This window comes from Roseibium sp. RP-7, assembly GCF_053005225.1.
The window spans coordinates 3091675-3147564 of sequence record NZ_JBRKQA010000001.1; the positions used below are offsets into that span (position 1 = coordinate 3091675).

The 55890-nt window shown below is 57.9% G+C and carries 59 protein-coding genes, 1 tRNA gene, 1 pseudogene and 1 riboswitch (2 of these 62 cut by a window edge); of the genes and pseudogenes, 17 read left to right on the forward strand and 44 right to left on the reverse strand.

The window, feature by feature from the left end:
• The 7 genes from ACVDG9_RS13880 to ACVDG9_RS13910 form a co-directional block, all read right to left on the reverse strand.
• A protein-coding gene (locus ACVDG9_RS13880) for a GNAT family N-acetyltransferase (protein ID WP_075282972.1) crosses the window boundary here: on the reverse strand, positions 1-344 show its 5' portion. The gene continues 103 nt to the left of window position 1, outside the view; only the first 344 of its 447 coding nucleotides appear in the window; the start codon lies at positions 342-344; its stop codon lies off the left edge, out of view.
• A 3-nt stretch (positions 345-347) separates the two neighbouring features.
• On the reverse strand, positions 348-791 hold the full coding sequence (locus ACVDG9_RS13885) for a PaaI family thioesterase (protein ID WP_447238226.1): 444 nt from the start codon (positions 789-791) through the stop codon (positions 348-350).
• Positions 791-1216, reverse strand: coding sequence for a MerR family transcriptional regulator (locus ACVDG9_RS13890; protein WP_370198941.1), 426 nt, complete (start codon positions 1214-1216; stop codon positions 791-793). The genes ACVDG9_RS13885 and ACVDG9_RS13890 overlap by 1 nt, the downstream gene beginning before the upstream one ends.
• Before the next feature lie 90 nt (positions 1217-1306).
• Positions 1307-2017 carry a glycoside hydrolase family 25 protein gene (locus ACVDG9_RS13895; protein WP_447238227.1) on the reverse strand — a complete coding sequence of 237 codons (711 nt, stop codon included), beginning with the start codon at positions 2015-2017 and terminating at the stop codon, positions 1307-1309.
• A 56-nt stretch (positions 2018-2073) separates the two neighbouring features.
• Positions 2074-2496: a VOC family protein gene (locus ACVDG9_RS13900; RefSeq protein WP_447238228.1), complete on the reverse strand. Its 423-nt coding sequence runs from the start codon at positions 2494-2496 to the stop codon at positions 2074-2076.
• A 158-nt stretch (positions 2497-2654) separates the two neighbouring features.
• Entirely contained in the window at positions 2655-2939 is a 285-nt protein-coding gene (locus tag ACVDG9_RS13905) for a YciI family protein (RefSeq protein WP_447238229.1), read from the reverse strand.
• Between the two features lie 77 nt (positions 2940-3016).
• On the reverse strand, positions 3017-3442 hold the full coding sequence (locus ACVDG9_RS13910) for an organic hydroperoxide resistance protein (RefSeq protein ID WP_055654655.1): 426 nt from the start codon (positions 3440-3442) through the stop codon (positions 3017-3019).
• 149 nt (positions 3443-3591) lie between these two features.
• Between ACVDG9_RS13910 and ACVDG9_RS13915 the strand changes: the two genes are divergently transcribed.
• Complete coding sequence (locus ACVDG9_RS13915) at positions 3592-4401, forward strand: MarR family winged helix-turn-helix transcriptional regulator (RefSeq protein ID WP_447238230.1); 810 nt, start codon at positions 3592-3594, stop codon at positions 4399-4401.
• A gap of 314 nt (positions 4402-4715) precedes the next feature.
• On the opposite strand, the gene ACVDG9_RS13920 is transcribed toward ACVDG9_RS13915, so the two are convergent.
• A complete protein-coding gene (locus ACVDG9_RS13920) occupies positions 4716-5309 on the reverse strand; it encodes a TetR/AcrR family transcriptional regulator (protein WP_447238231.1) in 594 nt (197 codons plus the stop codon).
• 49 nt (positions 5310-5358) lie between these two features.
• Between ACVDG9_RS13920 and ACVDG9_RS13925 the strand changes: the two genes are divergently transcribed.
• Positions 5359-5799 carry a DUF1330 domain-containing protein gene (locus ACVDG9_RS13925; protein WP_447238232.1) on the forward strand — a complete coding sequence of 147 codons (441 nt, stop codon included), beginning with the start codon at positions 5359-5361 and terminating at the stop codon, positions 5797-5799.
• Positions 5800-5827: 28 nt separating this feature from the next.
• Here ACVDG9_RS13925 and mgtE (ACVDG9_RS13930) read toward each other — a convergent pair whose 3' ends face one another.
• The 6 genes from mgtE (ACVDG9_RS13930) to ACVDG9_RS13955 all read right to left on the reverse strand — a co-directional run bounded on the left by mgtE (ACVDG9_RS13930) (position 5828) and on the right by ACVDG9_RS13955 (position 9683).
• Positions 5828-7243 (reverse strand): magnesium transporter, encoded by a 1416-nt coding sequence (gene mgtE / locus ACVDG9_RS13930; protein ID WP_055654668.1) that lies wholly within the window; start codon positions 7241-7243, stop codon positions 5828-5830.
• Positions 7244-7417: 174 nt separating this feature from the next.
• The gene (locus tag ACVDG9_RS13935) at positions 7418-7786 is read right to left on the reverse strand and encodes a hypothetical protein (protein WP_447238233.1); all 369 of its coding nucleotides are present in this window, start codon (positions 7784-7786) and stop codon (positions 7418-7420) included.
• Positions 7779-8267, reverse strand: a complete 489-nt coding sequence (locus tag ACVDG9_RS13940; protein ID WP_447238234.1) for a hypothetical protein — start codon at positions 8265-8267, stop codon at positions 7779-7781. Before ACVDG9_RS13940 ends, ACVDG9_RS13935 begins: the two co-directional genes overlap by 8 nt.
• A gap of 111 nt (positions 8268-8378) precedes the next feature.
• Complete coding sequence (locus ACVDG9_RS13945) at positions 8379-8978, reverse strand: hypothetical protein (RefSeq protein WP_447238235.1); 600 nt, start codon at positions 8976-8978, stop codon at positions 8379-8381.
• A 219-nt stretch (positions 8979-9197) separates the two neighbouring features.
• Positions 9198-9284 (reverse strand) — tRNA-Leu (locus tag ACVDG9_RS13950).
• A 132-nt stretch (positions 9285-9416) separates the two neighbouring features.
• A complete protein-coding gene (locus tag ACVDG9_RS13955) occupies positions 9417-9683 on the reverse strand; it encodes a FliM/FliN family flagellar motor switch protein (RefSeq protein WP_022998287.1) in 267 nt (88 codons plus the stop codon).
• A gap of 98 nt (positions 9684-9781) precedes the next feature.
• Here ACVDG9_RS13955 and lipB point away from each other — a divergent pair, with 98 nt between their 5' ends.
• Positions 9782-10489, forward strand: a complete 708-nt coding sequence (gene lipB / locus ACVDG9_RS13960) for a lipoyl(octanoyl) transferase LipB (RefSeq protein ID WP_447238236.1) — start codon at positions 9782-9784, stop codon at positions 10487-10489.
• 291 nt (positions 10490-10780) lie between these two features.
• The gene (locus ACVDG9_RS13965) at positions 10781-12703 is read left to right on the forward strand and encodes a methyl-accepting chemotaxis protein (RefSeq protein WP_189640169.1); all 1923 of its coding nucleotides are present in this window, start codon (positions 10781-10783) and stop codon (positions 12701-12703) included.
• Between the two features lie 91 nt (positions 12704-12794).
• On the opposite strand, the gene ACVDG9_RS13970 is transcribed toward ACVDG9_RS13965, so the two are convergent.
• The 8 genes from ACVDG9_RS13970 to ACVDG9_RS14005 form a co-directional block, all read right to left on the reverse strand.
• The gene (locus ACVDG9_RS13970; RefSeq protein WP_447238237.1) at positions 12795-13703 is read right to left on the reverse strand and encodes an NAD-dependent epimerase/dehydratase family protein; all 909 of its coding nucleotides are present in this window, start codon (positions 13701-13703) and stop codon (positions 12795-12797) included.
• Positions 13679-14545 carry a glycosyltransferase gene (locus ACVDG9_RS13975; RefSeq protein WP_447238238.1) on the reverse strand — a complete coding sequence of 289 codons (867 nt, stop codon included), beginning with the start codon at positions 14543-14545 and terminating at the stop codon, positions 13679-13681. The genes ACVDG9_RS13970 and ACVDG9_RS13975 overlap by 25 nt, the downstream gene beginning before the upstream one ends.
• 8 nt (positions 14546-14553) lie before the next feature.
• A complete protein-coding gene (locus ACVDG9_RS13980; RefSeq protein WP_447238239.1) occupies positions 14554-15774 on the reverse strand; it encodes an NAD-dependent epimerase/dehydratase family protein in 1221 nt (406 codons plus the stop codon).
• A gap of 144 nt (positions 15775-15918) precedes the next feature.
• The gene (locus ACVDG9_RS13985; protein ID WP_022998281.1) at positions 15919-16206 is read right to left on the reverse strand and encodes an acylphosphatase; all 288 of its coding nucleotides are present in this window, start codon (positions 16204-16206) and stop codon (positions 15919-15921) included.
• Between the two features lie 73 nt (positions 16207-16279).
• Entirely contained in the window at positions 16280-17170 is an 891-nt protein-coding gene (locus tag ACVDG9_RS13990; protein ID WP_228930207.1) for a DMT family transporter, read from the reverse strand.
• Positions 17171-17256: 86 nt separating this feature from the next.
• Positions 17257-17431: riboswitch (FMN riboswitch) on the reverse strand.
• A 77-nt stretch (positions 17432-17508) separates the two neighbouring features.
• Positions 17509-18801, reverse strand: a complete 1293-nt coding sequence (locus ACVDG9_RS13995; protein ID WP_447238240.1) for a GGDEF domain-containing protein — start codon at positions 18799-18801, stop codon at positions 17509-17511.
• A 110-nt stretch (positions 18802-18911) separates the two neighbouring features.
• The gene (locus ACVDG9_RS14000; RefSeq protein ID WP_031268327.1) at positions 18912-19565 is read right to left on the reverse strand and encodes an HAD family hydrolase; all 654 of its coding nucleotides are present in this window, start codon (positions 19563-19565) and stop codon (positions 18912-18914) included.
• A gap of 116 nt (positions 19566-19681) precedes the next feature.
• The gene (locus tag ACVDG9_RS14005) at positions 19682-21694 is read right to left on the reverse strand and encodes an acetyl-CoA carboxylase biotin carboxylase subunit (protein WP_206907788.1); all 2013 of its coding nucleotides are present in this window, start codon (positions 21692-21694) and stop codon (positions 19682-19684) included.
• A gap of 224 nt (positions 21695-21918) precedes the next feature.
• On the opposite strand from ACVDG9_RS14005, the gene ACVDG9_RS14010 reads away from it, so the two are divergent.
• From ACVDG9_RS14010 to ACVDG9_RS14020, 3 genes are all read left to right on the forward strand, one after another.
• A complete protein-coding gene (locus ACVDG9_RS14010; RefSeq protein ID WP_075282985.1) occupies positions 21919-22395 on the forward strand; it encodes a YfjT/YkfB family phage-associated protein in 477 nt (158 codons plus the stop codon).
• Between the two features lie 119 nt (positions 22396-22514).
• Complete coding sequence (locus ACVDG9_RS14015) at positions 22515-22985, forward strand: YfjT/YkfB family phage-associated protein (RefSeq protein ID WP_447238241.1); 471 nt, start codon at positions 22515-22517, stop codon at positions 22983-22985.
• Between the two features lie 163 nt (positions 22986-23148).
• Entirely contained in the window at positions 23149-23460 is a 312-nt protein-coding gene (locus ACVDG9_RS14020) for a hypothetical protein (RefSeq protein WP_022998274.1), read from the forward strand.
• Between the two features lie 117 nt (positions 23461-23577).
• Here the strand turns inward: ACVDG9_RS14020 and ACVDG9_RS14025 are convergent, their stop codons facing one another.
• Entirely contained in the window at positions 23578-25110 is a 1533-nt protein-coding gene (locus ACVDG9_RS14025; RefSeq protein WP_055654686.1) for an acyl-CoA carboxylase subunit beta, read from the reverse strand.
• Between the two features lie 308 nt (positions 25111-25418).
• On the opposite strand from ACVDG9_RS14025, the gene ACVDG9_RS14030 reads away from it, so the two are divergent.
• The 6 genes from ACVDG9_RS14030 to mgtE (ACVDG9_RS14055) all read left to right on the forward strand — a co-directional run bounded on the left by ACVDG9_RS14030 (position 25419) and on the right by mgtE (ACVDG9_RS14055) (position 32435).
• Complete coding sequence (locus tag ACVDG9_RS14030) at positions 25419-26369, forward strand: OmpA family protein (RefSeq protein ID WP_022998272.1); 951 nt, start codon at positions 25419-25421, stop codon at positions 26367-26369.
• 468 nt (positions 26370-26837) lie between these two features.
• Entirely contained in the window at positions 26838-28262 is a 1425-nt protein-coding gene (locus ACVDG9_RS14035) for a circularly permuted type 2 ATP-grasp protein (protein WP_031268326.1), read from the forward strand.
• Positions 28263-28271: 9 nt separating this feature from the next.
• Positions 28272-29222, forward strand: a complete 951-nt coding sequence (locus ACVDG9_RS14040) for an alpha-E domain-containing protein (RefSeq protein ID WP_022998270.1) — start codon at positions 28272-28274, stop codon at positions 29220-29222.
• A 28-nt stretch (positions 29223-29250) separates the two neighbouring features.
• The gene (locus ACVDG9_RS14045; protein WP_022998269.1) at positions 29251-30069 is read left to right on the forward strand and encodes a transglutaminase family protein; all 819 of its coding nucleotides are present in this window, start codon (positions 29251-29253) and stop codon (positions 30067-30069) included.
• Positions 30070-30201: 132 nt separating this feature from the next.
• On the forward strand, positions 30202-30933 hold the full coding sequence (locus ACVDG9_RS14050; RefSeq protein ID WP_022998268.1) for a proteasome-type protease: 732 nt from the start codon (positions 30202-30204) through the stop codon (positions 30931-30933).
• A gap of 77 nt (positions 30934-31010) precedes the next feature.
• A complete protein-coding gene (gene mgtE, locus ACVDG9_RS14055) occupies positions 31011-32435 on the forward strand; it encodes a magnesium transporter (protein ID WP_022998267.1) in 1425 nt (474 codons plus the stop codon).
• A gap of 36 nt (positions 32436-32471) precedes the next feature.
• Here the strand turns inward: mgtE (ACVDG9_RS14055) and ACVDG9_RS14060 are convergent, their stop codons facing one another.
• Together ACVDG9_RS14060 and ACVDG9_RS14065 are read right to left on the reverse strand one after the other, a co-directional pair.
• On the reverse strand, positions 32472-33245 hold the full coding sequence (locus ACVDG9_RS14060) for an ATP12 family chaperone protein (RefSeq protein ID WP_447238242.1): 774 nt from the start codon (positions 33243-33245) through the stop codon (positions 32472-32474).
• Positions 33245-33925: an HAD-IA family hydrolase gene (locus tag ACVDG9_RS14065; RefSeq protein WP_168688038.1), complete on the reverse strand. Its 681-nt coding sequence runs from the start codon at positions 33923-33925 to the stop codon at positions 33245-33247. The genes ACVDG9_RS14060 and ACVDG9_RS14065 overlap by 1 nt, the downstream gene beginning before the upstream one ends.
• A gap of 497 nt (positions 33926-34422) precedes the next feature.
• Between ACVDG9_RS14065 and ACVDG9_RS14070 the strand changes: the two genes are divergently transcribed.
• The 3 genes from ACVDG9_RS14070 (at position 34423) to ACVDG9_RS14080 (ending at position 36503) form a co-directional block, all read left to right on the forward strand.
• The gene (locus tag ACVDG9_RS14070; protein ID WP_447238243.1) at positions 34423-35616 is read left to right on the forward strand and encodes a DUF2778 domain-containing protein; all 1194 of its coding nucleotides are present in this window, start codon (positions 34423-34425) and stop codon (positions 35614-35616) included.
• Positions 35617-35778: 162 nt separating this feature from the next.
• Positions 35779-35949: a hypothetical protein gene (locus ACVDG9_RS14075; protein ID WP_022998263.1), complete on the forward strand. Its 171-nt coding sequence runs from the start codon at positions 35779-35781 to the stop codon at positions 35947-35949.
• A 47-nt stretch (positions 35950-35996) separates the two neighbouring features.
• On the forward strand, positions 35997-36503 hold the full coding sequence (locus ACVDG9_RS14080; RefSeq protein WP_447238244.1) for a P-loop nucleotide/nucleoside kinase family protein: 507 nt from the start codon (positions 35997-35999) through the stop codon (positions 36501-36503).
• 26 nt (positions 36504-36529) lie between these two features.
• On the opposite strand, the gene ACVDG9_RS14085 is transcribed toward ACVDG9_RS14080, so the two are convergent.
• The 6 genes from ACVDG9_RS14085 to ACVDG9_RS14110 all read right to left on the reverse strand — a co-directional run bounded on the left by ACVDG9_RS14085 (position 36530) and on the right by ACVDG9_RS14110 (position 43064).
• Positions 36530-37549, reverse strand: coding sequence for an RluA family pseudouridine synthase (locus ACVDG9_RS14085; RefSeq protein WP_035909367.1), 1020 nt, complete (start codon positions 37547-37549; stop codon positions 36530-36532).
• 123 nt (positions 37550-37672) lie between these two features.
• Positions 37673-38056, reverse strand: coding sequence for a fluoride efflux transporter CrcB (crcB, locus tag ACVDG9_RS14090; protein ID WP_055654707.1), 384 nt, complete (start codon positions 38054-38056; stop codon positions 37673-37675).
• A gap of 102 nt (positions 38057-38158) precedes the next feature.
• Positions 38159-38947, reverse strand: coding sequence for a sterol desaturase family protein (locus tag ACVDG9_RS14095; RefSeq protein WP_022998259.1), 789 nt, complete (start codon positions 38945-38947; stop codon positions 38159-38161).
• 56 nt (positions 38948-39003) lie between these two features.
• Positions 39004-39786 (reverse strand): sterol desaturase family protein, encoded by a 783-nt coding sequence (locus ACVDG9_RS14100; protein WP_447238245.1) that lies wholly within the window; start codon positions 39784-39786, stop codon positions 39004-39006.
• A complete protein-coding gene (locus ACVDG9_RS14105; protein WP_055654709.1) occupies positions 39783-40568 on the reverse strand; it encodes a sterol desaturase family protein in 786 nt (261 codons plus the stop codon). Before ACVDG9_RS14105 ends, ACVDG9_RS14100 begins: the two co-directional genes overlap by 4 nt.
• 102 nt (positions 40569-40670) lie before the next feature.
• Positions 40671-43064 carry a patatin-like protein gene (locus ACVDG9_RS14110; RefSeq protein WP_077292686.1) on the reverse strand — a complete coding sequence of 798 codons (2394 nt, stop codon included), beginning with the start codon at positions 43062-43064 and terminating at the stop codon, positions 40671-40673.
• Between the two features lie 488 nt (positions 43065-43552).
• Between ACVDG9_RS14110 and ACVDG9_RS14115 the strand changes: the two are divergent.
• Positions 43553-44374: pseudogene (locus ACVDG9_RS14115) on the forward strand (adenylate/guanylate cyclase domain-containing protein); the annotation flags it as partial.
• An 18-nt stretch (positions 44375-44392) separates the two neighbouring features.
• Here the strand turns inward: ACVDG9_RS14115 and ACVDG9_RS14120 are convergent.
• From ACVDG9_RS14120 to rplR, 13 genes are all read right to left on the reverse strand, one after another.
• Positions 44393-45697 carry a replication-associated recombination protein A gene (locus ACVDG9_RS14120; RefSeq protein WP_447238246.1) on the reverse strand — a complete coding sequence of 435 codons (1305 nt, stop codon included), beginning with the start codon at positions 45695-45697 and terminating at the stop codon, positions 44393-44395.
• Between the two features lie 8 nt (positions 45698-45705).
• Positions 45706-47157, reverse strand: coding sequence for a DegQ family serine endoprotease (locus tag ACVDG9_RS14125; protein ID WP_031268321.1), 1452 nt, complete (start codon positions 47155-47157; stop codon positions 45706-45708).
• A gap of 127 nt (positions 47158-47284) precedes the next feature.
• Positions 47285-49387: a methyl-accepting chemotaxis protein gene (locus ACVDG9_RS14130; RefSeq protein WP_022998252.1), complete on the reverse strand. Its 2103-nt coding sequence runs from the start codon at positions 49385-49387 to the stop codon at positions 47285-47287.
• Positions 49388-49648: 261 nt separating this feature from the next.
• Positions 49649-50074 carry a 50S ribosomal protein L17 gene (rplQ, locus tag ACVDG9_RS14135; protein ID WP_055654713.1) on the reverse strand — a complete coding sequence of 142 codons (426 nt, stop codon included), beginning with the start codon at positions 50072-50074 and terminating at the stop codon, positions 49649-49651.
• An 81-nt stretch (positions 50075-50155) separates the two neighbouring features.
• Entirely contained in the window at positions 50156-51178 is a 1023-nt protein-coding gene (locus ACVDG9_RS14140; protein ID WP_006936426.1) for a DNA-directed RNA polymerase subunit alpha, read from the reverse strand.
• Between the two features lie 90 nt (positions 51179-51268).
• Positions 51269-51658, reverse strand: coding sequence for a 30S ribosomal protein S11 (rpsK, locus tag ACVDG9_RS14145; protein WP_006936427.1), 390 nt, complete (start codon positions 51656-51658; stop codon positions 51269-51271).
• Between the two features lie 71 nt (positions 51659-51729).
• Positions 51730-52098, reverse strand: a complete 369-nt coding sequence (gene rpsM, locus ACVDG9_RS14150) for a 30S ribosomal protein S13 (protein ID WP_031268319.1) — start codon at positions 52096-52098, stop codon at positions 51730-51732.
• 179 nt (positions 52099-52277) lie between these two features.
• Positions 52278-52874 carry an adenylate kinase gene (locus tag ACVDG9_RS14155; protein WP_447238247.1) on the reverse strand — a complete coding sequence of 199 codons (597 nt, stop codon included), beginning with the start codon at positions 52872-52874 and terminating at the stop codon, positions 52278-52280.
• Positions 52871-54202 (reverse strand): preprotein translocase subunit SecY, encoded by a 1332-nt coding sequence (gene secY, locus ACVDG9_RS14160; protein ID WP_022998250.1) that lies wholly within the window; start codon positions 54200-54202, stop codon positions 52871-52873. Before secY ends, ACVDG9_RS14155 begins: the two co-directional genes overlap by 4 nt.
• A 47-nt stretch (positions 54203-54249) precedes the next feature.
• Complete coding sequence (gene rplO / locus ACVDG9_RS14165) at positions 54250-54717, reverse strand: 50S ribosomal protein L15 (protein ID WP_229004084.1); 468 nt, start codon at positions 54715-54717, stop codon at positions 54250-54252.
• A gap of 23 nt (positions 54718-54740) precedes the next feature.
• On the reverse strand, positions 54741-54938 hold the full coding sequence (rpmD, locus tag ACVDG9_RS14170) for a 50S ribosomal protein L30 (RefSeq protein ID WP_006936433.1): 198 nt from the start codon (positions 54936-54938) through the stop codon (positions 54741-54743).
• Between the two features lie 41 nt (positions 54939-54979).
• Positions 54980-55546, reverse strand: coding sequence for a 30S ribosomal protein S5 (gene rpsE, locus ACVDG9_RS14175; RefSeq protein WP_006936434.1), 567 nt, complete (start codon positions 55544-55546; stop codon positions 54980-54982).
• A gap of 41 nt (positions 55547-55587) precedes the next feature.
• A protein-coding gene (gene rplR, locus ACVDG9_RS14180) for a 50S ribosomal protein L18 (RefSeq protein ID WP_022998248.1) crosses the window boundary here: on the reverse strand, positions 55588-55890 show its 3' portion. Its footprint extends 60 nt past the window's final position; the window shows 303 of its 363 coding nt (coding positions 61-363); its start codon lies beyond the right edge, outside the window — the gene reads right to left on this strand; its stop codon occupies positions 55588-55590.

Consider the following 55890-nt stretch of genomic DNA (forward strand, 5'->3'; position numbering starts at 1 on the left):
CTGGCAGACGGTTCTTCGCTCGCGGCCCTGTAGACCGCCTCGATCAGCTTGCGGCCGGCTCCGCCACCACGAAGCTTCTCGCTGACATACAGATCTTCCAGATAGCAGGTGGACGAACTGGCCCAGGTGCTATCGTGAAAAAGGTAATGGACCAGTCCAACCAGCTCATTCTCCTGAACTGCCACGAACGCGCGGTGGCCTGCATCGGAATGCAGTCGCTCAAAGAGGGTTTCCGTCACTGCCGGCGCCAGATCCTGCTCGTAGAATGCAAGATAGGCCTTCCAGAGTTCGAGCCAGCCCGGCTTGTCGGATCGTTCCAGCGGCCTGATGGTGATATCGGTCATTCTTCAGTCCTTGACGCCAGCAACGCTCATGAGCGTGAACAGCCCCGTTGCGACATGCACCTGTTCGCCGTCATCCAGTCCGTAGACATCCGCCTTGGCTATGGTCAGCGTTCGTCCCGGTTTGACAACCCGGCCACGCGCAAGAAGCACCGGCTGTTTCGCCGGATTGAGCAAGTTGATCTTGTATTCGCTGGTCAACACCCCGAAGCCGGCGGAAAACAGCGTCAGAGCTGCATAGCCTGCCGCACTGTCCGCAATGGAGGACGTCGCACCGGCATGAAAAAAGCCGTGTTGCTGTGTCAGTTCCGGCTGCATCGTCAATTCCAGATCGACCGCTCCGGGCGAGACGTGAACCATCTTCGCCCCCAGATGGGCCATGAATTTCTGCGCGGCAAAACTGGCCCGAACACGGGGTTCCCAGTTTTCGTCTCGAGGCGAAAGATCCATCAATTGTCCTCCGAGGTCGCAACGGCGCCAGACAGTTGGTCCGGGCCTGTTTCAAGCTCGACCATGCGCGCTTTTGCACCGGCCTCGACATCATCGAGTTCAACAAGGGTCAATTCGATATCGCGCTGTTTTTCGAGAAGTTCTGCCCGGCGGGCGGCGATCCTGTCGAGGAGCAGCCGCAGCTGGCCGGTTTCACCGGGCGCACTGCCGTACATCTCAATCATTTCCTTGATTTCGTTCAGGGAAAATCCGAGACGCTTGCCGCGAAGGATCAGTTTGATGCGGGTACGATCACCGGGTGTGTAAAGGCGTTGACGCCCCCGGCGCGTCGGCGACACCAGCCCCTGCGCTTCGTAGAACCGCAGGGTTCGGGTGGTAATGTCGAACTCCTGCGTCAGCTGGGTGATGGTGTAATAACGCTGCATGCCCGCTCCTTGTTGGAGCGCACAGTTCCGTCTTTTTACGTTAAAGTCAACACGTCAATTTTAAAGCTTATATTTCATGCACTTGAGCAATCAGGATTTCAGGTTATCCAAGCTCTTCTCTGGATGAAGGACATTCAGATCGACATCGCCGGAAATGCCTTTGATCGTGCCCCGGTCATGGTACTGCCAGAGCGACCAGTCTGACACATAGCCGGGGGAATGCCAGATCGACTGCGTCCAGAGACGGCGGTTCAGGCCCTTGCCTTTCAGATAGTCCAGGTAGAAGTCCTCCGGCACATAAAGGATGACCTGCTTGCCGCGCCCCTGCTCGACCAGAGCAACGAAATCACTGATTTCCTGAAGCACTTCCTCGGCCGGCGGACGGCGCGCGCAGTTCCCGGTGAATTCCAGATCCACCACCGGCGCCAGCATGTCGCTGTCCTGAGGCAGAACCGACAGGAAGTTTTGCGCCTGCTCGCGGCCGGATTTGCACAAACTGAAGAAATGATAGGCACCACGCGCCAGACCCGCGCCTCCTGCTCCGGCCCAGTTGCGGGCAAAGGCACGGTCCTTGAAATCTCCGCCTTCCGTTGCCTTCATGTAGACGAAGGCAATATCGTCCGCCGCCACCTGCGCCCAGTCGATATCACCCTGGTGGTGCGAAATATCGATGCCGCGGATCGTGTATTGGTTCCGGTCAGGCTCCCAGTTCATGAAGAAAAACGCCGCTCCGACAATCGAAATCACCCCGCCGACGGCAACGTAGAACAATGTCCGCAGGACCGCTTGCAAGATATTCATTGCGCCACCTGTTATGACTTTCAAACGCCGTCACCCTGCCGCAAAACTGTTAAGAATCACGATAGGTAATTCGGCCAGAGCGGGGCTGCCGCCAGCTCCAGGACATTGCCATCCGGGTCGTTGAAATAAAGGCTGGTGCCGCCTGCAGGCCATACGACCTCGCTGACAATTTCCACACCCATCTCGCCCAGGTAAGCCCGCCAGGGTTCCAGTTGATCGGACCCAATGCGAAACGCGAAATGACTGTGACCCGACGTATCGTGCCCGGGAACGATACCTCCAGGCGTCTCAACGTCCTCCCCGGTATGGCCGCGATGAAACACCAGAAGCGCCTGCGCGGGGCCGGCATCATAGGCAAACAACCTTTCTCCAGCGACCATGCGCTTCAATCCCAGGATTTCGGAATAAAAGGAGTGAGCCGTCTCCATGTCGTCGACATAAACGGCGGTTTCCAGGATGCCATCAAGCTTCGGCCGCATGTTCTTAATTCTCCGCGTGAGACAAGTCGGCCCTTCTTAACACCCATCCGCCGGGAATTTCAGGTTACCCGGCAAGGTTTTCTTTCAAATCGCCATCGCCAATTGGATTTGTCGTGTGACGGCCGCATTCCGCACAGAGGTGATCGCCCGTGATTGCGTCAAATCGGGAAGTTCCGTGCGTGCATGACCGGCTTGAATTCCGTCACGGTATATTCCGCAACGCCCGCCGACTTGAACGGGTCCTTGTTGATCGCCAGGTCGACTTCGACACGGTCTGCTGCGCGCGCCAGGATCACACCGCCGGTTCGCGGCTGTTTCGGACCGGACGCCAGGAACAGACCGGCCTCATACTGATCCCGCAGGAAGGACCTGTGTTCTTCCGCCAGAGCGTCTATTTCCCATAGATCAGCAGTGTAGTGAAGATCGATAACAAAAAGGCTCACGAAAGCTCCTTTCCACCAACAGAAAGCCCAAAAAGAGGTCCGGCTCGACCACAAAAGGTCGAACCGGACAATCTGTGTCAGACGACAGTCAGCTTGACGTCAATGTTGTTCCGGGTGGCGTTTGAATAGGGGCAGACCTGGTGTGCCTTGGCAACGAGGTCTTCAGCTACAGCTTTGTCCAAACCCGGCAGGGACACTTCCAGCGCGACCGCCAGACCGAACCCGCCTTCCGAGCGCGGACCGATGCCAACCGTCGAGGTGATGGATGTATCAGCCGGGACAGCAATCTTTTCCTGCCCGCCGACGAATTTCATCGCGCCAATAAAGCAGGCTGCATATCCGGCTGCGAACAGCTCTTCCGGGTTATTGCCTTCGCCGCCTGCGCCGCCGAGTTCTTTCGGCGTCGCCAGCTTGACCTTGAAGGATCCGCTCAACGTTTCCGCCGCACCATCGCGGCCGCCGGTGGCCTTTGCCTTGGTTTCATATTTCACATCAACAGCCATCTGCAGGCTCCTTTTTCTCAAATAACAAGTCATTCAGCCTTATATATCTCATACGTTTTAATCGTACACGATATAAATTACCCACATATACACACGCTTCCAATTCGTCAACAGTTGCGACCATATCGCGCGCGATTTATAAGGGGCGAATGAGCGAGACCACAAACCAGATGTCCCTGCTGGACGCGATTGGATTTTCCGCGCCGGAAGCGACTGAAAAACAAAAAAAAGACAAGCCGGCAAAAGCCGAAAAGTCTGAGAAGAAACAGCGCAAGAAGGCCGCTGCCAAGCCTGAGGCGGAAGCGGCTTCCGGCGCTGAAAGCGATGACACACGCGAAGCGGAAGTTGACGTTGCCGTCGCCGAAACGCCTGCCAGCCAAGAGATAGCTGATACCGGGGAGACGCCTGATGTTTATGCGGAAACGCAGGCTGGCGAAGATCCCGGCACCGAACAGGCCGCATCTGCATCCTCTGCCAATGACCCTGCGAGCGACCAGGACGACGACAGTCAGAAAATCCATGATGGCAGCTTGCCGCTCGACCGGCACTTGTGTTTTGCGCTGTATTCCGCCAACCACGCAATGCACGGCGTCTACAAGGCGTTGCTCAAGGAAGTCGGGCTCACCTACCCGCAGTTCTTGGCCATGACGGTGCTCTGGGAAACAAACAACGTTCCGGTTGGTACCATTACGTCCAAGCTGCAGCTCGACACCAACACGCTGACGCCACTGTTAAAGCGGCTTGAGGCCATGGGGCTGGTCACGCGGACACGCAACATCAAGGACGAGCGCCAGGTTATCCTGAAACTGACCCGCAAAGGCCGCGCCTTGCAGAAGAAAACGGAACATTTCAGCACCTGCATCATGTCTTCGACCGGACTGAAACTGGAAGAAGTCATCGACCTTCAGGCAAAGGTCATGACGCTTCGGGACAATTTGCGTAAAGCTGGCCTGGAGTGATACCTGGCATTGAGCAGCGGGCAAAATGAGTAGCCATCAAACAGGCTCCGGGAGGTTGCTGCACCAGCACAAATCTCGGGGCCTTTTGTTTTGGCAATAACGGGTCTGCGTGACCTTTTGCAGCGCAGCTCAAGTCTTGGTCGACCGGCATTCCCTTCCATGACGTCGTGTTTGTTGAATTCGACAACAAAACATTCGACAGGAAGCAGCCATAGTCCTGGCATGCCTGCCCGCCGAACCTTTGAACCAGGGCTATTCCTCTCCCTGTCAGGTGTGTTTGCCTTTAGTGCCCCACCTTCACGACCTCGGCGACGTCATTTTTCCGTCAGCAATGCCTGCCGCAGTGTCCTCGTCAGGACAGCTTCCGCCTCGCCCTCGTCCCAGCCGCAGTCCTGTATCAACAGACCCCAGGCCTGCACACTGAACGACGCCCAGAGAAATTCTGAAGCCGACTTCGCTGTCCAGACGGATTGCAGCGCACCGTCGCGTTCCAGCGATCCGGTCAACACAAGCAACCATTGCCTCAGTTCCGACATACGGTCTTCCCACGCCGCCGATGCGTCCGCATCGGTGGTTCGCAGGCGGATAAGATCCGAGGCAACCGGGTAGATTTCCTTCACGAAGCCGATCCAGACGGCAACAGTAGCATTCAGCCGTTCGCGCGGCTGTGGCCTGTCAAAGGCTGCAAACAGTTTTGCCCGTATGTCGAGACGTTCATCAGCCCGCCGGACGAGCGCCAAAATCAGCCCCCCACGCGAACCAAAGTGATCGTAGACGGACTGCCTGCTGATTTTTGCGGCCTTGGCGATTTCCGCCAGCGACACGTCCGCTCCCCGCTGCGAGATGAGCGTCCAGGCACTATCGAGAATTTCCGCGCGCGTGCGTTGCACTCTGGCTTGACTTGACACGTGTAAACTTTCCTGCAATTTGACACGTGTAAAGTTATGGAGAGGCCTCATGGACGTCAAGCAACAGTCAGCCCAATTCGTAACCTGGTACGGCCCGGGAACCGACGGCACCAGCCCGACGGAAAGCCAATGGACGCAGATCCTCAGCCGGGCGAACGACAAACCCATAACCCTGATCAATTTCTTCAAGCTGAATGCCGCCGCGAAATATACGGACGGAACGACGGGTCAGTCGGGCCAGGAAGCCTTTGCCAGTTATGCGGCTGCAAGCATGCCGGCCATGGAGCGGGCTGGTGGACGGTTCCTTTATGTCGGACCGTTTCAGGGCATGTTCCTGGGGCAGGACGAGGATTGGGATCTGGTCGCTATCGGCGCCTATCCCGATTTAACCGCGTTGGTCGCACTCTATTCGGACAGCGCCTATCGCGAGGCCTTCCATCACCGCACGGCCGCATGTCTGCGACAGAAGGTTCTGGTTTGCGGTGACTGACCTTTAAACGAGGCCTGCCGATTGGAGGCTAGAACGGCAGGCCGAACCAAAGCGCCGCGATGCCGAGAAAGGCGAAGAAACCGACCACATCTGTTACCGTCGTCACAAAGACGCTCGAGGCGATCGCCGGATCGACGTTCATCTTGTCGAGCGCGATCGGGATCAGAAGGCCGGAGAGACCCGCGAACAGCAGATTGATCACGATCGCACCGCCAATCACCACGCCGAGCCCCGGACTGCCAAACCACATCCAGGCAGTCACCCCGATGAGGATGGCCAGGGCAACACCGTTGAACACACTCACCAGAATTTCGCGGTTGAGAACGCGCAAAAGATTGCGTGCACCCAGTTCCTGGGTGGCAATACCACGCACGGCAACGGTCATCGTCTGGGTGCCGGCGTTGCCCCCCATGGAAGCGACGATCGGCATCAGCACCGCCAGCGCCACCATGGCCTCGATCGTGTCCTCGAACAGCGCAATCACCACCGAGGCAAGCACGGCGGTGCCAAGGTTGACGACCAGCCAGGTCAGCCGCGAGCGCGCAATGGTCATCACATTATCGGAAATCTCTTCGTCACCGACACCGGCCAGGGCACGCAGGTCTTCTTCCGCTTCTTCCTGGATGACGTCGACGATGTCATCAACCGTCAGAACACCGACCAGACGGTCATTCTCGTCGACAACGGCGGATGAAACGAGGTTGTATCGCTCAAACCGGCGGGCGACCTCTTCCTGATCTTCCGTCGCGAGCACCGCCTGGCGGGTCTCCTCCATGATGGAAGTGACCTTCTCGTCCCGCTTGGTGCGCAGGATCTTGTCCAGGTGAACGGACCCGAGCAGTTTGAACGTCGGATCGACCACGTAGATTTCGTAGAAGCTGTCCGGAAGGTCGCGGGCCTCGCGCATGTAGTCGATCGTCTGACCGATGGTCCAGAACGGGGCAACCGCAATGAATTCGGTCTGCATGCGCCGGCCGGCGCTTTCTTCCGGATAATCCAGAGCCTTTTGCAGCTGGGCCCTGTCCGCATAGGGCAGTTCTTCCAGAATCGCAGCCTGGTCGTCCTCATCGAGGTCTTCCAGAATGTAGACCGCATCATCCGAATCGAGCTCGCCCAGACCTTCGGCAATGACTTCCGTCGGCAGGTCTTCCAGAACCTGCAGACGCACCGCCTCATCGATCTCGGTCAGCGCGGTATAGTCGAAGTCCTCGCCCAGAAGCCGGATGAAGGACGCCCGATCCTCCGGATCCAGCGTCTCGAGAAGGTCACCGGTGTCAGCTTCGTGAAGATCGGCGGCAAGGTGCCTCAAGCCATCCTGATCGTTCGCCTCGATTGCTGCTTCAACAGCCGCAATGAACTCGCGATTGAGATGCTCATCCTCGTCGCGCACCGGAATGTCGGGAACGGGAGAGGCGGTGACATCAAGCTCGGATGCTTCACTCATCTGGCGCCTCCCCTCAAAACGCAACGAACTCTTCCGGCGAAAGGCACCGGACACTCCTCACCAGATCTAGCGTTTGCGGCGACAAAGCGCCACCGGAAAAGCGAAACCGGTCCACAGACTTAACTCCGAAATGCTAGCCTGGTTCAAAAGCCTGCCAACTTTCCTTGAAGTCCTTCAACGCCTCTCGGGGCCGCTGCACCCCTTGTCCGCTGCAACGCTTCGCAGGTGATCGAGATAGTCACGCGTGTCCTGTGGCAGAATGGCCTCGTCATCGGAAATGCATCGCTCCGCACGGCGGAACGCGCGGCGTGCTCTTTCGCTGGCAAGACACACTCTGCCCGCAGCCAGCACCTCCTGCTCGACATACCAAAGCTGCTGGCACGTCATCGCGCCAAACCTGCCCGGATCAACGGCAGGATAAACGGAAAGTGACTGCGCAAATGCCGCCGGCGACACAAATGCAAGTGCCAGCCACACGAGAACGAACCTGGTCCGGAGGGCTCTCAGTAGCTCCGCAATGCCCTGTCTTACACCTTCACGCATGGGCGGGAAGCTGCCGATTGGTTGGCGCTGTGTCCGACGTGAGCGCGAGCGCATAGAGCAGCGCAAGCGTGACGCCATAGCGGAACGATGAATAGAGACTGCCAGCCAAGACCATGAGCAGCTTGCTGTTCGGCATTGCGGGAAGGACGTAGGTAAAAAACAGGATTGCCGAGACGGCAGTCAAGGCGACGCAGACCAGATACGCTTTCCAGGCAATCAGCGGACGAAACACCACAAGAAACAGCACGACGATCATCGCAGCACCTTCCGCGCTCGTCACGAGAAGTTTCCAGAGCCCCGGCTCGCTCAAGAGACGCGACAAGAAGCTGCCCCATAAGGCGCCACTCGGCACAGTGACAAGCCAGAAATCCTTTACGGCGTAAATTTCGGGGAAGAGCTGTATCAGCAACAGGCAGATGACGAGCGTCAGAATCATGCCGCGGATAACCCAGCGCCAATCCGGCCTTGCGATATCGGACATGTCATCCCTCCCGTGTTTTCTCAATGACGGACAACAACACGACAAAGCGTCATCAAGAGCCCTTCAGAACCGCTTCCACAGCCAGTGCGGACACTCGCCGCAAAGGCCGCATCACTCGACCTCGCACTCCGGCGGCCGCGTATCCATGGTCCAATCCTGTACAGGCAGGGCACCGAGTGAAGTCTTGAAGTTCTTCCCGTTCAGGACCCCCTTGCCCGTCAGAAGGTTGACGTCACACTGCCCGTTCGCATCCGGATCCAGCGTATCGTAGTAGGAATAGGTGTATCCGGCGACCCGGAAGACGCCGTTACGATAGGCAATGGTCAGGACCTGTTCCCAACGGTTGCGTCCGACAGCCGAATTTTCCGAATAGATTTTCAACGAACCGTGTTCGGTTGCTTCCATCCAGGGCTCCTGGCCGTACATGCCGCCACGCCACACCATGTCTTTTGCATGGGCAACCTGTATCCAACCCTCTCCTGCGTCCGTAAAGACGTAGAGATCGGCGCCTTCTTCCGTTTCAACGAGGATTGCGCGAAAGCGATTGATATCGCCGTCGACGGGAGACGTCACTGCACCGGCAATGGCGCCGGCCGGGACCATTGCCTCCTGCACTTTCTCTTGTTCTTGCGCCTGAAGCGGACCTGCCAGCAAGCTCAGGGTCATCATTGCCACACAGGACGAAGTACTGATGGAACGGAAATTGAACACGTGCGGCTTCCTTCGATTTCGCATGAATATGCCGGACCGGTTTTTGCCAGTAGCCCGCTGAGGCTGTTCCTTGCAGAAAAGCACATCGCAACAAACCCAAAAAGCCGGTATCTGAATTTTCCCAGAGCAATCAGGTATTTTGCGGGCAGTGCGGAAAAGCAAAAAGGCCGCCCGGAGGGGCAGCCTTTTGAGGAAGCATCGGTAGAAATGCTTCGAATATGGTGCGGTCGAGAAGACTCGAACTTCCACGGGTTTTACCCCACAGCGACCTCAACGCTGCGCGTCTACCAATTCCGCCACGACCGCATATTCGATTGTTCCCGGCGCCTCTCAGCGTCGAGGCGCTCCATTTAGCAAAAGGAATTTGGGGGCGCAAGAGGCCTTTTTGCATTAATTCACAGGCACGCGATTTTTCTTATGCAGAAATGCTTTAGTCCCTCACAGAGGGCCATCGGTGCGCATGGGCCGGATGTCCGGCGGACGCATCAGAACTTCCGTGATCGAGATGCCTATCCGCTCGCCGAGCAAAACCACCTGACCCTTGGCGACCAGCGTATTGTTGGCATAGATCTTCACGTCGTCGTCTTCGGCCACATCAAGGTCGATAACGGCGCCACGCCCCATGCGGAGCAACTGGTGGACAGGCATCTCGTTCTCCCCGAGAACGACGGAAATATCGACTTTGATTTCATCGAAGGTAGTCATCGGACGCCTTGATCCTTAAATAGGGCTACTGACCCGCCAGCGCTTAACCATACCACGGCATGGCAAGCCAGCTCAAAAAACAATGAAGTGTCATCCACATGTCACCCGCCGATAGAGACGCTCTTTCCCTTAGTTTTCTGCCAGTTTCCGGCTCGCGGCCGGTCGAATGGCGGATTTCCGACGAACTGGTCCATTATGAGACCGCTCTTCGGGAAATGGATGAAAGGGTCCAGAGAATCATTGCCGGCGAAGCCGACGAACAGGTCTGGCTGCTGGAGCATCCCCCGCTCTACACCGCCGGCACCAGTGCCAAGGACAGCGATCTTGTCGCTCCCGACCGCTTTCCGGTCTACCGGACAGGGCGCGGTGGACAGCACACCTACCATGGGCCCGGGCAACGCGTAGCCTATGTCATGCTCGATCTGAAGCGGCGTCAGCAGGATGTGCGGGCTTTTGTTTCCGCACTTGAAGCCTGGCTCATCAGCACGCTCTGGCACTATCACATTCGCGGCGAACGCCGGGAAGACCGCGTCGGCGTCTGGGTGCGCCGGCCAGACCGCGGGGCGACGGTCGAGGACAAGATAGCCGCAATCGGCATCCGCCTGCGCAAATGGGTCACGTTCCACGGCATCAGCTTCAACGTGGAGCCTGAACTGGATCATTTTGACGGCATCGTGCCCTGCGGCATTACCGAACATGGCGTGACCAGTCTCGTGGATCTCGGCCTGCCCGTTACCATGGCCGAAAACGACAGCGTCCTTCGGGCCGAATTTGAAAAGATATTTGGCCCCACGGTTTCCGTGTGAAGCCACTCGCGCGGTGGAGGCTTCAAACAGGCGCATTGAACTCTAGGTAATATCGAGTTCAAACTTGAGTTGTGTCAAAAATCAAAAAGCAACCTCAAGAAATTCCATTGTTATTTTTGCGAGTAACATTCAAAATCGCATGAAGTTTTCATTTTTTTAGTTCAAAGACGGCTTAGAAGCCGGTCGGATTTAGTATTCCTTCATTCAGATGAGCGAATACAGACACAAACCTTCTCAACTATGGGAATGAAGTTTGTGACCCAGGCTCTCTCAGTTCGCTCCCGTCGGAGCGTGATTACCAAAATCCTGCTGGCAGCCGCCGGCGTCATTGTTCTGATCTTCGCCGGCTTCGGCCTCTTCAACGACACCCTTCAGCGCAACGCAAAGACGGACGAAGTTCGCGACTACATGACCGGTGTCGGCCAGTCGGAAGTCAATATCGTCACAAACTGGTTCGAAGCGCGCATGCTGCTCATCGAGGCGTTGTCCGAACGCATTGCCAAGCAGCCCGAGGTAACTCCCGAGTTCTTCGACCTCAAGACCCTGACCAGCAATTTCAGCGCGACCTATTTTGGTGTGGAAGCAGACGGCGCCTTCAACATGTGGCCGCCGGCAGATCTACCAGAAGGCTACGATCCGCGCGTGCGCCCCTGGTACAAGGATGCCGTTGCAAAAGGCGGACCCGTGATCACCGCCCCCTATCAGGACGCGTCAACCGGCAATCTCATCGTGACGGCTGCAACACCGGTAAAAACCGGCGGCACCCTTTCCGGTGTGGTCGGTGGTGACTTTGACATCACCACCCTGGCGAACATGCTCGCCTCGTCGAACATGAGCGGCCTCGGATACGTCTTTGTGGCAGACTCCCAGGGCACCATCCTGGTGCACCCGGACAGCAACATGATTTCCAAGCCGCTCAGTGAGCTGTTTCCCAACGAGCCAGTCAAGGTCAGTGCAGAACCGCAATACGCGTCCAGTGTGAATGGCGACCGTATCGTCCAGTTCGTTCCGGTCACCGGTTTGCCGGTCGACTGGCAGATTGGCCTTTCCGTTGATCGGAACGCCGCCTTTGCGAGCCTGACGAGCTTCCGCTATTCGGCACTCTTTGCGACCGTGATTGCAACCGTGCTGATGCTTGCCATCCTCGGTACCCTGTTCCAGACACTGCTGGCCCGTCCGCTCGCGTCCGTGACCAGTTCAATGGCCCAGATTGCGGAAGGCGATCTGGAAACCCCGGTCCTGGGGCTGGAGCGGAACGACGAGATCGGCTCGATCGCCAATGCCGTGGAGGTGTTCAAGACCAACGGCAAGGAACAGCGTCGCCTGGAAGCCGAACGCGCCACCGAGCAGGAAGCCAAACATCGCAGGGCAGCAACCGTCGACCAGTTGCTTGGTGGTTTCAACCAGGAAATCCGCAGCGTTCTGGAAACCGTTTCCAACGCCACAGAAGAACTTGAACGCACTGCCCGCGAGTTGGCTCAAACTTCCGAACAAAGCTCGACCGATGCGGAATCGGCTGCCCGGACCACCGGCGATACTGCCGCCAATGTCCGTTCGGTTGCCGCAGCCTCCGAGGAACTGACGTCCTCTATCGCCGAAATCGCCCGGCGTGTTGAAGAGCAGGCCGGCATTTCCGAACGGGCCTCCAGCGCGGCTTCCCAGACGGATCAGACCGTACAGAGCCTGGTGGCGACCACCGACCGGATTAGCCAGATCGTCAGCCTGATCAACGACATTGCTGCCCAGACCAACCTTCTGGCGCTGAACGCCACCATTGAGGCGGCCCGCGCCGGTGAAGCCGGCAAAGGCTTTGCGGTTGTTGCATCGGAGGTGAAATCCCTGGCCAACCAGACTGCCCAGGCGACAGAGGAAATCGCAACGCAGATCCAGGCGATGCAGACAGTTTCGAACCGCGCTGCTGAAGCCATACGCGATATCAGCAACGTCATTGCGGAAATGTCCGAGATCTCCAAGGACATCTCTGTGTCGGTTGAACAGCAGAGCCTGGCGACCAACGAGATTTCGCGAAACGTCAACGAAGTCTCCACGGGTACGGACGCCATCTCCGAGACGATTATCCAGGTCTCCAGTGGCGCTCAGTCAACCGGCCGAAACGCTGCGGATGTTCTGTCTACAGCAGAGGCACTGACCAGCGAATCCGCCAACCTAAGCTCGAAGGTCGACCGCTTCTTCGACGACATCCGCGCTGCCTGATCTTGCACAAAGGCAAATGGAAAAGGCGGGCCGTTGAGCCCGCCTTTTTTGTTGCCATACCGACAAACAAAGCTCGCTCAAAAGCTGAGCATCAGCTGCCGGCCGCACCGCGCCCGGCTATTGAACGCAGAAACACTTTCAGCTTTTCAGTTCCACCCGGCGACCACCCAATTGCCCGCAGCCGGTCTGTCGTCATTTCGCCTGGCGCCTGGTCCGATGCTGCCGGCACCTCAAGGTTCAAACCTGCTTCGGCCGCATAAAGTGCCAAGAGGTCCTGGCGGTCGAGCAGAAGATCCGAGACATTGTAGATCTGAAATGGTTCTTCATTTTCCCGTCGCTCTTGCAGAACCAGGGCAACGGCAGCAGCAAGGTCGTCCCCGTGAACTTCCGTTCCCCTGCGCGACGCAATCGGAATACCGGCTGCAAAATCCCTGAAAAGTCCCGACCATTTGTGGTCTGCCGAGCCTGACCCAGGGCCGTAAACACCGGTCGCGCGCAAAACGATGCCGCGCATACTCTGGCCGCATAAAACCTTGAGTGCCCTCTCCCCTGCAAGCTTCACGTCGCCATAAAGCGTATCGGGTGCAGGTGCATCCGTTTCCGTAAGCTTTTCGCCTTGTCGGTGATCACCGTAAACAGCCCTGCTGGAGAGGAAAACGACTGTCCGGCATCCCATCTTCGCGGCCGCTTCAAAAAGACGTCGGGTACCGTCGACATTCAGCTTCCTGAACCGCTCTGGTTCGTCACCCTCACCGCCCCGGAACTTGCCGGGCTCATGGACCAGCGCACAATGAACGAGTGCATCGGCTTGCGGGAGTTGAGGATCCGGGTCAGCAAGGTCATAGGCCTGAAAGGCTGCCGCGACGCCGTCAACCGGACGTCTGCCAAGAAGCGTAACCGTGCAGCCATCGTCAAGCAGCCGCTTCAGGATGAATCGGCCAACCGTTCCGCTCGCCCCGGTCAGAAGAACATGCATCAGGACGCCTGCCTTGCCGCCCACTCCAGAGGTCCTGGCAGGCCGGCCATATCGTCCGGAATGTCGACCCCGGTCGCAAAAGCCTGCCAGAGATCGATCAGAGGACGTAACTTGGCGGTCTTTTCATGCCCCTCCTGCCAGGGCTTTTCATACTGGTAATGCAGCACATGGATCTGCTTCCAGTTCCAGAGTTCCGGTAGGTTGAACCAGACATACTGGAGCGTGTTGAAGAACACCGGCAACCCGTGCCAGTCGGGAAAATAGTCTTCCAGAAACGTCTGGTCCGTGCGTCGCCAGAAGGCCTCCGGCCTGTCCAGACGCGCCAGCATGGCCTCGAACGTGGCCATATTCGGCCGGGCGGTAAAGACACCGCTGTTCAGACGGTGGAAGTCCTGCAGGCCGTCGTAGACGTTGGGCGCTGCGCAGAACTCGGGATAGCCAAATAGCTTGTCGCAGTTCTGGAGCACGATGGCATCGGCATCGATGAAGATGACCCGGTCATATTCCTCTAGTTGCCACAGCCGCAGCTTGACGAAGTTGTCCAGAGGCGTGTGAAAGACCGGCTTTCCGCCCTTTGTGAACGGGGCCGCCTTGTGGATGCGGCCGCGTTCATGGCGCGCGTTGAAGCTTTCGCTCGTTGGCAGGCGCTCGCACCGGCCAAGCCGAGGTCCGAATTCCGCAAGGGCGGCAAGATCCGCCTCACCGACCCCGGGCGTATAGAGGACCACGAGGTCAGCTTCGGTTCCCGAATGCCGGAGCGAGCGCAGAAGCGCCGTCGCGCCGAGCACATAGTCCCGGTTCGTCACCAGTGTCACATAGGCACATGTGCTTCCAGGTGCCTGGTCGAACTTAGGAGCGTTTTGCATTCCCGGCCTCAGGAGACGGACTTCAGACGCGGATGTTCCGGATCCCGTTCGATCTCGTCGGCAATTTCCTTGGTCCAGGCGGACACTGCCGGTACGCGGCTGCGGTCGACGCGGTAGGCGAAGTTCTTCGCGACATCCACCACCTCGCTCAACAGGCCTTCTTCCAGCGTGATCGGATTGAGGCCCAGTTCCAGGAACTGCTTGTTCTCGACAACCAGATCGTTTTCCGCCGCTTCCTTGCGCGGGTTTGGCAGATAGGCAACCTTCGCGCCGGTAAGGCGGGAAATCAGCTCTGCCAGATCCCGCACCCGGTGGGTCTCGGTCATCTGGTTGAACACCTTGACCCGGTCACTCTTTTTCGGCGGGTTCTTCAATGCCAGTTCAATGCAGCGAACCGAATCCTGGATATGGATGAAAGCCCGTGTCTGGCCGCCGGTGCCATGAACCGTCAGCGGATAGCCGATGGCTGCCTGGATCAGGAACCGGTTCAGAACCGTGCCATAGTCGCCGTCATAGTCGAACCGGTTGATCAGCTGTTTGTGGCGAAGGGTCTGTTCCGTATGCGTACCCCAGACGATCCCCTGGTGCAGGTCAGTGATCTTTAGCCCGTCGTTCTTGGCGTAGAACTGGAACAGCAGCTGATCCAGGCACTTGGTCATGTGATAGATCGAGCCGGGGTTGGCCGGATAAAGGATCTCCTGAGCCGCTTTGGAGCCGTTCAGGGTCTCGACGTCAACCGACAGATAGCCTTCCGGAATTGCCGCGCCGACACTGGAATAGCCGTAGACGCCCATAGTGCCGAGGTGAACAAGGTGCGCATCGAGATCCAGCTCCACCATCGCGTTGAGCAGATGGTGCGTGGCATTGACGTTGTTGTTGACCGTGTAGTTCTTGTGCTGATCCGATTTCATCGAATAGGGCGCAGCGCGCTGTTCGGCGAAATGGATGATGGCGTCCGGCCGGTTCTCAGCAAGCCAGGCCTTGAACACTTCGTAGTCGCGGGCAATATCGATCAGGTGGAACCGGATTGTATTGCCGGTTTCCTGCTTCCAGATCCGGGTGCGTTCCTGGATCGAATCCATGGGCGTCAGCGATTGCACGCCTAGTTCGGCATCGATCCAGCGACGGCTCAGATTGTCGATGATATGAACTTCATGGCCCTGATCCGACAAATGCAAGGATGTGGGCCAGCCGACAAAACCATCACCGCCAAGTATCGCAATCTTCACTGAAAATCTCCCGGTTTCACGTTTCGGCACCGACCGCGCGGCACCGATTGCTTCATCTGAAAGATCAGATCATTGCGATATTTCCGTGACAACTCAACTTCGAATGTCGCGATTGATATAGAAAAGACGATTGGCCACAGCCGGTTAAGCCGTATCGCGCACCTCGAAGGCTCCCGAGCAGGGCTCTACCGGCTCAAGGTCCTTGACCAGGTTTACCCTTGCAAGAGACGGCCCATGCCAGAGCACATCCAGCATGTCGACAACGGTATCGGACGGGCCTGAAAACACGGCTTCGACCCCACCGGAGCTGAGATTGCGCACCCAGCCGGCCAGTGCCCTGTCTTCAGCTTCACCCGCACACCAGGCGCGGTACCCAACACCCTGGACCCTGCCCTCAATCAGCACGTGAACGGTCAATGGATCGGCGGTCATTCAGGTCTCCGAAGTTCGCGATGCTGCAAAAGCTTAGTGCAAACCTGCCTGTTCGCAAACGTCTGCGTGTGCTTCAGGCTGTGGACACTTGCGTATCGCGCTTTTGCTCGTCCAGCATGACCAGCAGCGACGCACCGACAATCACCAGCGCACCCGGCCAGAATGCACCGCTCGGGGCAAAACCGAAAGCGAAGAAGCCAACCGCGATATTAAGCGGAAGCTTCAGGTGGTCGAAAGGCTGAACGAAAGCCGCATCGGCCTTCTGGTAGGCAAGGGTCAGCAGGTAGTTTGCCAGCACCGTCAGGGCGCCGGCCCCCACGAGCAGCCACAGCGCCGGACCGGTTGGCACGATACCGCCCTCTCCCAGCGCAAGCAGTGCATTGACCGGTGTCAGGAGCAGCAGCAGGTAGATGGTTATGGAATCGGCATCTTCAGTTGCAGTCAACTTTTTGGTGACGAGAGAAGTTCCTGCCCAGAATGCAGCTGCCCCGACCGGCAAAAGTGCTGCCAGGCTGAAGCCTTCCGTCCAGGGCTCCAGAATCACCATGCCACCGGAGAAGCCTGCCAACGTCGCGAGCCACCGGATCAGGCCAACCCGTTCCCTGAAGAACAGCTTGGCGCCGATGATCACGAAAAACGGCGAAGTCATCACCAAGGCGATTGCCTGCCAGATCTCGACCCGCGCGAGACCGGCGACCCACAACTGGATCCCGATCACCGCAAGAACACCCCGCGCCAGATGCCACCCGATCTGATGTGTCTTCAAGGCGGAAAAGCCGCGCCGCAGGACGAATGGCAGGCCAACGAGAAGGCCCAGCGCATATTGCCAGAAGGCCGCGGACGTTGATGGTACGCCCAGTTGCATGGTCGAGGCCTGCAGGGCGCCGTTCACGATGGCAAACGAAGCCCCTGCCCCGATCATGGCAAGTGCGGCGAATATAGGCTTCTTCGAATTGGTAGACATGGGCGTCCTATCTGCGATCCGTTCCGTCGTCGTTCAGAACAGTCTCAAAAGACACACGCCCACCGGTCATCAACAACTGGCGGCGGTCAAGTTCTCTCTCATCCGGACTTTCGGGCGGCTTCGCTTGACGCCACCTCAACCGTCGGCTCCGGCATCTCACCGGATCTGCTGACCTTCGAACATTTTTATCCGAAGCGCTCGCGGGCTCCGGGTTTCCCCGATACCGCCGGTGGGGAATTTCACCCCGCCCCGAGAACTGTTCTCCAAGAGCTTTCAGTATCCCTGAAATAGACAGGATGCAATAGTGGAAGCATGCCGAAAGGCAACTCAACGGCACATCAGGCCACGCAAACCCGATTTCTGCCAGCTTGCTTGGCGCTGTATAGCGCTTCATCAGCCCTGGCGATGGTCTGGCTGATTTTCTCGCCGTCACGAACGGTGGCAGCCCCTATGCTGACCCGCATCGAGATGAGCTGCTGATCATGCAAGTGGGGCACGGTTTCGACGGCCTTTCGAATGCGCTCGGCGATTTCGAACGCTTCATTGAGGTCGCACCCTTCCAGCAGGCAATAGAACTCCTCACCGCCTGCCCTTGCAAAGATATGCGGCGAATGAAGTTCACGTTTCAGCAGGCCGACAAGATGATTGAGCGCTGCATCGCCGCAGGCATGGCCGTATCGATCGTTGATCAGTTTGAAATGGTCAACGTCAAGCACAAGGATGGACAGGCTGGCTGACGTCTTTTGTGCCCGTTCCTTTGCTGCAGCCGCCAGCTCGAAAAACCTGCGACGGTTGTAGGCCTCTGTCAGGGCATCGCGCTCTGCTGCCCACTTGAGCTGCTCTTCCAGACGTTTGCGTTCAGTGATGTCGAGCATGGATCCAGCAAGGCCGTTTACCTCGCCGGAGACCCGGTCACGGGTAACGGCCTTATGGAAGGTCACCGTTCGGCGCTCACCATCAGCATAGCAAACGTCCGCCTCATAGATCTGAACACCCCCCTGCTGCATCAGCTCTTCGTCGGCCGCTTCATAGACCTTTGCCAATTCAGCTGGTGCTACGTCATAAACACTGGCGCCGTTCACCTTGCTGGCTGGCAATCCGATAAACGCTTCAAAAGCCTTGTTGCAGCCGCTGTAGATGCCGGCCCGGTTCTTGAAGAAGATCGGTGAAGGCAGGTTGTCGATTGCTGACTGGAGGTTATCCCTCTCAATGGCGAGATCGCGGCATTTGCGGAACAGCCCACCCTGCCGTGCGATCACGAGTTCCGCGCGTTTGAGGGCAAGCAGCAGAAGGTCCGTGTCGTCGGCGTCGACAACATCATCCACACCGCCTTCCAGCAATGTCAGCTGAGTTTTTGCTGCCAGTTCTCCCGACGAACAAGCGATGATGAGGGTCGTATCCCGTATTCTGTGAAAATCGCAGGTCGGCAATTCCCCCGTCGCCCCGACATCCAGAAGACAGACCTGAAACGGGCAAGAAGATAGCGGCTGGACAGTGACCTGGTGCAGGACGTAACCGGCTGGAAGCGACGGCGGCGGTCTTTTGGCAGGCGAATAATACCCGACGTCAACCGCCTTTTCAGACGGTACCGACGTATTTTGGGTATCCGTTGCATGCATCCGTTCTGCCAAGGCGCACTCCTTTGAGCTTAACCTACGGGAAAATCGATAAATTCGGAGTTAAGAAAGTTTGCCGGCAGCAAGAAGCCACTCTCATTGCCACCGTGTCGGAGTGGACGCCATTAGCGGGTCGCGAAATACGCGGCTATGTCTTGAGGTCTATCTGCTATCAATACCGGATTTTCGGCGGCCAATTCTTCACGGCTACCGTAGCCCCACAAAACGCCAATGCCTGCCACTGCGTTGGCGTTTGCCCCGACAAGGTCATGCTTGCGATCACCAACCATGACCGTCTCCGACGCCTGGATGTTTTCCTCGCTCAGGATATGCGCGATCAGCTCGGCCTTCGCGGACCGCGTACCGTCCAACTCAGCACCGTAGACCTTTCCGAAAAAGTCCATCAGGCCGAAATGCTCAACGATCCGACCTGCGTAACTGTGGGGTTTTGAGGTACAGACGTGAAGAAGAAACCCGTCTTTCCTGAGTGTTGTCAGCAGTTCGGGAATGCCCTCGATCAGCGAATTCTCGAACAGTCCCGTTACCGTGTAGCGCTCGCGATAAAAGGCTACGGCCTGATCCAGCACAGCCTTGTCTTCCGATCCCAGAAGAACCTTGAAGCTGTCCCAGAGCGGCGGCCCGATGCACCAGCGCAGCTCTTCCACATCAGGTGCCTGCCCACCCATCTTTTCAACCGCATACCCGATTGAACGGGTGATGCCTTCAAAGGGGTCAGTCAGGGTTCCGTCCAGATCGAACAGAATGGTCGAAGTCGTCATGATGCCCCGCAACGTATTGAAAAAGAAAGCGGCCTGGACCGGATGGTCGCAGGCCGCTGAATATCGGCAGTATCCGATGCCTGTCAATCAGGCTGCGTTAGGCGCATCACCCCGGATCAGGAAAACTCCATGATCACGGCGTCAACGGCAAGGCTGTCGCCGGGCGTTGCCTTGATGGCGCTCACGACACAGTCGCGCTCCGCTCTCAGCACGTTTTCCATCTTCATGGCCTCAACGACGGCAAGCTGTTCACCTGCCTTGACTTCCTGTCCTTCGGCCACCGCGATGGACACCACCAGACCAGGCATCGGGCACAGCAGCATCTTCGACGTGTCCGGCGGCAGCTTCTCCGGCATCAGGGCATCCAGCTCGGCAATCCGCGGTGTCATTACTTTCGCGACCACGGAATAGCCCTGCCAGTCAAGGCGGTAGCCACCGCGCAGGGTCCGGACCTGCACTGTCACATCCTTCGCGCCGACCTTGCCCGACCAGAGCGGATCACCTGGCGCCCAGTCAGCCTCCACGTTGACAACGGGGCCATCGCCGATCGCGACATCAATTTCGACGGGCGTCCCCGGATACCCGGCAGCAAGCCGGATCGGAACATAGGTCTTGTCGAGCTTGATCACCCAATCTTCGCGGATGGCACCGGAATGGGCCCGCAACCGCCCGGGCAGGTGGTCCAGACGCTCGCGTTGCAACGCCCCCATGGACAGGGCAACGGCTGCAAGAACCGCATAGGCCTCGTCATCGGGAACCGCCGGCTCGAAGCCGTCCGGATATTCGTCTGCGATGAAACTGGTAGCCAACTCGCCCGACCGCCAGCGCGGATGGTTCATCAGCGCAGTCAGAAACGGCACATTGTGCTGAATACCGTCGACGTAAAACGCATCCAGAGCTGAACTCATCGCATCGATCGCCTCCGCCCGTGTCGGCGCATGGGTGATCAGCTTTGCGATCATCGGGTCGTAGAACATCGAAATTTCCGAACCCTCGACAACGCCGGTATCGTTGCGGACGGTAATCCCGTTGCTGGCTTCTTCCGCCGGCGGCCGGTAACGAACAAGCCGGCCAATGGACGGCAGGAAATTGCGGTAGGGATCTTCCGCATAAATACGGCTTTCGACCGCCCAGCCGTTCAGCTTGACGTCTTCCTGGGCAAGGTCCAGTTTCTCGCCGGCGGCAACGCGGATCATCTGCTCGACGAGATCGATGCCGGTGATCAATTCGGTCACCGGGTGCTCCACCTGCAGGCGCGTGTTCATTTCCAGGAAGAAGAAGCTCTTGTCCTGCCCGGCGACGAACTCGACCGTGCCAGCGCTGTCGTAGTCGACGGCCTTTGCAAGCGCGACGGCCTGCTCACCCATCTTGCGGCGCGTTTCCTCATCGAGCAGAGGCGACGGCGCCTCTTCGATGACCTTCTGGTTGCGCCGCTGGATCGAGCATTCACGCTCGCCCAGGTAAATCGCATTGCCGTGCTTGTCGCCCAGGACCTGGATTTCAATATGGCGCGGGTTTTCGATGAATTTCTCGATGAAAACCCGATCGTCGCCGAAGGAAGACGCCGCCTCGGATTTCGAGCGGGTGTAGCCATCCCGCACCTCGTCCGCATTCCAGGCGATGCGCATGCCCTTGCCGCCACCACCTGCGGACGCCTTGATCATGACCGGGTAGCCAATGTCCGCAGCGATTTCGACAGCCTGCTCCGGGCTTTCTATGACGCCAAGATAACCCGGCACCGTGCTGACCTTGGCCTCATTGGCGAATTTCTTGGATTCGATCTTGTCGCCCATCGCCATGATGGCGCGCGGGTTCGGGCCGATCCAGACAATGCCCTCCTTCGCCAGCGCTTCGGGAAAGCTGGCGCGTTCGGACAGGAAGCCATAGCCCGGATGCACGGCTTCAGCCCCGGTCTCCTTGCAGGCCGCGATGATCTTGTCGGCGATCAGATAGGATTCCGACGCCGCCGCGGGACCGATGTGAACCGCTTCGTCTGCCATTTCCACATGAAGGGCATCGCGATCGGCATCGGAATAGACCGCAACTGTCTTTATGCCCATGCGGCGGGCCGTCTTGATGACGCGACAGGCAATCTCACCACGGTTGGCGACTAGTATTTTGGAGAACATGAATTTCCACCCAGCTGGACGATTTTCCATTTTGTAGGCTGCGCCACTTTGGCACGCAACTTATCCAAAGGGCGAGACGTGATTTTGCGGATAGTTGCCCAAACACTCAAAAACGGCTTGCCGCGACAAGGACCGGCCAAAGGTAGTTCCGCGGAAAAGCGTCTATTTATCCGAATTTTAATAAACTTATTGCAGGAATTACCAAGGCAATGGGGAACAAATAAATGAAACGCATCCTTTCAGCGGCAATTATTGCGAGTGCTTTACTACCAACTTCCGCACTGGCGGAAACCGCCGGCAAGTGGAAGAGCGGCGAAATCAATGGCTTTACACGTTATTGGACCACCAACAACCTTGGCGCGAACTTCGTAGTCTGGTGTCATCCGAAACGCCGGATCAACGGCACCCTGCTTCATATTGATATCGACGGAAAAATGCCGCCACCACGCAGCAGGATCAAATTGATCATGGACCGCGAGATCCTGGAGCTGCCTATCAACGAGCAGGGATACGTGGAAACGGCTTGCGCCGCGTGTTCCGACAGCTTCGGCTATGTCTGGCACCGTTTGCGGTCGTCCCATTCCCTTGCGGTGAAATTCCAGGACGACAGCTATGCTGGATTTTCCCTGCGCGGCGCCCAGAAAATCATTCCCGGTAACGTTTGCCCGACCGACTGGCAGAAACAACACCCCAGGTCCTGACGCATGGTGGCCTGGCCAAGACCTTGTGGCACGCCAGGCCGCTAGATTGCTTTCTTGATTGAAGGGCTTTTAACAGAACACCTGTAGTTTTGTCGGTGACAGATTACGGAAACGGCTCGATGCGCACCGCCCTCTTTTCTTTTTTCTACCTGACACTTTCAACGAGCTTGCCGGCAATCGCAGCCGATTACGGCAAGTGGCATACCGACACGGCGCATGGCTACGAGCGCTACTGGACCGAAAGCTCATCAGGAGCACGGTTCACGATCTGGTGCCCGCCCAATCATGCCGTCAGGAACACACTTATCGGCGTGCGCATCAAGGGCCGCAGGCCGGACCCCGGGTCCACAGTCCTGGTCGAGCTGGATCACAAGCTGATCAAGTTCAGGGCTGGAAACGACGGTTACATTTACAATGACTGCCCGGCCTGCTCTGACAACATGACCTATTTCTGGCACAGGCTGCGCTCTTCGGTAAAATTCGCCGTGCAACTGGAAGACAGACGCTATTCGGGCTTTTCCCTGAACGGCGTGCGAGAAGCCATGGCGGGGTCTGTCTGCTCCAGCCAGATGGCCCAGAATACGCGGTAAATTCCGGTTAGAGTTCTGACCGATGCGATTTATGTGCTCGCAATCACATTTGCGCGCCACAAGTTGGTGCACACTTCTCCTGTCACCACCTTTCCGGACCGTTCTGTTAGACTAAACCTTCAGAGCGTTCTTTCCGGTGGCAACGGCACGTCAGGAGACTTTCATGCGGAAAATGCTTCTTTGCGCAGCAGCGCTTGCCCTTCCCGGCCTTGTCATGTCGACGGCGGCCGAGGCACGTCCAGACCTTCGCAAGATGACCTGTGCCCAGGCGCAGAACATGGTGCGCCAGCACGGTGCCGTGGTCTTCACCACGGGGCAGTACACTTATTCGATGTTTGTTTCGAACCGTAGCTACTGCGACCGTAACCAGGTCCTGTTCACGCAGTTTGGCCAGACGCGGGATACACCACGTTGCCCGGTCGCGTTCGAATGCAAGGAACCGCTGTTCCCGCGCGGTCTTTCGCGTTGGGACTGACCTGACAGACAGCAAACAGGCCGGAAAATCCGGCCTGATACAATCTCGTGTGTCACTGCTGCGGACCAGCGATCGTCTTCCGGAACCGAGCGAATGAATGCAAATCGGCTCTTCTTGCTAGAGCGGAATATTGTCGTGCTTTTTCCACGGCATATCTGCCTGCTTGGACCTGAGCAGGGCCAGAGCCTTGGACACACGCCGGCGGGTGGAATGCGGACGAATGACATCGTCTATGTAGCCGCGCTCGGCAGCGACGAACGGGTTGGCGAAACGGTCTTCGTAATCCTTCGTCCGCTTGGCGATCTTCTCCTTGTCGCCGAGTTCGGATCTGTAGAGGATTTCGACCGCCCCTTTTGCGCCCATCACCGCGATTTCAGCAGACGGCCAGGCGTAGTTGATGTCGCCGCGGATGTGCTTGGAGCTCATCACGTCATAAGCACCGCCGTAGGCCTTGCGGGTGATGACGGTGATCTTCGGCACCGTAGCTTCCGCGTAGGCAAACAGCAGCTTGGCGCCGTGTTTGATCAGGCCGCCATATTCCTGCGACGTGCCGGGCAGGAAGCCTGGAACATCGACGAAGGTCACGATCGGAATGCTGAAACAGTCACAGAAGCGGACAAACCTTGCAGCCTTGCGGCTGGCGTCGGAATCCAGCACGCCGGCCAGAACCATCGGCTGGTTGGCAACGATGCCGACAGTGCGACCCTCGATCCGTCCGAAACCGGTAATGATGTTGCCCGCGAAACTGCCCTGAATTTCGAAGAAGTCTCCCTCGTCGACTGTCTTCAGAACAAGTTCCTTCATGTCGTAGGGCTTGTTCGGGTTGTCCGGAATGAGCGTGTCGAGGCTGGTGTCTATCCGCTCCGGGTCGTCGTAGTTCGTCAGCTCCGGCAGGTCCGCACGATTGTTCATCGGCAGATAGTCGATCAACCTTCGCATTTCCTGCAGGGCTTCGACGTCGTTGTCGAAGGCACCGTCCGCAATCGAAGACTTGGTGGTGTGGATGGATGCGCCGCCCAGTTCCTCGGCCGTCACCGTCTCGTTCGTCACGGTCTTCACCACGTCCGGTCCGGTAACGAACATGTACGACGTGTCACGCACCATGAAGATGAAGTCCGTCATGGCCGGGGAATAGACGTCGCCGCCGGCACAAGGACCCATGATGAGCGAAATCTGCGGAATGACACCGGATGCCAGAACGTTGCGCTGGAACACTTCGCCGTAACCGCCAAGGGCCGCTACGCCTTCCTGAATGCGGGCGCCACCTGCGTCGAACAGGCCGATGATCGGTGCCCGGTTCTGCAGGGCCATGTCCTGAAGCTTGGTGATCTTTTCCGCATGCGTTTCGGAAAGAGACCCGCCGAAGACCGTGAAATCCTTGGAGAACACGTAAACGGTCCGACCGTTGACCGTTCCCCAGCCGGTGATCACGCCGTCGCCGGGGATATGCTGCTCTTCCATGCCGAAATCGGTACAGCGGTGCTGTTTGAACATGTCGAATTCTTCAAAGGACCCCTCGTCCAGAAGAATTTCAATACGTTCACGCGCAGTCAGTTTGCCCTTGGCATGCTGCGCATCGATGCGGCGTTGCCCGCCGCCCAGCCGCGCGGTTTCGCGGCGTTGTTCCAATTCGGCCAGAACTTCTTTCATCCGGTCCTCCCAAAACTTGAGCTTGGATCACGCCGTAGCATGATCCCCCGACAGAGCCTAGTCAGCACATGGGCTTATGGGGAAACTACGCCCCATGAACCTTCCCTGCCAAACGCCCACAGAAGCTGGACGAATATCAGGCAAAAGCCTTTATGGCCACGCTTTGCCCGATCCCAAAACTGCCCTTGCGTTTCCACGCGCCGGGACAGACCAGGATCACTTCAATACGTGCCCTTTTTCGAAGCACGATTTTCAAACTCGAGAAATCTCATTTCAGGTCCACGACCCATTCTTAACGGAGTACATTAATGTCAGGAAATTATGTTGTTGATCATCGCGACGGCGTCATCACGCTCGCGCGCCTGCAATATTTCGACGTCAGCCAGGCGAACCTCAAGGAAGATCACAAGAACTGGCTTCGCAGAAACGTCGTTCCGCTGCTGAAAGGCAACGGCAGTATCAGTATCGTCGGGCTCTCCAGCCGAAGCGGCAAGGCAGCTTTCAACAAGGCTCTGTCGATGAAGCGGGCTAATGCCGTGAAGACGTTCCTGGAAGAATGCCTGCTGTCCTGTTTTCCGTTCGATCTGGTCGACGGACTTGGCGAATCCCTGGCTGAAGAAATGGGTCAGGAAGACGGCGTAGAAGACGGACAGTTCCGTGCCGTGATGATTTACGTGCATTCCCTGCCGACACCGCCCAATCCAAAGGTCATCAAAACGCCCAAGAAGATGAAGCCCAAACCAAAGGCGGCTTCCACCTTATGGGTCGGCATCGGTGAAAGCCATTCAGGCGACCTTGTGGCTGTCGGGCGGTACAACTGGAATGGACGCCTTTACCGGGCCAGCGCCGATGACAACGGCTATGTCGATTACGTAGACCTTATGGCGGACGGCTGGAAAATCGGCGGCGGCCTGGGGGGCAGTGTCGGCGGCATCGTCATCGTGGCGCATGGTGTCAAGACGCCCAGCGAGTTCAACAAAAAGGGCGAATGGTCTGATTGGGACCTCGATCTGGCGATTGCCGGAAAGCTGGGGGACGTCCTCAAAGGCATCAAGGGCATCGGTAAGATCGTCAATACGATGGAGAAATACGAGGAACTGAGCCATGCCGCGATCGAACTCACCAAGAACAAGGGGTTCGTCAAGAAAGGTCTCTACACAATTCCGATGCTTGGCGTCGGTGCAGGCCTACACGTTTGGACCGGGCGCAAATACGGCGACGTCTCGGTGATCTCGGTCGGCAGGACACTCATGCGCTAGCACCCTGTCTCCGGCCACCTATCCGCACACGCATCGGGCAGCAAATCAGATTTCGATCATGCTGCCCGACCTGCCCATCGACTGTGCATATTGGATTGAACACAACTTCTGCCTGCCCGAACAAGCAGATGTTACCACTCCGGTCTGGCAGGTTTTGACGGGCAGCAGACGCCCCCGATCCGTCCCCTCGTCTTTCCCGGCGAAGCCTGGCAGCAGGGATGCCGTTACGTTCATTTGAGCCCGTCATTTTGGCGAAGTTTGCACGCGCAAGCGGCGAAAAACACCGCCTTCAAATCCTTTTTCAGTGGTCGAAAAAAATATATTCAACCTGAGGGAACCTGAGGATTTTTCGATGAATTTCAGCTCGTTGCCTAATTTGCAGGCACTGGCGCCGCGACATTGAACTTTGACACCTTTCAGAATTTTGCCATGATTGCCCAAGAACGAAGCATCGGCAAAGGGGAGGCAATGGCGGACGAACGCACTTTCTTCAATGAAATGCTCGACGAGGCCAACAAGCCGCGCCAGCCATACGCCCGGCTCGCCAAATGGCTGGAAGACAAACCAGCCAACTTTCTGACCAAGAAGGGCCGCGACGCTGAAACCATTTTCCGCAGACTTGGCATCACCTTCGCGGTTTATGGAGCGGAAGAAGCTACCGAACGGCTGATCCCGTTTGATCCCATCCCGCGCATCATCTCGGCTCCGGAGTGGCGGCGCCTGTCTGCCGGCATCGACCAGCGTGTGCGGGCTCTGAACGCCTTCCTGCACGACATCTACCATCGCCAGGAAATCCTGCGCGCAGGCAGGATCCCGGCGGAGCTCGTGCTGCAGAACGAGGCATTCCTGCCTGAAATGGCCGGGTTCACCCCTGCCCGCAAGGTCTATGCCCACATCATCGGAACCGATCTGGTCCGCGTGTCGGAAAACGAATTCTACGTGCTGGAAGACAACACGCGCACGCCTTCCGGTGTCTCTTACATGATGGAGAACCGGGAGACGATGATGCGTCTCTTCCCCGAGCTCTTTCAGAGTCACCGGGTCGCCGCCGTGGAGCAATATCCCGAGAACCTCCTGCAGACGCTGGAAAGCGTTGCACCGGATCCCTCGAAGTCTTCGCAGACGATCGTTGTCCTGACCCCGGGCATCTATAACTCCGCCTATTTCGAACACGCTTTCCTGGCTGATTCCATGGGCGTGGAACTGGTGGAAGGCCGAGATCTGTTCGTTGATGCCGGACATGTCTACATGCGCACAACGCGCGAACCGAAGCAGGTCGACGTCATCTACCGGCGTATCGACGATGCCTTCCTCGATCCGCTGACCTTCAATCCGGGCAGCATGCTCGGAGTGCCGGGCCTCTTCGATGCCTATCGCGCCGGCAACGTCACCATCTGCAATGCGCCGGGAACGGGTATTGCCGACGACAAGGCGATCTATGCCTATGTCCCGGACATCATCGAGTTCTACACGGGCCAGAAACCGATCCTGAACAACGTTCCGACGTGGAACTGCTCACGGCCGGATGACCTCGCCTATGTTCTGGATAATCTTGAGGACATTGTCGTCAAGGAGGTCCACGGTTCGGGCGGCTACGGCATGCTGATCGGTCCGACCGCATCGAAGCGGGAAATCGCGGAATTCCGGAAAGTCCTGGAAACCAACCCTTCCAACTATATTGCCCAGCCGACCCTGGCGCTGTCGGCCTGCCCGACGCACGTCGCTTCGGGTGTCGCCCCGCGCCACGTCGATCTGCGCCCCTACGTGCTGATCGGTGATCAGGTCCGCATCACGCCAGGTGGCCTGACACGGGTTGCCCTCAAGAAAGGCTCGCTCGTCGTCAACTCCAGCCAGGGTGGCGGCACAAAAGACACCTGGGTACTTGAGGACTGAGAGAACCAGATGCTCGGAAGAACCGCCTCTTCGCTGTTTTGGATGTCGCGCTACCATGAGCGTGCCCAGAATGTTTCCCGTCTCCTTGAGGTCGCCTGTCGTGGCGCCATCATCTCCCATTCGGGTCAGGAGGACGGAACCCACTGGACCTTCGCCCTCGCCTGCTCGGGCTGCGAGACCGGGTACAAGCAGAAATACGAGGAACTGAACGGCCGCAACGTGGCGGCCCACATGATCTTTTCCAAGGAAAACACCTCAAGCGTCCGCAGCTGCCTGGAACTTGCCAGGAACAACGCTCGTGCCGTTCGAACAGGCATCACGGCTGAACTCTGGGAAGCCATCAACACCACATGGATCGAGTTCACTGACGTGAACCCGCAATCCATCACCCAGGAAAAACTGCCGGACTTTCTTGCCTGGGTTAATCAGCGTGCGCACCTGTTCCGGGGCGCGTTGCTGAATACGATCTTGCGCGACGACGGTTATTTCTTCAGCCAGATGGGCAATTTCGTGGAACGGTCGGATAACACGGCCCGCATCCTCGACACGTACTACTGGACCCTGCTGCCGGACAGCGACATCATCGATGACGGCTCTCTGGAGCACTATCAGTGGTCCGCGATCCTGCGTGCCCTGTCCGGGCGGAGAAGCTACCGGTTTGCGTATCCGAATGCCCGACTGAAAGCGTTCAACATTGCCGAGTTTCTGATCCTCAGAACGGAAATGCCCCGGTCCCTTGCCCATTGCTACGACTGGATGGCCGATACCGCGGAAGACCTGGCCCAGTTCTATGGTTCGCGCGAACCAAGCCTGGACATGGCAGCGGACATGGCAAAAGACCTGGCTGAAAAGCAGATGCACGAAATCTATCAGCAGGGACTGCATGATTTCCTCTCGGATTTCATCAACAAAAACAATCTTTTCGCCCATCAGCTTTGCGAAGACTACAATTTCGCCTGACCCTGGAACCCCGCAGAACCGGTGCAGCATGCGACTGACTGTCAGACACACGACCCGATACCGTTACGAGACGCCACTCGCCAACGCCATGCAGCAGTTGCGCCTGACGCCCGAGGATGGCCCGAGCCAGAGAGTTGTCGAATGGTCCATCGAAGCACCCGGCATTGAACGGGCGACGACCTACAAGGACGCCTTCGGCAACCAGGTTCACATGGTGTCGCGCAGCGAGCCGATCGAGGACGTCGAGATCACCGCCAGCGGTATTGTCGAGACGACGGATACCAACGGAATTCTCGGCCACGAACCGGATGCCGGCATCCCACCGCGGATCTACACAAGGGTCACTCCGCTTACGCAATCCAACCAGGCGATCCGCAGATTGGCGGCCAACGCGGAGGGACATGACAAGATTGCCGGTTTCCATGCTCTGATGCATGCCATCCGCGACAAGGTCGACTACAAGGTGGGCGTCACCGAAACGCACGCTCCGGCCACTGCCGTGCTGGCTGCCGGAGAAGGCGTCTGCCAGGATCACGCGCATATTTTCATCGCCGCCGCACGTTCCATCGGCGTTCCGGCAAGGTACGTTTCCGGCTATCTGCTGCTGGAAGACGAACAGGCTTCGGAAGCCCATCATGCCTGGGCCGAAGTGATGATAAACGGTCTTGGCTGGACCGGATTCGACATATCCAACGCAATGTGTCCGACCGATCGCTATATCCGCTTGACGGTGGGCCTGGATTCCCGTTCAGCTGCCCCTATCAGGGGGATCCGTTTTGGCGGGCTTGAGGAAAACCTGCATGTTGAGGTCGATGTGGCCCAGGCCGCATTCCAGCAACAGCAGTAAGTGTCCTTTCAAACCGCCCGAACAGGCTCACTCCAGCAAAAGATATTAAAGGGCAACCTGCGCCCTGCCTGATGGATGCTTGACCTTTAGGGGATCCAGCAACGGGTCTTGGCGCAGTCTGAGGGCTTGGGAATGACCTATTGCGTTGGCTTGAAACTGGATCGCGGGCTGGTGTTCGCCGCGGACACACGCACCAACGCCGGTGTCGACAACATTGCCACCTTCAAAAAACTCCATGTATGGGAGGAGCCAGGCGAGCGGGTGATCACCCTGCTCTCTGCCGGCAACCTTGCCGTCACCCAGGCCGTCGTATCGCTTTTGAGTGAGCACATCACGTCCGCGGAAAGCGACCGGGCGACCCTGATGACCGCAAAAACCATGTTCCAGGTTGCCCGCCTCGTCGGCAGTGCGGTTCGTGAGGTCAAGGCGATCGACGGCGAAGCCCTTGCAACAAGTGCGGAAAACTTCTTCGTCACCTTCATTCTGGGCGGCCAGATCAAGGGTGAGGAACCGCGCATGTTCCAGATCTATGCGGCCGGCAACTTCATCGAGGTCTGTGAAGATACGCCCTATCTGCAGATCGGCGAGCACAAATACGGCAAGCCGATCCTGGACCGGGTCACGCGTGCGGACATGCGCCTCGGTGAAGCGGCCAAGCTGGTGCTGCTGTCCTTTGACAGCACGCTGAGGTCGAACCTGTCTGTCGGCATGCCCATCGACATGTTGCTCTACAACACCGACAGCTTTTCCACCGACCGCCAGGTACGCATTCAGCAGGACGACCCGTATTTCCAGAAACTGTCCCGGGGCTGGTCCGACAAGCTGCGGCAGGCCTTTGCCGATATTGAGGAATTTGAGGTCTGATCCGGCAGGAAACTGTCAGGCGGACGTCACAATCGATCAGTAGAAGCGGACCGGACCCTTCCGGAAAGTGAGTATCCATGAGCAATTCCAGCGACGTCGCCGAGCTTGATCCAACCGCATGGACCAGGGAGCCGGCTAACGAACCGCTGGAAATCAATGATGCTGCGCTCAGGGCCGTGCGCGAGATGATCAAGTCGGGCCAGCGCACGCAGCTGGTCGAACTGCTCAAGCGCTGGGACCCCGTCGACGTCATGCAATTGTTGACGCGGCTGCGCCTGAAACAGGCCCGCAAATTGTTCCAGTGGTTGCCGGCCAACCCGTCGATCAAGGTCATTGCCGAGCTTCGACCGGAATTCCGTTCGATCCTGATGGAAGAATCCACTCTTGAGCAGTTTCGGGATATTCTCGCCGGTCTCGATCCGGAAGACGCCATCGAAATTCTCAACGAGTTTCCGGACGATGTCGCGGACGAACTGATCGCGCGCTTGCCGGATGTGGAAGACATCGCAACGCGCGGTTCCTATGCCGACGACACGGCGGGCCGCGTGATGGCCCGCAAGTTCGTCGCCCTTCCCGAAACCTGCACCGCCGGCGAAGCTGTCGCGCAGATGCGCGCGGAAGCCAGCCGCATTCGCAAGGTCTTTACCGTTTATGTGACCGATGCCGACGGCAAACTGACCGGAACGGTGGAAGTCGGCAAGCTTCTGCTCGCGCCGGCGGACGCCACATTGTCCAGTTTCATGAACCGCGACGTCATTGCCGTGTCCACGGACACTGACCAGGAAGAAGTGCTGCGGCTCGCCCGAAAACGCGACATGCGCACCGTGCCGGTCGTCAGCGGAGAAGGCCACCTGATCGGCCGGATCACGCCCAAGCAGTTGACACGCATCGCCTCGGACGAAGCCAACGAAGACATGCTGCTGATGAGCGGCGTTTCCTCAGAAGCCAGGTCGGATGACACGGTGCTGCGTATAGTACGCGGCCGCCTGCCCTGGCTGCTCGCCGGTCTGGTGGGGGCCAGCGTTGCAGCAACGGTGGTCGGTTCCTATGAAGACCAGTTGGCGGAAGCCGCCATCCTGGCCGCTTTCATTCCCGTCACCATGTCGATGGCCGGAAACGCGGGCCTGCAGGCCTCCGCTGTGGCGGTACAAGGCATTGCGACCGGAGCCTTGTGGTCCGGCGATATCTTCTACCGCCTGCTGAAGGAACTGGTGGCGGCGCTCTTCAATGGCGCTATCGCCGGCACGATCCTAGGCTGTCTCGTGCTCGTGGCTTCGCTGATCGTGCCGCTGGAAGACCCGCTGCACCTTGCCCTGGCCACATCGCTGTCACTGCTGTGCGTCACCACGCTCGCGGCCATGGTCGGCGCCACCATACCAATCATTCTGGACAAGATCGGCATCGACCCGGCCATGGCCATCGGTGTCTTCATCACCTCGTCCAACGACGTCCTCGGCGTGCTCATTTTCTTTCTGATGGCAACGACGTTCTACTTGGGGTGAAGCCAATACGCTCCACACCACATCGCAGGGAAATTGTTACGCTTCTCGCAGGATCAGAACCGCCGCGTCGAATTCCTTGCGCTTGTAGGCCCGGACGAGAGCAGCTTCCGCGTCTTCGCCCCAGCGCTCGATGTTGAAGTCCTCTTCCACATGAGCGGCCGTCCAGGCGGCATCGGCGTCGAGGTAGTCTTCCAGCAGACCAAGCCCCAGGAGCGCGGAGCCTGTCAGGCTGGTGATCGTATGGAGCGCTGCGAGGCGCATCGGCGTCAGGTCGGAAAGTCGGGCCCGATAGGCGGCAAGCAACGCTTCCGGCTGGGCAGCGTGAATGACACCTTCGATCAGCACGAAACGGCCGCCGAGCAACCCGCCTGCCCAGTCCACGACCGGATCCCACAAGCGCCTTTGGGTGTCGATCAGGCTTTGCGGATCGTCCGCGCGGTAGCACAGCGCATCATTGCCGGCAAACCGGGTGATATCGTCAGCCACTTCGTCAAACCGGATGCTGACTGCATCAAGCGCTGAATTGGAAATCCGGGTCAGCGGCATGGTGGCCGGATTGATTTCCTTCTGCTGTGCCTGCCATTCGGCGGCAACCGCTGCTGCAAGCGCCTCACTCGGCAGCAACAAGGCCGCCTTGCCCGGTGTCTTGACGGGCCTTCCGTCCAGATGGATCGCGAAACCGCCGTCCACGGCAACATGGGTTGCTTCCTTGTAGAAACGCTTAGGCAATTCGCGCCGGGAGAGTTCGCGCGCCCGCTGCTCCGGATCCTTGGCCGCATCTTCCTGCAAGGTTTCAAGAAAGTCGCGCATCACATTGTTTCCTTGTCGAAATCCAGAAGTTCACCAAGTGCCAAATCCAGCTCGGCATAGGTCTGGATGATCTTGTCTGCACCATCAGCACTCAGCCGGTCATGATCATGATAACCCCAGGCAACGCCCAAGGCATGTGTGCCGGCGGCCTTGGCCATCGCCATGTCAAATCCGGTATCACCGATCATGATTGTTCGTGTCCTGTCCGCTCCGGTCTCCGCCATTGCCCGCAGCACCATGTCCGGATGAGGCTTGGAGGGCGAGGTATCAGCTGTCTGGACGGTCACGAAGCGTCCATGCAGATCATGGGTATCCAGCATGTGCGTGACCCCACGCATCGCTTTGCCGGTGGCAATTCCAAGAAGGACATCGTCACGCGCATTCAACCGGATGATAGCCTCGCGAGCACCCGGATAAAGCGGGTCGAGATCCAGCCCTTCCCTCCTGCGGGACCACTTGGCCTGTTTATACGCGTTGGACATCACCGGGATCTTGTCCTGGTGTTCAGGTCCAACGAGATCCAGAAAAGCCTCGTCCAGCGACCGCCCGACGATTGAGAGCGCCGTTTCCCGGTCAGGCATGGGCAGGCCCGCAGCCTCGAAACCGACCTGCAGGCCCTGCAAAATGGTTTTCTGACTGTCCACCAGCGTGCCGTCGACGTCGAAGATGATCAGATACATGGGCATCCTGTGCCAAGCGAACGGAAAGTAGCCCGCATGTGCCGGGTTTTCCCCCGGGGGTCAAGAGCACATTTGACACTGCGCCGGATTGGAAGTTTTGCCGACATCTACGTCATTGATTGGTAAATTCAACAATAGGCAAAGACTTCCACAGTCTGCGGCAAATTGACGTTCAATCTTTGGATATCGCCAATTTTGAAAAACCGCCCGAAAATTGCCTCTTTAGAGTGATTACCGGTCTCTTGGCCGCTTGCATATTTATCGTAAAGAACTTGGTTACCATGATCGACGATACTGCTGCAGGCGGGTGGGCATGAACGTTTGGGGCAAGATTGTCACCAAAGGATACGAATTTGGAGCGCGGTCGAACAAGACCGGCGTAACAGAGTGGTTTTGTCTGAATGATTCAGAAGAAACAAAAGGTCGGCCTGAAGGGGCAAGCAACATCCCGGAAGACCAGCCGGACTTTTTATACGATCCTCGCGGGGGCAACTTTGGTGATATCCGGCTTGGCCGGAACCGCCACTTATCTTGGAACCTCGATCGCCCCGTCTCATTTTGTCGCCGCCGGCACTGAGCCGCAGGAGAAATTGACGCTTGCGCAGACAACCCCTGCCACAGCTTCTCTTGGTCTGGCCCCGATTGCGCTGACAACGAAAAAACGGCAAAGCGCCGAAGCGGAAGCCGCTCTTGCAGCGGAAAAAGCCGCTGAACAGGCAGCAGCAATAGCTGCGAAAGCAGAAGCTGCCCTCAAGGCGGAAGCGGCGGCACTCGAAGCTGAGGCTAAAAAGGCTGCGAAGGTGGCCCTTGCCGCCAAGCTCGCAAGGCTGAAACTCGCCCAGACACTTCTGGCCCATCAAGCTGCTTCAGAAACCACAAGTGTTGCCGCGCTCGATGAACCGGCAGCCGATGACACTGCGCCGAATGTCGAGGTCGCAGCGTTACAAAGCGTCGGCACCACGGCTGAAGCAGAGACGAATGTTGCCGCAAAGCCTGAACAAACGGCCGTGAACATTGCCATGGCTGCGGGTAATCCGGCCAAACCCGGCGCCATTCTGCCGCCAACCCCGGACATGAAACCCGAACCGCCGCGCCGCAGCGCGCCTGTGGTTGCAGAAAACCGTCCTGAAGGCAGGGAAAAGCCTGAACAAGCGTCTCCCGTTCTGGCCTATGCAACGCCAGGTAATCCCGAAGAAGATGAAAACGGAGTGTTCGGCGGTCTCGGCAAATTGTTCGGCAGCGCCAAGCCCGGACTTCCCGGTGCAGGCAGCAAGATTGCCGTCTATGACATCAGCGCCGCAACCGTTCACATGCCGGACGGCACCAAGCTGGAGGCTCATTCCGGCATTGGACACCGGATGGACAATCCGAAGTTTTCGCACGTGAAGATGCTCGGCCCGACGCCGCCCAACATCTACAACTTGAGAATGCGCGAGCGGCGCTTCCATGGCGTGGAGGCCATTCGCATGCTGCCGCAGGACCGTGCTGCCATGAAAGGCCGTGACGGCATGCTGACCCATACGCGTCTGCTGCGCCGCTCCATTGGTTCCCATGGCTGTGTTGCCTTCAAGGACTACAACAAGTTCCTGAACGCATTCAAACGCGGCCACGTGAAGACCTTGATCGTCGTTCCGTCGATGGAAAAGCTGCCGACCTACATGGCAAAACTTCAGCGGAGCACCGGAGCCTGACCTTGCAGGCAACTGCCGGATTGGATATGCCTTCTAAACATCCCGTTTTCAGTCGAAAGCGGGATGTTTCATCGTTTTGAGGCCGCCAGCACGTTCTGGTCTGACGGCCTCAATCAGGCAACTGCCATTGCAGTATAGCGCCCTGCCCGCCCGGAGCTTTTCTTGACCAAGATCATCCTGTTGCTGCTGTTCATGATTGCCGCGATCCAGGTGATCAAACCGCTTGGCTGGCCTGGTCTCAGGAAACGCTCGGATGCCTGGAAACTGGTGGCGGGCGTTGTGTGCATCACCTTTGCGTCGGTGATCCTGGGTGCACTGTTTCAGGGCGTTTGATTACGTCCACCAGGTTTGCAAACATCCGACAGCGAGCTCCCCATCAAATGCTACGATCTGACGACGCTACAACTCTACATCTGTTTTGCGGCAAGGTTGCTTCCGGCAAGTCGACATTGGCGGATCGCTTTGCCGAGCGTCCCGGCAACATTCTCCTGCGGGAAGACGTCTGGCTGTCCGGTCTCTACGCTGACCAGATGTCCAGCCTCGCAGATTTTGTCCGCTGTTCGTCACTCTTGAGAAAAACGATAACGCCGCATGTGGCAGCCCTGCTGGAAAGCGGTCTTTCCGTGGTACTGGACTTTCATGCCAACACGAAAGAAAGCCGGCAATGGATGCGCGCCATTGCCGACAAGGTCGAGTGCGAGCATCAGCTTCATTTTCTCGATGTGCCGGATGAGGTCTGCAAGGAACGGCTTCGCCAGCGCAATGCCGCCGGCAAGCACGAGTTCTCGGTGTCCGAGGCCGAGTTCGACCGGATCTCAAGCCACTTTCAGCCACCGGCGGAAGACGAGAGCTTCAATCTGAAGGTCTATCCCGCCGCCGACAACTAGGCTTCTGGCAAAGCAGAGAAGCGCTATCAGCGCTTGTTGAGCGCGTCGTCCGGATCATCCACTTCCGGATCATAGTCCGTTGCATCAAATCCAAGCAGATTCCAGGTCTGCTGCATGTGCGGCGGCAGCGGCGCCGAAACATCGATCGTGCCATGGCCCGACGGATGCGGGATCACGATCCGGCGCGCCAGCAGATGCAGGCGGTTCTGGATACCACCCGGCAGCTCCCAGTTCTCGATATTGAAATACTTGTCGTCACCGATGATCGGATGACCGATATGGGCCGCATGTGCGCGCAACTGGTGCGTTCGGCCCGTCACCGGTTTCATCGTCACCCAGGAAAGCTTCTGGCCGGACTTTTCGAAGACGGAATAGAGCGACACGGCGTGCTGTGCCTCATCATCGCCCTGGCGCACGATCTGCATGCGTTCTTCGCCGTCATTTCTGGCCAGGAAGGTGGAAATGCGGCCCTGAAACGGCTTCGGAACACCCGCCAGGATTGCCCAGTAGATCTTCTGGGTATTCCGGTGACGGAAGGCCTTTGTCAGTTCCTGCGCGGCCTGACGCGTACGGGCAACCAGAATGATGCCGGAGGTCTCACGGTCGAGACGGTGCACCAGACGCGGCTTGTTGCCCTTGCGGTCGGTATAGGCGTCCAGCATGCCATCCAGGTGGCGCTTGAGGCCTGAACCGCCCTGAACAGCAAGACCTGCCGGCTTGTTGAGCACCATTACCTGGCTGTCTTCAAACAGCAGCATGTCCTCAATGGCCTTGCGGTCGTCAGCAATCAGCTTGGTGGATTTCGGCTTGGCATTCTTCTTGTCGTCCGCCGGAAGTTCCACCCCGAGAGGTGGAATACGGATCATCTGCCCCTTGGCGATACGGGTGTTGGTCTCGGCACGCTTGCCGTCGACACGGACCTGCCCCGTACGCAGCAGTTTCTGCAGATGACCGAATCCAAGGCCCGGGTAATGGGACTTGAACCAACGGTCGAGGCGCATGCCCGCCTCATCGGCGGACACTTGTTTCTGTTCAATCGCGGACATGTTTTTCTCAAATTCGGCATCCGGCCTGCCGCCGTGACGCGCATCCATCGCCCCTGCATCAAGGCGGGGGGAAAATTCGTTCCGCAGCGTATAGGCGGAATCGGCCCGAAAGGGAAGGAATTCTTAAGTTGCGACCTGGCGCATGATCATCAGTCCGGCAAACACGGCAAGAATGGACAAGGCGACAGAGGCAAGAACATACATGAGTGCCAGATGCGTGTCGCCGCGCTCCCACAGCACTGAGGTGTCGAGCGAAAACGCGGAGAACGTCGTGAAGCCGCCGAGGAAGCCGGTCGCCACGAAATAGCGCAATGACTGCAGGTTGCCGGTCTCATGGCGAACCAGCCAACCGATGAAAAGCCCCATGGCCAGTGAGCCGACGACATTGACAGTAAGAGTTCCGACAGGAAAACCCGGCCCAAACAAACGGAGCGTCGCAAGCGACACCAGATGCCGTCCGCCCGCACCCAGACCACCGCCCAGCATCACCAGCAAAAGATGTTTCAAACCGTCGCCCCGCTTCTAACTGGTCCCAGCCGTCCCTGAATACGCCGAGTTCAATCCATGCATGGGTGAACCATCACGGAATCTGCAGGGCCAGGGACAGCCCTATTCGCCGGGAGCCGCCGGCTTTGCAGCCGATTTTTCGCCCATCTGTTCAAACACCTTGACCTGTTCATCGTACTTCGGGTCGATGGTGCCGCAGACACGGTCCCAGAACGAAAAGAAATTGGCGTAATTGTAGCGGAAGCGCGAATGGTGCTGGTCGTGGAAAGTCACGCAGACCATCGGCGAAGGCATACGCGACATCGGCGACGCCCAGAATTCGAAACCGGAATGGCCGATTGTGCCGTTGAAATGGTCCCACAGCCGGTGAACGATCAGCACGGGGATCGGGATCGGTAGGAAGATGACCGCCCACAGATAATAGCTCTGCATGACAAAGGCATCGACCAGATCGTCGGAATAGGTGCTCCAGACAGTCGGCGCGACCGAGCGGTGATGTTCCGCATGAAACCGGTACATCGCCTTCGTATGCATGAACCGGTGGCCCCAGTAGAACCAGGTGTCGAAGGCTAGGATGGAAACGACAAACATCAGGATTGCCGACCACCAGGTCAGCTCCAGCGGCGCGACCAGGGTCCAGCCCTTCATCGAAAGGAAGATGCCGCCGGCAAGACAGCCAGCGGTCACGGTCAACGAATAGACGCTGGCCCGGATTTCCTTCCACATGCGCTTTTCACCACGCCGATTCTGCTGAATACGCCGCTCCGGGTGCCGGTCCTGTATCTTCACCAGCACCCAGCCGGTCGCAAAATACAGGAACACGTTCACAGCGTAGCACGCCGCGTAAATCGGCAGGAATTCAAGCAATATCGTCAGCGCCTGATCGAGCATATCTCTTCATACATCCATTTGGTCGGTTGGCTGACACATGTGAGTACTGTGCGGGCTTACCCGGTTGCCTTGACTTTCGTTTCTTCCGAATCCGGAATTTCCCCGGTCTCTTCCATGGACCGCACCAGCACATCGTACTTGGGATGCACCGTTCCGCAGATCCGGTCCCAGAACGAGAAGAAGTTACCGTAATTGTAGTGAAACTGCGAATGATGCAGATCATGGAACGTCGTGCAAATCAGCGGCGAAGGGAATCTCGACGACTTGGACGCGAAATATTCAAAGCCCGAATGGCCGACCATGCCTGAAATCTGGTCGAACAACCGCAGGGCAAAAACGCTCAAGGCCGGCACCGGCAGCACGAACCAGACCAGAAAATAGAAAAAATGCTCGATCAGGGTGTCGACCGTGGTCGAGCTGTCGTTGCTCCAGACCGTCGGTGCGATCGAGCGATGATGAGGTACGTGGAATTTGTAGAGCGACGGCCAGTGAAGAATCCTGTGCCCCCAATAGAACCAGGCATCAAACAGGACGAAGCAAACGGCGAACATCAGCGGAAACGACCACCAGCTGAGTTCCAGCGGAGCGAACAGTGTCCAACCCTGGGTCTGTGCGAAAAATCCGGACGACAGCAGGACGGAAGATGTCGCCAACGCCTTCATGGAGGCTCGGATTTCCTCCGCCTGGCGCTTCATGCCGTCACGGTGTTTCTGGATCCGCCGGTCAGGATGACGGGCATTTATCGCGATCATCGTGAACCCGGTCGCAAAATAGACCGCCACCATGGCCGCGTAGGTGAGCACCAGAACGATGAGGTAATCGACGAATAGCCCCATCATGATTTTTCCTGTTTGCCGGTGCCGGCATAAAGCGCTTCGAACCCTTCCACCCGCTCGTCATAGGTCGGATGGATGGTGCCGCAGAACCGGTCCCAGAAGGAAAAGTAGTTGGCGTAGTTGTAGACGAAATACTGGTGATGCTGGTCGTGGTAGAGCGTGCACAGCAGCGGCCAGGGTTTGCGGGCGCTCGGGCTTGCGAAATGCTCATAGCCGCAATGGCCAATGGCGGCCGACACCTGGTCGAACAACCGGTGGCCAAGGAAAACCAGTGGCGGAATAGGCACGACGAATAGCACAAGCGCATAATACGAATGAGCGAACAGCGTATCCACACTGGAGCCTGCATCGTTGGACCAGACTGTTGGCGTCACCGTCATGTGGTGCGGCTTGTGGAACCGGTAGAACATCTTGGTGTGCAGGATCCGGTGCCCCCAGTAGAACCAGGTATCGTGCAGGGCTAGCGAGATGACGAAGAACAACGGCACCGACCACCAGGACAACGCGACGGGGTCGAACAGCGTCCAGCCACGCAGCTGGGCATAAAGGCCGATGGAAAGACAGCAGCTCGTGATCGACAGCTGCCCCATGGAAGATTTGATATCGCGCAGGGCATCGTGGGTCGGCTGGCGTTTCTGGATCTTGCGGTCCGGGTGGCGCCTGTTCATCACCGTCATGGTCAGACCGGTCGTGAACAGCACGATCAAGCTGGAAGCGTAAAGCACCAGAAAGAAACCCAGAAACACCTCCGGGCCGGTCCCAAAATGTTCGGCAATAAAAGTCATCAACTCAAATTTCCACGCGCAATTCCCTGGCCACTTTTGTGCGTAGCGAAAGAGCGGACCTCACGTCAAGGAATGACTTGCCAAATTATGAATATTACCCGGTCAGACGCTTTCCGTCACATGAGCGAAATCGGGATAGATCGACCGGACCAGCTTGTCGACCCGGTCTATTTCCTCTGGAATATCAGAAAGTTTGCCACGTTCTTCTTCCAGAACCGCCAGAAAGATCCGCGCGCGTGCCTGGTTTACCTGGATCTGCGGCAAAGTGCCCTCACCTGCCGCAGACAGAACGATGCTGACCAGCCTGTCGGCGGCGTTGAGACGTCCCCACAGATAATCATGTTCCCGCCAGCCGCGATTGAAGAAGGCACCGAACGTATTCAGGGACTTGCCCTTGAGGTCGAAACCTTCCGTATAAAGGCTTGCGGCGTCGGTCGGGCTGATGCGGTCGACCAGGATTTCCGTCACCTCCGAGAAGTCGTTGCGCTGCAACACGGGAAAGGTGATCAGATCGAAAAAACCGAAGCCGATATAGGTTCCCATCAGGGATGTGTGACGGCTCTTGTCGAGTAGATTTCGGGCCGTCTCGGCAAAGAGTTCGTCCTGAAGCCTGTCCAGATCGGCAAGCCCCATCATCTGTGTCAGGGATTTCAGCATTGGCTGGACATGCTCGGCAGCGTCCGGACCACCCGCCTCCGCTGCCCGAACGAACGTTTCGGCGAGTTCCCGACTGCGGCCACCGAAAAACCGGTCATTCCAGCGCCAACCCAGATGATCGATCTGCTCGTAGAGCAATCCCTTCATCTGATCGAGCGCCTCGAAATTGGGCGGCGGTAAGTCGGAGCCCGGACGATAGTGATAGAAGCCGTTGAGCTTGCGCACCGCAAAGCGAAGCCGGCGTATCCGGTAGTCGACATCCAGCCCGCGCAACAAGGCAACAACATGCGGGTCCGTGCGCCCCAGGATGTCCTTGCTCTCGGCTGTCAGGCGGCTGGTGTGACGCGAGTACAGTCCCAGAAGGGCTTCTTCCTGGCCACGTGCACTGTCCAGCCCGCTGAGCCGCGCCGTCAGGCCAGCCAGCCGCTCAGCCAGGGAATGAAGTTTCAGGGACTGATAATTGAGAAAGGCGAACCCTGCCTGCTCGAATGCGGCCACGGTTGCCTGCTTGCGGCACAACGAAAGAATGTCAGGTGTGACCCGGCGCCGCTTTGGCAAAATGCCCGCCACCGCCTTTTCCACCATCGGCCCCGCATCATCGATCAGTTGCGAGAGCCAGCGGCTGCGCCGGTTGTTCTGTTCAAGCTCTTTCAGATCATCGCCGATGGGCTCATTGCGCGGAATATGAGCGAGCGAAGCCAGGATCACGCGGAAGAACCCGGGCAGTTCCGAAACGGTGCTATCCGTTTCGACCGGAACCACCGGTGACGGATCCACATAGATCAGCCGCCGGGCAACTTCACGCACCGCCGGCCGATCCTGAATAACGTCTATCACCGGCGCAAACGGCTTGTTCATGACGACGCTGCCATCGACAAAACAATGCTGACCGGCCGTCTCGGAAGTCAGGTTCAGCCCTCTTGCAAGAAACGCATCCCGGTTGCGCCACGTCAGGTCGTGATCGACCAGCACCCGCTCCATTTCCGCAACCGTTGCAGGAGGGAACGCCCCTGGAAACGAGGACGTCGCACGAGCCGCAAAGACAATTTCCGGAATGCTGTCGGCATCGAACTGGCTTTCGATATCTCCTGGCATTCTGTGCGCGGCATGGAAACTCAGGATTCGGCGATGATCCCACTCCTCGACATAGTCCGGATCATCCAGGTGAATGCGTCGCTTGATGCCGTTGTAATCGGTGATCGTCACGAACAGGTCGAGCGTCTGACCACGCGGGATCAGACTGCGGCCGGGCACGGCACCGTCCTCCATCTTCTGGCAGGCATCCAGCATCCAGCTGATGAACCGTTCACCGGAAAACGGCGGTGTGAACCAACGCGCCTGCATGAACAGTCGCAGCTTCTCGCGCGTTTCCGCGCTTTCTATCTGCTTTGTCAGCCGTGTGGAAATCAGCTGATCCAGCACCGGCGAAATGGAAATCTTCAGGTATCGGGACAAACCGGCCTGTGGCCGGGCCAAACGGGTAACATCGGCATTTTCCAGCCACATCTCGCTGTGGCTGTCGAGCGGCAGGTCGTGGGTGATGGCTCGCGCAAGCATGATGCCGTTGACGCCACCTGCAGACGCACCGGCAATTGCGTCAACCACCACCCGGATGTCGGCAACGGAGGACAACAGATCGAGCAGATCCTTGTAGGCACTTTGAACCGGAGGAAGCTCCTGATCGGGTATTTCCTGGGCAGAACCGTTCGATTTTCGGTCAAGGCGAACGCTCGACGCCCGAACAAGATTGAGGATTTCCCGGCTTACGCCATGCATGTAGATGGCAAGCGAAACGCCGCCATAAAACACCAGCGCCAATCTGAGTTCGATTTCCTTCATGAGGTCACCGTGGGGAACATGTTGAAGTCCTAACACGAAAGAATGGCTACTATCTTTATGCGGCGGACCTTTCCATTCGCCAATCAAGACATGGCGGAACTATGCTCTCGCCCGATCACTTCTATGCAAACATGGTTTGACGACGAGGCTTGCCGGGAACTTGGCGCTCTGAAGCCTGCTACAATTTTCCCCCGCCTGCCCTGTATATTCCGCTAAGATAGTTCATGGATCCGACAGTGATTCTTTAAAGTTCAGCATTATTAAACAGACAATGAGACCAGACCTTTTCGACGCGGAATGAAATGGCCAAGAGTGTAGATACAGCTGCCCAAAGCTCCGATGATACCGGGCAAGCCGACCAGACGACCTCGCTGCAATCCCTGCAGGAAGAGAACGACTATCTGCGATCCGAGTTGGAAGATCTGCGCCTCCTGTACGAGGCGACCATCGAGCATGGCGAAGCGGTCGAGGACCAGCTGGCGGATCAATCCACCAAACTCGAGGCACTTTCGCGGCAGCTCGCCAAATACCTTTCGCCTCAGGTCTATCAATCCATTTTCGAAGGCCGTCAGGAAGTCAAGATTGCGTCCACACGCAAGAAACTGACGGTTTTCTTCTCCGATATAGCCGACTTCACCGAAACGGCAGATCGGCTTGAATCAGAAGAACTCACGGCGATCCTCAACCAGTATCTGACGGAGATGTCGAATATCGCGCTGCGCTACGGCGCGACCATCGACAAATACGTCGGCGACGCCATCCTGATCTTTTTCGGTGACCCGGAAACACGTGGTGTGACCGAGGACGCGCTTGCCTGCGTACGCATGGCCATCGACATGCAGGACCGGATGAAGGCGCTCCAGGGTGCCTGGCGGGAAGCCGGTATCTCCAAACCGATGAAATGCCGCATGGGGATCCATACGGACTATTGCACCGTGGGCAATTTCGGCAGCGAAGACCGGTTGGACTACACCATCATCGGACGTGGCGTGAACACGGCCTCCCGTCTGGAAAGCCTTGCCACACCGGGCTCTATCCTGATCTCCTTCGAAACCTATTCGCAGGTGAAAGAGCAGATCAAATGCGCTGAAAATGGTGAAGTCAACGTCAAGGGGATTGCCTATCCGGTCTCCACCTACGAGGTAATCGGCCTGAAGGAACCCGTTCCGGTCAAGGATGATCTGGAGGTCGACCTGGTGTCTCGCCAGCTGGACAAGATTTCCGACACGATGGCACCGGAAGACCGGGACAGGCTGATCGCCACACTCAAGAGCGCCCTCGACCGTCTGACATCAACCGAAACCGCCTGATCTTTCAGGCTACTCGGATCAGCCTCGTTCCTTGCGCCGCTTGTCCCAGAACTCCAGACGTTTTCTCAGTTCCCGCTCAAACCCTCTCTGGGGTGGGTCGTAATAGGTCTTGCGGCCCAACTGCTCGGGAAAATAATCCTGACCGGAAAAGCCGTCGGGAGCATCGTGGTCGTATTGATAGCCGTCGCCGTACCCTTCCTGCTTCATCAGCTTGGTGGGCGCGTTGAGAATATGCTTGGGCGGCAGTAGAGAGCCGCTGGATTTGGCATCCCGCATCGCCGCCTTGTAGGCCACGTAAGCACCGTTCGATTTCGGCGCCGTTGCAAGATAGATCACCGACTGCGCAAGCGCCAATTCCCCTTCGGGCGACCCTAACATCTGGTAAGCGTCACGGGCCGCGTTGGCTTGCACCAGTGCATTGGGGTCGGCCAGCCCGATGTCCTCAACCGCCATGCGGATAAGACGCCGGGCAAGATAGAGCGGGTCCTCCCCGCCATCCAGCATCCGGCAGAACCAGTAGAGGGCGGCATCGGGATCGGAACCCCGCACGGACTTGTGCAGCGCGGAAATCAGATTGTAATGGCCGTCAGCACTCTTGTCGTAGATCGGCGCCCGTCTCTGGACAATTTCCTGCAAGCGCTCGGCATCGAAGACCTCGTCCTCTCCTGCGGCGCGCCAGACATCTTCTGCCAGGGTCAGAGAAGAGCGGCCGTCGCCATCGGCCATGCGGATCAGCACTCGTCGGGCTTCCTCGTCAAGCGGCAGCTTACGCTCTTCCAACTCCTCTGCCCGCGCCAACAGTTTTTCGATCGCATCCGCGGAAAGGGAATGGAACGTCATGACGTGAGAGCGCGACAGCAAGGCCGCGTTAAGCTCAAAGGACGGGTTTTCCGTGGTCGCACCAACCAGCGTGATCGTGCCGTCCTCCATCACCGGAAGGAAGCTGTCCTGCTGCGCCCGGTTGAACCGATGGATCTCGTCTACGAAGAGCAGCGTTGCCCTGCCGTTCATGCGCCGGGCGCGAGCCGTTTCGAACACCTTCTTCAGGTCCGAAACACCGGAAAAGATCGCCGAGATCTGTTCGAACGCAAGGTCCGTTTCATTGGCCAGCAACCGGGCAATGGTTGTCTTGCCGGTACCCGGTGGCCCCCAGAAGATCAACGAACCAAGCGTCCGCGTCTTCAGCATGCGCGACAGCGTGCCTTCCGGCCCGAGCAGGTGATCCTGCCCAACCACATCCGCAAGTTTGGTCGGTCGCATCCGGTCCGCCAGTGGCCGCGGGCCGGACTGGCTTAGTCCGGAAGCTTCGAACAGATCGCTCACACTGTCTCCTAACCGCGCAGGATGAGCTGTGAAACCTTGCCGTCCCGCTCGATATCGAGCTGCCAAACACGCGGTGGCTTCTTGGTGATACCTTCCAGCATTTCGGTGGTTTCGACGGTTTGCCGGTTGATGCCCCGGATGATGTCGCCCGGGCGAAGCCCCACACGGTCCGCGGTGCTGCCGCGCTTCACTTCGGCAATCACGACACCGTCGAAAATCCCTTCCATTCCAAGTTCCTCGGAAACGGCAGGCGAAAGGTTCATGACCGTCGCGCCTTCGAAGGGCGAATAGTCGACAAGTTCACGCGTATCCCGTGGAATGGTTTCGGGAGCCGGCTGCAGTGACACGGTCACATGCTGTTCCGCACCGTCCCTCAGGACAACAAAATCGGTCTGTTCGCCAATCATCTTTGTTGCAAAACGATAGCCGAAGGAATTGGGATCGGTCACTTCCTTGCCGTCAACCGCAATCACCAGATCGCTGACCCGAAGCCCGGCCTCAAAGGCAGGTGACCCATCAAAGACTGCCGTCACAAGCACACCACGTGGCCGGTCGAGAGACAGTGCTTCAGCGATTTCGGCATTTACCAGCTGCACGGTCGCGCCCAGCCAGGGCCGCTGCACCTTGCCGCCATGATCGGCAGCTTTCGCAACGAAACGCGCCATATGCGCCGGAATGGCAAAGCCGATACCGTTGGAGCCGCCGGAGCGAGAATAGATGGCCGAGTTGATGCCAACCAGCTTGCCGGTCATATCGACAAGCGCACCGCCCGAGTTGCCCGGGTTGATTGCAGCGTCGGTCTGGATGAAGAACTGAAAGTCCGTCACGCCGACCTGCGTGCGAGCCGTGGCCGAGACAATGCCCTGGGTAACCGTCTGGCCGACACCGAACGGGTTACCGATGGCAAGCACGATGTCGCCGACTTCAAGGCTGTCGGAATCCGCAAAGTCGATGCTTTCGAAAGGTCCATCACCCCGGATCTTCAGCACCGCGAGGTCGGTACGTTCGTCCATGAGAACGATATCGGCATCGAATTCACGACGGTCGTTCAGGGCTACACGAACGTCGTCCGCGTCCTTGATCACATGATGGTTGGTGATCACCGTACCATCACTCGAAATGATGACGCCGGATCCAAGGGACGATTCAACCCGCTGCCGTGGCCTGTCGTTCCCGCCGGGCTGGCCGAAGAACCGGCGAAAGAAGGGATCGTCCATGAAGGGCGACACTTGCCGACGCTGGACCACCTTACGGCTGGCATAGACGTTGACCACCGCCGGCGCGACCTTTTTCACGATTGGCGCGAAGGAGAGTTTGATCTGCGCATCGCTTTGCGGAACAAGCCGAAGATCGGCCGGAGACGGCTGCACAGTCTGCGAAAGCGCAGCAGACATACCCATCAGGCCGACCAGGCCCGCTATGACAAGGGAACGCGTAAAGCTGGTCAGAACCAGGCGCATGGCGGGTGCCTCTTTTTCGAATCTTCTCATATCCATCGCGATACATGGCAGATAGGGAGGAAAAGAGGCAAATACAAAAGGGGCCGCCGGATTTCCGGCGCCCCCTTTTTCATCATGTAGGCTTACTTCAGGCCGAACGAACCTGCGCAAGGAAGCTGCGCACTTCGTGATCCAGTTCTTCAGCTTTCGATGCCATGTCCGCTGCTTCTTCGGAGAAGTTCTGTGCAGCCATGTTGGTATCGTTCGACAGAGAAGAAACGTTGCGGATGTCCTCGGTAACCTTGGAGGTTCCACCGGCGGCCCGTTGAGTGTTCTCTGCAATGCCCTGCGTCGCGTAGCTCTGCTCGGTAACGGCTGCAGCAACTTCGCTCACCGACTTTGTAATCTCGTCGATGGTCTTCTGGATGTCGCCGATGGCATCAACCGCATCGTCGGTTGCCCCGCGGATAGCGTCGATCTGCTGCTGGATTTCGCCGGTTGCCTTGCCCGTCTGGGACGCAAGATCCTTGACCTCGGAGGCAACCACCGCAAAGCCCTTGCCAGCTTCACCGGCACGTGCGGCTTCGATGGTGGCGTTAAGGGCCAGAAGGTTGGTCTGGTCGGCGATATCGGAAATCAACGTGACGACTTCGCCGATCCGGTTGGCAGCTTCCGCAAGCGACCGCACTGTATCGTTGGTCGTTTCCGCACGTTTGGTTGCTTCGGCAGCAACGCTGGAAGAGCGTTCGATCAGCGTCGAGATTTCCTGGATCGAGCTGGAAAGCTGATCGGAAGCTGCTGCGATCGATTCCACTTCTGCCAGAGTTTCTTCCGACATGGTGGCCGCATTGGCAGATGTTTCGCCTGCCATGTCGGTCATGCTGCGCATCTTGTTCGCCGATTCGCGCAAGGTTGCAGCGGTATGAGCCACCTTGTCGACGACGGTGCCGACGGTCGCTTCGAAGTCGCCTGCAAGGCTTGCCAGCATTTCCTGGCGCTGCTCTGCCTGACGTCTTGCATCATCCGCTTCCTCGGCTGCACGACGCTCGTTTTCTTCAGCAGCATTCTGACGGATCTGAAGAACGGCCCGGCCGATGTCTCCGATTTCGTCCTTGCGGTTCGCTGCCTTGATCTCTGCACCAAGATCACCGGAGGCAATCGCGTTGAGAGCGCCTACAAGAGTGGTGAGAGGACGGGTGATCGACTGGGAGAAGAACAGGGCAATGACGGCTGCAACGGCAATTGTTGCAAGCGACCAGAGGAACATCTGATCGCGCATGCGAATGACGGCAGACAGAGTTTCTTCAACGCTCTTCTCCGCAACGATGGCCCAGTTCTGCCCCTGGAAGGCAAGCGGACGGGCAACGACAAGATCATCAACGCCATCAGCCCCCTGAACGATACCGGCTGAAGCGGTGCCGGCGGCAGCTTCAATCGCCGGTCCGCTGGAAACGCTGGTGCTGAGTGCGGTTGGCGCACCTGCAAGCGGCATGTCGCTGAGCGCGAGGCCGTCCTGGTTGATCACGTAAACCTGACCGGTTTCCCCAAGGTCTTCACGGTTCGCGACAACTTCACTCAGGAAATCGGAATCGATCCGCATGACCGCAACACCGCTGAGGCTGATCGTGCCGAACGAATTCATGAACACGGGCGATGCCAGGAACAGCGAGCCCTTGCCGCCGGCAGGGGTATAGGGTGCAAAGACACTGGCAGCGATCTCCCCCTCACCCAGCTCCTTGGCAGCATTATAGACCATCTCCAGGCCGGTCCCTTCGGCAACACTGCCTTCACCAAGCTTGGACAGGAATTCGTCACCCTTGGTGACCGAATAAAGAATAAGGCCGGCGTTATCGAGCAGATAAAGATCTGCGAAGCCGCCGTTCTTCCAGACATTGTAGAAGGCCGGGTGCGCCTCGGTATGGCGCCAAGCATACATTGTCTTCTGTTCCTTGCCTGTGACTGCTGCACGTTCTTCAGGGCTCTGCGGCGCCTGGAACAGGCCGAGAATTTCGTCCTTTTCCTTGGCAAGGTTCATGGTCGCGTTGCCAAGGTTGCTCAACGGATCCGAAACGCTGGACGCCAGGTTCACGATCTGGGATTCAGCTGCGTGCAGGCGCGACTGCAGGAGCGCGTTACGCGCTGTGATGACCATGCCAAGTTCGGCTTCTGCCGCTTGTTGCAATCCGTCGCGACCGGTCATGTAGCCGATGACACCCACCGCCGCACATGCGGCGACTGTAATCACGATCATCAGAGCCGGAATAACAAAAGAAAGTCGAAGAGAAGGCGACCTCTTCTTAGAAGCGGAATTCGTTTTGGCTATCACAGTAAATCTCCCCAGCCTCTCCCACTAGTCCAGGAGGCATGGCTAGAAGCTAGGCAGTTTTCCTTAAATCATTGATAATTGCGGTCTCATTATTCGAAACGAATACGTTTGGGCGGACAGTCACGAAGACAACAAAAAAAGGCGGGCAAATCTGCCCGCCTTTCCCGATTGCCATCGAGGCAATTATTACGCTGCGTTTTCAGCTGCTTCTTCAGCTTCAACGCGAGCACGGTCTTCAGCACCGCGTGCTTCCGGATCACGGTCGACCAGCTCGATGACAGCCATCGGAGCGTTGTCGCCATAGCGGAAGCCGGCTTTCAGCACGCGGGAGTAACCGCCGCTGCGGTCCTTGTAACGCTCACCGAGCGTTTCGAACAGCTTGGCAACCATTGCCGCATCGCGAATCTGCGAAATGGCCTGGCGGCGTGCATGCAGGTCACCGCGCTTGCCCAGGGTGATGAGCTTGTCGATGATCGGCTTCATTTCTTTAGCCTTCGGCAGGGTCGTTACGATCTGTTCGTGCTTGATCAGCGACGCTGCCATGTTCGCGAACATAGCCTTACGGTGGCTAGAGGTCCGGTTGAGCTTGCGGCCGGATTTACCGTGGCGCATGGCCCTCTCCTTTTTCTTTCAGGCAGTCAGTTCTTCTGGTTGAACTCTTGCCCGGTTGATCCTCACAGGACGCGTACGCCCTTAGTACTGATGGTCTTCGTAGCGCTTGGCGAGATCATCGATGTTCTCAGGCGGCCAGTTGGCAACTTCCATGCCGAGATGGAGACCCATCTGGGCGAGAACTTCCTTGATTTCGTTCAGCGACTTGCGGCCGAAATTCGGGGTCCGCAGCATTTCCGCTTCGGTCTTCTGAATGAGATCGCCAATATACACGATATTGTCGTTCTTCAGGCAGTTTGCAGACCGTACAGACAGTTCCAGCTCGTCGACCTTCTTCAGAAGCGCAGGGTTGAAAGCCAGTTCCGGGACGCTGTCCTCGGCGACTTCACGCTGCGGCTCTTCGAAGTTGACGAAGATGGAGAGCTGATCCTGCAGAATGCGTGCAGCGAATGCCACGGCGTCTTCCGGCTTGACGGAACCATCGGTTTCGACAGTCAGGGTCAGCTTGTCATAGTCAAGAACCTGGCCTTCACGGGTGTTTTCCACCTTGTAGGAGACCTTCTTGACCGGAGAGTAGAGGCTGTCGACCGGAATCAGGCCAATCGGCGCATCTTCCGGACGGTTCCGATCGGAAGAATGGTAGCCCTTGCCGGTGTTGACGGTGAATTCCATGCGGATTTCAGCGCCTTCATCCAGCGTGCAGAGCACCAGTTCCGGATTGAGAACCTCGACGTCGCCAACAGTCTGAATATCGCCGGCGGTGACAACACCCGGGCCCTGTTTGCGCACGACCATGCGCTTGGGACCCTCGCCTTCCATGCGGATGGCGATTTCCTTGATATTCAGCACGATGTCGGTGACATCTTCCCGGACACCCGGGATCGACGAGAACTCATGCAGAACGCCATCGATCTGAACGGCAGTCACGGCGGCACCCTGCAGAGAAGACAGCAGGATACGGCGCAGCGCGTTGCCAAGGGTCAGACCGTAGCCACGCTCGAGCGGCTCGGCAACAACGGTTGCCAAGAAGCGCGGGTCTTCACCCGGCTTGATCTCGAGTTTGGTCGGCTTGATCAGTTCTTGCCAGTTTTTTTGAATGGTCACGTTTTCGTCCCTTCGGCTATCCCGCCCGGCGGATCAGCGCCAGGCCATTCTTTGCCATTTGGAGAAACAAGTACCTAAAGCTGGGAAGCCTTAGACGCGGCGACGCTTGCGCGGACGGCAGCCGTTGTGCGGAATCGGCGTCACGTCACGGATGGACGTGATCAGGAAACCGGCGGCCTGCAGGGCACGCAGAGCAGATTCACGACCGGAACCCGGACCGCGCACTTCCACTTCCAGGGTGCGCATGCCGTGCTCGGCAGCTTTTTTCGCAGCATCTTCCGCAGCAACCTGGGCAGCATACGGAGTGGACTTACGGGAACCTTTGAAACCGAGTGCACCGGCGGACGACCAGGAGATCGCGTTGCCCTGTGCGTCGGTGATCGTGATCATGGTGTTGTTGAACGTGGAGTTCACATGCGCGACGCCAGAAGAGATGTTCTTGCGTTCGCGGCGACGCACGCGCGTCGTGTCTTTAGCCATTCTCTTATCCTTGTTTTGATCTCGTCACTGCCGTAATGCCGGCAGCTCCACCACCAATCGAGGCAGGGTAATTATTTCTTCTTACCAGCGATCGGTTTAGCCGGCCCCTTGCGGGTACGTGCGTTCGTGTGCGTCCGCTGACCGCGAACCGGCAGGCCGCGACGGTGACGCAGGCCGCGGTAGCAGCCAAGGTCCATCAGACGCTTGATGTTCATCGCGGTCTCACGACGCAAGTCACCTTCAACGAGGTAATCGCGGTCGATGGTTTCGCGGATGGACAGAACTTCTGCGTCGGAAAGCTCGTTCACACGGCGGGCAGCATCGATGTTGTTCTTCTCGATGATTTCCTGCGCGAACTTCGCGCCAATGCCGTGAATGTACTGAAGCGCGATGACAACGCGCTTGTTCGTCGGGATGTTAACGCCAGCAATACGTGCCACGTTCGTCTCCATGATTACGCAGCGAGACCATGGTCTTGCCGCAGGTTGTAATGCCCGCGTCCGGTGGAGTCCGGCCCTTGCGGGTACGAAAATGCCGGGGTAACCCCGGCACAGAGAATGCCGGCCCCACTTACATGGAACCGGCTTAACTGTAAGGTAGAGCGGGTCGTTTAACGGCTCTAAACCTTTTCGTCAAGTCCTTGAAGAACGGAATCTATTGAAGTCGTTACTTCATCAATGGACTGCATGCCGTCAATCACGGAAAGAAGACCTGTCTTCTCGTAATACGGCACAACAACTGCGGTATCGCGGTTGTAGGCTTCAAGGCGTTGCTTGAAGACTTCCGGATCATCGTCCTTGCGCACCGGCTGACCCGCAGCCTGTGCATCAGCAGCGCGCTTGATGATCCGATCGACCAGCTTCGACTGGTCAACACGCAGTTCGATAACGGCGTTCAGCTTGAGGCTGTTTGCTTCCAGCATCTCGTCAAGCGCTTCGGCCTGGGCGAGCGTGCGGGGAAAACCATCAAGAATGAATCCGTTCCTGGCATCTTCTTCGGCGATCCGGTCGCGGATAATACCGACAACGATCTCATCCGATACGAGACCACCTGCGTCCATGACTTCCTTGGCTTTAACGCCTACCGGGGTCTGGGCGGCCACTGCGGCCCGCAGCATGTCTCCGGTGGAGAGCTGCGGGATCGCGTATTTCGCAACGAGGTGCGCGGCCTGTGTCCCCTTCCCCGCTCCTGGCGGTCCAACCAGAATAAGCCTCATCGACGCCTCCCACTTAATTTCGCTTTTTTCACCAGACCCTCATATTGGTGCGCAAGCAAATGCCCCTGGATCTGTGACACGGTATCCATCGTCACGCTTACGACAATCAACAAAGAGGTGCCACCGAAATAGAACGGAACGCCTGTCGCCGAAATAAGGAATTCGGGTAATAGACAAACGACGGTGATGTAAATTGCACCGACCACCGTAATGCGCGTCAGAACGTAGTCGATATACTGCGCTGTACGCTCGCCGGGACGGATCCCGGGAATGAAACCGCCGTGTTTCTTCAGGTTGTCCGCAGTGTCGCTCGGATTGAAAACGATCGCGGTATAGAAGAAACAGAAGAACACGATCATCGCTGCGTAGAACACCATGAACAACGGCTGGCCGTGACCAAGCGCCGCAGTGATATACGTCAGCCACTCATTGCCCGAACCCTGACTGAAGCCGCCGATGGTGGCAGGAACCAGCAAGAGGGAAGAAGCGAAGATCGGCGGAATCACACCGGCAGTGTTGAGCTTGAGCGGCAGGAACGAGGTGTTGCCCTCGAACATGCGGTTGCCCATCTGGCGCTTAGGATACTGAATCAGCAGTCTGCGCTGAGCCCGTTCCATGAACACGATCAGTGCGATCACCACGACAGCCAGTATCAGAATGCCGAGAATCAGGATCGTCGACATCGAACCCTGGCGGCCGAGTTCAAGCACGTTGACCAGCGCGACCGGCAGCCCGGCGACAATGCCGGCAAAGATGATCAGCGAAATACCGTTACCGATACCGCGCGATGTGATCTGCTCACCGAGCCACATCAGGAACATGGTACCGCCGACAAGCGTCAGAACAGTTGACGCGCGGAAGAACCAGCCCGGATCAGCGACCACATTGGTCGCACCTTCTAGACCAACTGCGATACCGTAAGCCTGGAAAGCCGCCAGGATAACAGTGCCGTAGCGCGTGTACTGGTTGATGACCTTGCGGCCCTGCTCGCCTTCCTTCTTCATCTGCTCAAGCGTCGGTACGACGGTCGTCATGAGCTGCATGATAATGGAGGCGGAAATATACGGCATAATGCCGAGAGCGAAGATCGCCATGCGCTCGACAGCACCGCCGGCAAACATGTTGAACATGCCGATGATGCCGGACTGGGCCTGATTGAAGGCCTGCGCAAAGGCGTCCGGATTGATGCCGGGCAAGGGAATGTAAGTGCCCAGTCGATAAACCAAAAGCGCCCCCAGTGTGAACCAGATGCGCTTTTTGAGTTCTTCAGCCTTGGCGAAAGCTGAGAAATTGAGATTTGACGCCAGTTGCTCGGCGGCCGATGCCATGCCCTACTCCGGAATGCTTGCCCAAGAAATGGGTGAAGCCCAGGCTGTTAAGCCTGAGCTCCCAGAACGGCAACCTTGCCGCCTACTTTTTCGATCGCTGCAACAGCGCCCTTGGAGGCACCGGCAACTTCAAAGGTCACTGCAGCGGTGAGTTCACCGTTGGCAACGATGCGCACACCGTCACGGACCCGCTTGACAACGCCTGCTGCCTTCAGCGCTTCGACGGTAACCGTCTCGGACGCATTCAGCTTGCCTGCATCAATCGCCTTCTGAACACGGCCAACGGACACAGTGTTGTAGTCCTTGGCAAAAATGTTCGTGAAGCCGCGCTTCGGCAGACGGCGGTGAAGCGGCATCTGACCGCCTTCAAAGCCTTTGATGGCAACGCCGGAACGGGACTTCTGACCTTTGACACCACGGCCACCAGTCTTGCCCTTGCCGGACCCGATGCCGCGAGCCACACGCATGCGGTCTTTTACGGCACCTTCGTTGTCACGAAGTTCATTGAGCTTCATGTTCGTTTCTCCTCACCCCGTTCTTACGCGTTGTCTTCGACGACGCGAACGAGATGCTGGACCTTATTGATCATGCCGCGCACTTCAGGAGTATCCTTCAGTGTGGAACGGCGGTGCATCTTGTTCAGGCCGAGACCGACGAGCGTCGCGCGCTGGTCCTTAGGACGGCGCAGCGGGCTGCCGATCTGTTCGACCGTGACAGTCTTTTCGGTGTTCGCCATGGAACATACCCTCTCTCAGCTGGGGACCGGAGCCGCTAAGGTCAAGCCTCAGCGGCAGCCGAAGCCGCCTCATCGTTGTTGTCACGACGGCGGGACTGCAGCACAGAGACCTTCAGGCCACGGCGGGCAGCGACGGAACGCGGGCTGTCTTCCTTGGTCAGCGCAGCAAAAGTTGCACGCACCATGTTGTAGGGGTTGGAAGTCCCCAGAGACTTGGCCACAACGTCCTGGACGCCGAGCGTTTCGAAAACGGCACGCATCGGACCGCCTGCGATGATACCGGTACCGGCCGGAGCTGCACGAAGCAGAACCTTGCCAGCGCCGTGACGGCCTTCCACATCGTGGTGGAGGGTCCTGCCTTCGCGAAGCGGTACACGGATCATCGTGCGCTTTGCTGCTTCAGTTGCCTTACGGATGGCTTCCGGCACTTCACGCGCCTTGCCATGACCGAAGCCGACGCGGCCCTTCTGGTCACCAACCACAACGAGTGCTGCGAAGCCGAAACGACGGCCACCCTTGACCACTTTCGCAACGCGGTTGATGTGAACGAGCTTGTCGACGAATTCGCTGTCTCGCTCGTCGCGATCGCGATTTTCTTGTCTCGCCATATTATACGTCTTCCGTTCTTAAGAGCGCCAACGGGCGCTGGTCAGAATTCAAGTCCACCTTCACGGGCTGCATCAGCAAGCGCTTTTACGCGCCCATGATACTGGTACCCGCCACGGTCGAACACGACCTGCTTTACGCCAGCGGCAGCAGCACGCTCGGCGACAAGCTTGCCAACGGCTGCGGCTGCAGCGACGTCGGCGCCCGTTTTCAGGCTGCTCTTGAGATCTGTTTCGATCGTTGAAGCAGAGACAATCGTATGTCCCTTCGCATCGTCGATGATCTGGGCGTAGATCTGCTTCGACGAGCGGAAGACAGAAAGGCGCGGACGACCGTTCGCGGCTTT

Bases quoted from the DNA above. Each gene is read 5' to 3' on its own strand.
- rpsE (WP_006936434.1), bottom strand. From the start codon at position 55,546: ATGGCGAGACAAGAAAATCGCGATCGCGACGAGCGAGACAGCGAATTC.
- ACVDG9_RS13910 (WP_055654655.1), bottom strand. From the start codon at position 3,442: ATGGCTGTTGATGTGAAATATGAAACCAAGGCAAAGGCCACCGGCGGC.
- ACVDG9_RS13940 (WP_447238234.1), bottom strand. From the start codon at position 8,267: ATGTCCGATATCGCAAGGCCGGATTGGCGCTGGGTTATCCGCGGCATG.
- ACVDG9_RS14040 (WP_022998270.1), top strand. From the start codon at position 28,272: ATGCTCGGAAGAACCGCCTCTTCGCTGTTTTGGATGTCGCGCTACCAT.
- ACVDG9_RS13925 (WP_447238232.1), top strand. From the start codon at position 5,359: ATGGACGTCAAGCAACAGTCAGCCCAATTCGTAACCTGGTACGGCCCG.
- ACVDG9_RS13955 (WP_022998287.1), bottom strand. From the start codon at position 9,683: ATGACTACCTTCGATGAAATCAAAGTCGATATTTCCGTCGTTCTCGGG.
- ACVDG9_RS13915 (WP_447238230.1), top strand. From the start codon at position 3,592: ATGAGCGAGACCACAAACCAGATGTCCCTGCTGGACGCGATTGGATTT.
- ACVDG9_RS14085 (WP_035909367.1), bottom strand. From the start codon at position 37,549: ATGTCCGCGATTGAACAGAAACAAGTGTCCGCCGATGAGGCGGGCATG.
- ACVDG9_RS13985 (WP_022998281.1), bottom strand. From the start codon at position 16,206: ATGACCGCCGATCCATTGACCGTTCACGTGCTGATTGAGGGCAGGGTC.
- ACVDG9_RS13890 (WP_370198941.1), bottom strand. From the start codon at position 1,216: ATGCAGCGTTATTACACCATCACCCAGCTGACGCAGGAGTTCGACATT.
- ACVDG9_RS14105 (WP_055654709.1), bottom strand. From the start codon at position 40,568: ATGACTTTTATTGCCGAACATTTTGGGACCGGCCCGGAGGTGTTTCTG.
- ACVDG9_RS14095 (WP_022998259.1), bottom strand. From the start codon at position 38,947: ATGCTCGATCAGGCGCTGACGATATTGCTTGAATTCCTGCCGATTTAC.
- ACVDG9_RS14050 (WP_022998268.1), top strand. From the start codon at position 30,202: ATGACCTATTGCGTTGGCTTGAAACTGGATCGCGGGCTGGTGTTCGCC.
- ACVDG9_RS14010 (WP_075282985.1), top strand. From the start codon at position 21,919: ATGAAACGCATCCTTTCAGCGGCAATTATTGCGAGTGCTTTACTACCA.
- ACVDG9_RS14030 (WP_022998272.1), top strand. From the start codon at position 25,419: ATGTCAGGAAATTATGTTGTTGATCATCGCGACGGCGTCATCACGCTC.
- ACVDG9_RS14025 (WP_055654686.1), bottom strand. From the start codon at position 25,110: ATGAAAGAAGTTCTGGCCGAATTGGAACAACGCCGCGAAACCGCGCGG.
- ACVDG9_RS14005 (WP_206907788.1), bottom strand. From the start codon at position 21,694: ATGTTCTCCAAAATACTAGTCGCCAACCGTGGTGAGATTGCCTGTCGC.
- rplO (WP_229004084.1), bottom strand. From the start codon at position 54,717: ATGAAGCTCAATGAACTTCGTGACAACGAAGGTGCCGTAAAAGACCGC.
- ACVDG9_RS14110 (WP_077292686.1), bottom strand. From the start codon at position 43,064: ATGAAGGAAATCGAACTCAGATTGGCGCTGGTGTTTTATGGCGGCGTT.
- secY (WP_022998250.1), bottom strand. From the start codon at position 54,202: ATGGCATCGGCCGCCGAGCAACTGGCGTCAAATCTCAATTTCTCAGCT.
- ACVDG9_RS14065 (WP_168688038.1), bottom strand. From the start codon at position 33,925: ATGTATCTGATCATCTTCGACGTCGACGGCACGCTGGTGGACAGTCAG.
- ACVDG9_RS13990 (WP_228930207.1), bottom strand. From the start codon at position 17,170: ATGTCTACCAATTCGAAGAAGCCTATATTCGCCGCACTTGCCATGATC.
- ACVDG9_RS14130 (WP_022998252.1), bottom strand. From the start codon at position 49,387: ATGATCGTGATTACAGTCGCCGCATGTGCGGCGGTGGGTGTCATCGGC.
- mgtE (WP_022998267.1), top strand. From the start codon at position 31,011: ATGAGCAATTCCAGCGACGTCGCCGAGCTTGATCCAACCGCATGGACC.
- lipB (WP_447238236.1), top strand. From the start codon at position 9,782: ATGTCACCCGCCGATAGAGACGCTCTTTCCCTTAGTTTTCTGCCAGTT.
- ACVDG9_RS14020 (WP_022998274.1), top strand. From the start codon at position 23,149: ATGCGGAAAATGCTTCTTTGCGCAGCAGCGCTTGCCCTTCCCGGCCTT.
- ACVDG9_RS13900 (WP_447238228.1), bottom strand. From the start codon at position 2,496: ATGCGGCCGAAGCTTGATGGCATCCTGGAAACCGCCGTTTATGTCGAC.
- mgtE (WP_055654668.1), bottom strand. From the start codon at position 7,243: ATGAGTGAAGCATCCGAGCTTGATGTCACCGCCTCTCCCGTTCCCGAC.
- ACVDG9_RS14060 (WP_447238242.1), bottom strand. From the start codon at position 33,245: ATGCGCGACTTTCTTGAAACCTTGCAGGAAGATGCGGCCAAGGATCCG.
- rplQ (WP_055654713.1), bottom strand. From the start codon at position 50,074: ATGCGCCACGGTAAATCCGGCCGCAAGCTCAACCGGACCTCTAGCCAC.
- ACVDG9_RS14100 (WP_447238245.1), bottom strand. From the start codon at position 39,786: ATGATGGGGCTATTCGTCGATTACCTCATCGTTCTGGTGCTCACCTAC.
- rpsK (WP_006936427.1), bottom strand. From the start codon at position 51,658: ATGGCTAAAGACACGACGCGCGTGCGTCGCCGCGAACGCAAGAACATC.
- ACVDG9_RS13975 (WP_447238238.1), bottom strand. From the start codon at position 14,545: ATGCAAAACGCTCCTAAGTTCGACCAGGCACCTGGAAGCACATGTGCC.
- ACVDG9_RS13935 (WP_447238233.1), bottom strand. From the start codon at position 7,786: ATGCGTGAAGGTGTAAGACAGGGCATTGCGGAGCTACTGAGAGCCCTC.
- ACVDG9_RS13895 (WP_447238227.1), bottom strand. From the start codon at position 2,017: ATGAATATCTTGCAAGCGGTCCTGCGGACATTGTTCTACGTTGCCGTC.
- ACVDG9_RS14015 (WP_447238241.1), top strand. From the start codon at position 22,515: ATGCGCACCGCCCTCTTTTCTTTTTTCTACCTGACACTTTCAACGAGC.
- ACVDG9_RS14155 (WP_447238247.1), bottom strand. From the start codon at position 52,874: ATGAGGCTTATTCTGGTTGGACCGCCAGGAGCGGGGAAGGGGACACAG.
- rpmD (WP_006936433.1), bottom strand. From the start codon at position 54,938: ATGGCGAACACCGAAAAGACTGTCACGGTCGAACAGATCGGCAGCCCG.
- ACVDG9_RS14035 (WP_031268326.1), top strand. From the start codon at position 26,838: ATGGCGGACGAACGCACTTTCTTCAATGAAATGCTCGACGAGGCCAAC.
- ACVDG9_RS13885 (WP_447238226.1), bottom strand. From the start codon at position 791: ATGGATCTTTCGCCTCGAGACGAAAACTGGGAACCCCGTGTTCGGGCC.
- ACVDG9_RS14125 (WP_031268321.1), bottom strand. From the start codon at position 47,157: ATGCGCCTGGTTCTGACCAGCTTTACGCGTTCCCTTGTCATAGCGGGC.
- ACVDG9_RS14080 (WP_447238244.1), top strand. From the start codon at position 35,997: ATGCTACGATCTGACGACGCTACAACTCTACATCTGTTTTGCGGCAAG.
- ACVDG9_RS14045 (WP_022998269.1), top strand. From the start codon at position 29,251: ATGCGACTGACTGTCAGACACACGACCCGATACCGTTACGAGACGCCA.
- ACVDG9_RS14000 (WP_031268327.1), bottom strand. From the start codon at position 19,565: ATGACGACTTCGACCATTCTGTTCGATCTGGACGGAACCCTGACTGAC.